The following is a 57,256-nucleotide window of genomic DNA, read 5'->3' on the forward strand; positions in this document are numbered from 1 at the left end:
CGTCAGAATGATGACGGGGACGGCGTTCGCTTGTCTTCTAAGCGCCTTCAGGAGAGTAAGGCCGTTGCCATCAGGTAGCCGCAGGTCGAGCAAGATTACTCCGTAGCTGCCGGTTCCGGCCGCTTCTGTCGCTTCCGCGAGGTTGAGGCACCAATCGACTGAATGACCGTCGGCGGCGATGTGATCGCGCACGGCGTCTCCCAGTAGGATGTTATCCTCAACCAATAGTACATTCATGTGTCATCTCCCTTGCTGCTTGCCTGCCTTGCGGCAGCATGCCCAGCCATGATGATGGTTTTGCTTGGGGGCATCGCAAATCGTCGCCAGGAATTCTAATGGGACCGCTAGCTGACAGTGGCCTTAAAGCTGCGTGGGGGCGCGTTCAAAAATACTGTGACGAGCGCTCCAAGACGGTGCCCCCGGCAAGCGACTAGCCGAAATGCGCTCTCGGCGAGCTCTTGAGCCTATGCCGGTGTTCTGACGTCAGAGCCGGCCAGCAGCGAAAGCTCGCCCGCCGTCTTCATGACCATGGTGATCGCTTGGCTGATGTCGGGTGCAGTTGGCGCATTGACCAGAGCAATATAGGGACAGGTGAGAGCTGCGATGCAGCGCCCGTCTGGCCCAAGGATCGGCGCCGAAAGGTTGTGGACGCCCGCTGTTTGCGCGCTTGCCATCATCTCGTAGCCGCGCTCGCGGATATGGGCGAGACGCTCGTAAAATTCCGGGCCAAGTTTCACCTCATCGCGGCTCCGTGCATGCTCCGCGATCATCATCTTCCGCTCTTCATCGCTTCGGAAGGCGAGAAGCACATGGCCGGAACCGGTGTCGAAAAGGCTGATATGCGAGCCGACGCGGATCGAGATACCCCAATAGTCCGGCGCCTCGTGCTGGGCGATCACCACAGCCGAACCGCGGTCAAAGACAACCAAGTGGTTTGCCTGCTTGGTTCGTTGCGCGAGGTCGCGCATCAGTGGTGTGGCGAAGGACGCCAATCGGCGCGTTGGCGCATGCAACTGGGACAGGCCGAAGAGTTTAAGTGTGAGGGTGAACCGATCACCCTCAAGCTTGGTCACGTAGCCGCGGCGCACGAGGCGATCGAGCATGCGATAAAATTCGTTAGGGCTGCGATCGAGGCGTTTGGCGATCTCCGCTTGGGTCAGCCCTTCCTCGACGCCGGCCAAAAGCTCAAGGATATCGAGCCCTTTGTCCAGCGCCGGAGCACGGTACCGATCGGGGTCTTCTGCTTCCATGAACTTCTCCTGCGAATACCAACTTACATATACAAATGTGAAGTTGCGGAAAAGCGGGGGTTTATGCAGCGAACTTCGCCATCGACGACGAAAAACGGACAGGCTAGGTTCGAGCCTCGCGCGTTTCGCGCAGTAAAGGCCATGTGTATTGCGAGGATGCAGACGATGTTTTTGACGGATGAAGAGCTCAGCGAAATCGCGATGTTTCGGCGAGAACTTCATCGCAATCCAGAAGTCTCCGGGGAGGAAGCACAAACCGCATTGCGGGTGACAGAAAAGCTGAGTGCAACTGGACCCGATCAGATCATTACAGGCATCGGCGGACATGGCCTTGCAGCGGTTTACGAGGGGGCGATTTCAGGTCCTACGATCATGATCCGTGCGGAACTGGATGGTCTGCCGATCGAGGAAATCGCCGACATACCACACCGCTCGACCGTACCCAGCAAGGGCCACCTGTGCGGCCATGATGGCCATATGGCGATCCTGATCGCACTCGCGAAGGGGCTCGGGCAGATGCGGCCCGCGAGAGGGCGCGCAATCCTGATGTTCCAGCCGGCCGAGGAGAACGGTGCAGGCGCAGCGGCGGTGCTTGCGGATCCGAAGTTTGCGACGCTAACGCCTGATATGTCGCTCTCGCTTCACAATTTCCCGGGGATTCCGCTTGGCCACGTCCTTCTCAAGGAGGGACCGGTCAATTGTGCGTCGCGGGGAATGAAGATCGTTCTAAAGGGCAAGACATCGCACGCTTCCTATCCGGAGCAGGGCATCGCACCGACTTTCGTGTTGGCCCGGCTGCTCAATGATCTGACGGCATCGGGCAACAATCAGCCGCTCGGACCGGATTACTCGCTGATCACGGTCACACATGCGCGTCTCGGTGAGCCGGCCTTCGGCATAAGCCCCGGTGAGGCGCAAATCTGGGCGACCTTACGGACGCTGACGGATGAAGCGATGACTGCATTGGTTTCACGCGCCGAGGAACTTGTGCTGACACAGGCGAAGGCCGGACAGCTACGGGTAGAGATCAGCTATGAGGACGTGTTTCACCAGTGCTACAATTCCGCCGAAGCGGTTACGGAGTTGCGGCGCGCGCTGGATGACGAGGGTGTCAGCCATGATAGCGCAAGCAGCCTGCTGCCGATGAAAGCGTCGGAAGACTTCGGTCTGTTCCGGACCGTGGCGCCGGCTGCCATGTTCTTCCTCGGGGCAGGCGAGGATCATCCCCGACTGCACAACCCCGACTACGACTTTCCCGATGAGCTGATTGCCACCGGTTCTCGGGCCTTCATGCGAGCCATCAGGAACGTTCTCGGCTGAAAGCGCCACATAGCTGCCATTGAACTCTCCGGCCGACGATCGCAGAAAGGCGAAGGTCCCGCATCCGGCGCAGCGCCTCCGCTTCACGACCGATCCGTCCGCGCCATGTCATTGCAACTACTTTGCGCATGATCTAAAACTGATCTCTGAGGTTGAAATTAAGGTCGCGATCCCTGATCGACTTGCGCGCTGATTTGCGCAATATTTTCCGTGGCAGATGTGTCGCTGTTAGCGCCAAGCATCAGACGGGCACCATTCGACTTCCTCCAGAGTGCAATGGGATTATCATGTTTGCTCAAGACATCATGAACACCGACATCACGACGATCAGCGCCGACAGCAGCGTGCATCAGGCAATAGACCTGATGGTTGCCAAGAATATCAGCGGCCTGCCTGTGATCGACAACGATGGCAACCTTTGTGGCCTGTTGACGGAGGGCGATCTCATGCGACGCATCGAGTTCGGCGGTGGTAGATCGGCCGGCAATCCTGATAATACGTCGCTCGTCGATTTCGACGACTACATCCGTAGCCGCAGCTGGCGGGTATTTGATGTCATGTCCGCGAGCGTGATCAGCGTTACGCCGGAAACACCGGCGGCGGCCGTCGCCGAAGTCATGTTTCAGCACAAGATCAAGCGCGTTCCCGTCGTCAGCGGCAAGCGCCTTCTCGGCATCGTCAGCCGCATCGATCTCCTTAAGGGCATCGTTGCGGCGCCGGCGGCAAGAACGGCGAGTGGTGACGATGCCCTCGCTCGTGCCATTCGCGCGCGACTGCAGGGCGACCTTGGTCTCGACACCGATGCGATCAAGGTATCGGTTCATGATTCCAGGGCAATACTTGAAGGGACGGTATCCAGCGAACTGGAGCGGCGCGCCATCCGTGTGCTGGTGGAGAACGTCAAGGGGGTCAGCGGCTTTATTGACAAGCTGGCCCTAGCCTGATCGGAGCCTTCTCAGGCTGCCGAGCAGAGGAGCTTTTTGGCGTGCGTTGCCATGAGGCGCTCCTCGTTTGTCGGGATCACGAGCGTCTTGAAATCGCCGAGGACGCGGAGCCTTCCAAGGATTGAATCGCGGACCGGACCGGCGTGTTCGCCGATCCCGCCGGTAAAGACAAAGGCATCGATGCCCCCCATGGAGACGGCCATCATCGCGGCATGCTGGGCCGTTCTCAGAGCGAAATATTCGAGGGCAAAGGCGGCTTGCGGATCGTCGCTGCGGAGCAAGGTCTCGACGTCGTTGCTGATGCCGGACAATCCCCTCAGACCGGAACGCTCATAGAGGATATCCCGGACCGTCTCGACGCCAAGATTCAGATCCTGAAGCATATAGAGAACGGCGCCGGGATCGATTGATCCGCTGCGCGTTCCCATCGGTATGCCGTCGAGCGCGGTCATGCTCATCGTGGTGTCGACGCTGATGCCGTTCCTCAGCGCGCAGAGGCTGGCGCCGTTGCCGAGGTGGGCGACGACAACGCGGCCGGCATGGAGGTCCGGATAGTCCTTGGACAGCACCTGCGAGATCCATTCGTAGGAAAGTCCATGGAAACCATAACGGCGGATGCCTTTGTCGCGCATGTCTTTTGGCAAGGCAAAGTTGCTGGTCAATTTGTCGTGCCCGGCGTGGAAGGCGGTGTCGAAGCAAGCGATATCGGGCGCACCGCTTGCGAGTCTGGTCGAAGCGGTGATGCCGGCGAGGTTGTGCGGCTGGTGAAGCGGCGCCAGCGGGATCAGCGCTTCGAGGCGACGCATCACCTCGGGCGTGACAATGACGGGCTCTACGAAAGCTTGTCCGCCGTGGACGACGCGATGCACAACGGCCGCTATGTGCCAGGCGTGGTCGTGTCCGCCGATGAGGTTTACTACGGCGCTAAGGGCCGAATCGTGGTTGGTATTTGCGGGCAGGGAGGTTCGCGTCTCTTGTCCATCGGGGAGTTTGGCACACATCTCAGCCGTGTCACCTATGCCGGTGACCTTGCCGCTCATCAGCACGTTTAGGGTCTGATCCTCGAAAATCTGAAACTTGAGGCTCGATGAGCCGGTGTTGAGAACAAGCAGCGTGTCGATCATCGAATTGTGCTCCGAGTCCGGTCACGTGAATGGCGAGGCGATGTTGTGTCAGGAGGGCGGGTGTCACCGCGCAGCCGCTGAAATGACGTTGACGCTGCCCCTGCGCGCCACGGTGGCCGCAGAAGATGTAGCTGTCAATTGTTTTTGCTTCGAAATTTCGCGTAGAACGAGTTGCCTGCGGCGTGCCTGGGTGGCCTCTCGGCGATCAAAATCCTTTGAGATTTCAGGATTTTCTCTTTCCGCGTTGCGCTGATCGGCCTATCTAGCGGTCGTGCTGTTCGGCACGCATCGGGTCCGGCTTCCGCCCGTTCTATCCGACTGCTTCCAATTCACATCGGCAGATCAATGACAGCTATGCAGATGACAGAGAAAAACGATGCGGAGAGCATCCGCAGGGCAAAGATCGTAGCACTGGTTGTTGCCGTTTCGTTTTTCATGCAGATTCTCGATGGCACTATTGTCACCACGTCGCTGCCGCAGATGGCCGCGAGTTTCGGCGTTCAACCGGTCTCGATGAGTATCGGTATCACCGTCTACATGCTGACGATGGCGGCATTCATCCCGCTTTCGGGATGGCTTGGGGATCGATACGGCGCAAGGCGCGTCTTCATGGCGTCCATTGCTGTCTTCACGATCGCCTCGCTGTTCTGCGGGCTGTCCGACGGGCTTGCCGAATTTGTCGTGGCACGCGCTGTGCAGGGCGCGGGCAGTGCACTGATGACGCCGGTCGGCCGCATCATTGTCCTGAAAAATGCTCGCAAATCGGAACTCGTACAAGCGATCGCTCTGATCACCTGGCCTGCGCTGACGGCTCCCGTTATCGGCCCGCTGCTTGGCAGCTTCATTACGACCTATGCAAGCTGGCATTGGAATTTCCTCATCAATCTGCCGATCGGGGTGCTCGGCATGGCGTTGGTTCTTCGCTTCGTGCCGGAACAGCGCGAAGAAAATGCCGGCCGGCTCGATGCACTTGGGTTCGCTCTCAGCGCTGGCGGGCTGACTTTCCTGCTGGCGGCGCTCGAACTTTCCGTGAAATGGGATGGTGGCCTGCTGCCGATCCTGCTGATGCTCGCGGCCGGCATTGTGCTGTCGGTCATGGCGACGCGACACTTCCTGCGGGTCGGCAATCCGCTGCTCGATCTATCCGCCTTCAAGGTGCAGACTTATGCGATTGCGACCCTTTCTGCCGGGACGGCGAGCCGTGTCGCGATCAATGCCACGCCGTTCCTCTTGCCGCTCCTCTTCCAACTCGGTTTCGGATTGAGCTCGATCGAGGCGGGTGCCTATCTGCTGGTCTACTTCCTTGGAAATCTCGGTATGAAAGCCGTGACGACGCCGCTGCTTGCCAAGCTTGGATTTCGCACCGTGCTCTTCTTCAACGGGATGATTGCTGCGCTGTCGATTGCGGCTTGCGGCTTTCTCGTGCCCGAGACGCCACGCGCAATGATCTACGCGTTGCTGATGATTGCGGGCCTCTCGCGGTCGATGGAATTCACTGCGCTGAACACCCTGGCTTTTGCCGATATCAATCCGGCACAACGCAGTTCGGCTTCGACGCTCTCAAGCATGCTGCAGCAAGTTTCGATGTTGCTTGGCGTCGCGATCGCGGCGGCGGCGCTGAACATCTCTGTCGCTTTGCGTAGCGTCGAAGGTCCGGGGCTCATCGATTTCCGCTGGGCGTTTCTTGTCGTGGGAGCAATCGGCATCATATCGTCACTGCGCTTCCTGCAGCTGGCGCCGGATGCCGGCGCCGAGGTGTCGGGTCACAAGATCGGCACGAAATAGTCGGTCGCTTTGCAATCGGTCGGCCTTTGTCGGGAGGATACATGGAACTCGGACATGTCTGTACGCCTCAGGAGGTCTTCGACTTCTGGTTCGAAGAGTGTGGGCGGGATCAATGGTTCAAGGCGACGTTGGACTTTGATCGGGATATTCGCCAGCGCTTTCGTGACACCCATCTTGCACTCTCGCGTGGCGTGACGGAGGAATGGCGCTCGACCCCGAGCAGCAGGCTTGCCGCAGTGATCGTGCTCGATCAGTTTCCGCGCAACATATATCGCGCGACACCGCTTGCATTCGCCACCGACGGGCTTGCGCTAAGCGAGGCAAAGCTTGCGCTGGAAGCTGGAGCGGACCAGAAAGTCAGCCCGGAATGCCGGACGTTTTTCTACATGCCTTTCGAGCATTGCGAAGATCTGGAGGAGCAGGAGCGTGCCGTGGCGTTGTTCAGAGCGCTTGGCGATGAGGAATATATCGACTATGCGCTTCGCCACCGGGAGGTGATTGAAGTGTACGGTCGATTTCCACATCGAAACGCCCTCGTCGGGCGGCAATCGACAGCGGCAGAGCTGGAATATCTGGCGCAGCCGGGCGCCGGCTTCTGATCGCGTCGCCTTTCTGTCGCCTTTCTTTCTTATGAAAAGCTGGAATCCAATCCGATCCAGCAAACCCGAGCGGGGATATTTTGCGGCCGACACGACTCTTGCTTCGCATTCTCCTAGTCGCAGCGCTGGCGGGCGTGGGCGCGAACCTTGCGAGCGCCCAGACGCCCGCACCGCAGGCCTCGCAGCCGCCGCAAGCGACCGAGCAGGCGTCTGTCGCTGACAGCTCAATCGAGCAGGCCGCGAAAGCGATCGAGAAGGCAAAGCAAGACCTCGCTTCGCTGGAGGATGGCGTCAAGCAGAAGCGTGACGATGACGACGCGCTGGTGGCTCTCGCTGGAAAGACCGACGAACTTGGCCGCTCGGTTCTCAACATATCCGTTGGCCTCAGACCGCGGCTCGACCAGATCAAAAACCGCCTGACCGAGCTCGGCGATCCACCGAAGGAAGGTCAGCCGGCGGAGGCGGAGATCGTCACGACCGAGCGTAACGCCCTGACGGCGGAGCGCGCCCAGATCAACGCCGTTACGGGCGATGCCGAAACGCTGTCCGCCTCCATCGGCAAGCTCGGCAACCGCATTGCCGAAACCCGCCGTCAGCTTTTTGCCGCCACCTTGCTGCGGCGCACCGACATTTCGTTTTCCGTTCTCGGCGATGCAGCACGCGCCTTCGTTCAGGAAGGCTCGGAATTCGTCCAGGCGCTGAGCAGCTGGTTGGGATTCGTACTGAAGTTCAAGGCTTTCGCTTTCTTTGCGGCCATCTTCATGTCCCTCGTGACGGCAATGGTGCTCTTGTCTGGCGGCTACCGCATTTTTGGTCGCTACCTTCAGCGCAAGGAGACGGACGAGCAGCCCTCCTATATCAACCGCCTCTCGATCGCTTTCTGGTCGACGCTGATCCGCACGTTTGCGCTTGCTGCCCTCTTGGTGACGTCTTACTTCTTCCTCAATAGTTTCAACGTTCTAAGGCCGGATATCGCGCCGATCATCGGCGCGCTCTTCGGATCGATCGGGCTGATTTATTTCGTCAGGCGCTTCACCAATGCAGTGTTCGCGCCAAGGGAGCCGCATTGGCGTCTTGTCAGGCTTTCCAACCGCGGTGCGAGCTCGATCGGCGCCTGCCTGCTTGCGATGGCGGTCGTCAATGCGCTTGACTACCTCTTCGGCAGCATCAGCGAAGCGATGGGGTCTCCGCTCGTCCTGACCGTCGTCAAGAGTCTGACCGCGGCCCTGATCATTGGTTTCATCCTCATCGCCGCTTCGTTCGGCCGGCCGATGCTAGCGCGAAACGGGGATCCCGATGCGCCGGGACGCCATTGGCCCCGCGGCATGGCGATCATTCTGCGCGTGCTGGGTGCAGGTCTGATCATAACGGCGTTGACCGGCTATGTCGGGCTTGCGCGCTTCGTCGCAACACAGTTGATCATCACCGGTGCAATCATCGTCACGACCTATATTGGTCTGCTGTCGGGGAAGGCGATTTCGCGCAGCGAAACCTTCGGTGAGACATCGCTTGGTCGCTTCCTCCAAAAGCGCTTCAAGCTTGGTCCGGTCGCCATCGATCAGGCGGGACTGTTGGTCGGCATGTGTATCTCCGCCATCGCGCTGATGGTTGGGATCCCGTTGGTACTGCTCCTGTGGGGCTTCCATATCCAGGATCTTCAACTCATCGCCTATCGCCTTCTCACGGAGGTCCGGCTGGGCGGTATCAGCATTTCGCTGGTCGGGATAATGACCGGCATCCTGCTTTTTGCCGGTGGTTACCTGCTGACGCGCTGGATCCAGCGCTGGCTTGACAGCAACGTCATGGCGCGCAGCCATGTCGACCTTGGCGTTCGAAACTCGGTCAAGACGGGTATCGGCTATCTCGGCGTTGGTCTTGCGGCGATCGTCGGCGTTTCTGCCGCGGGCATCGACCTCTCGAGCTTCGCACTCGTCGCCTCGGCACTTTCGGTCGGTATCGGTTTCGGCCTCCAGAACATCGTGTCGAACTTCGTCTCCGGCCTGATCCTGCTGGTCGAGCGGCCATTCAAGGTTGGCGACCACGTGGTCTCCGGCACTGCTGAAGGTATCGTAAAGCGGATTTCCGTGCGCGCGACCGAAATCGAGACATTCCGCAAGCAGTCGATCATCGTGCCGAATTCCGAGCTGATCAACGCGTCTGTCGGCAACTGGACCCATCGCAACAAGATGGGACGCTCCGAGATACCGGTCTCGGTGAGCTATGATTCCGACCCGCAGAAGGTCATGGATATCCTGCTGGAGCTCGTCAACGCGGTGCCCGTGGTCCTGCGCAATCCCGAACCGCATGTGGAATTCCTCCGCTTCGGGCCGTATTCGCTCGACTTCGAGCTTCGCTTCATGCTTGCCGACATGGGGGATGGCCTGAAGGTCAGGAATGATCTCCGCATCGCGATCCTGAAGCGGTTCAGGGAGGAGAGTATCGAGATACCTCTTCCGCAGAGCGACATCGTGTTCCATCGACAGCCCGAGCAGGTTGGAGCGGCGGCCAACGCAGGTAAGCCGCCGGCCGAGGACGTTTCCGAGACGAGCGAACTGGACGAGGAGGCCGGCACGGTGCGCCGGTTGCGCGGCAAGTCGGCTGATGGCAATCTCAAGGGGTGAAGGGGTTGTTCAGCGATCGTTCAGAGCGGTCGCTGTATACCGCCTGCAATCGGGTTTTCGTTGCTGGGGCAGCAGCGCCGAGACGCTCCAAGGGAGGGCGCTTCATCCGCGCCGCACTGCATGGCAAGATTTGCCGTCGTACTGTTTCTTTCACTCGTGGCCGCAGGCCAAACTCACGCTGCTTCCATTACCAACACCGACAGTGCCGCTGTTGTGATCGTCCTTACCGAGGGCGGCAACAAGATGCAGCTGGTGCTTGATCCCGGCGCATCGGAGACGTTCTGCCGGTCGGGCTGCTTCATCACCGCGCCTGACGGTGATCGGATTGGTCTCGATGGCGGCGAAACAATCGACATCATCAAGGGATCTGCCGTCGTAAAGTGAACGACGGTCCTCTCTGATCACAATTTTTGTCCACCGATTTTCGGCCAGAGGCCTTTTGTGGCTTGCCTATTTGCACGCAGTCGCGGCAAGCTTTTCCCATGTCGTAAACAGGCATTTGGCAAACCCGGCCTCGCTGCATAGTTCGCAAAGGCGATTTCCGTCGGCGGCATTCGTCGGACAGGTTAGTAGAACAGAGGGTAATTCTCCATGAAGACACATGCGCGCGCAGTGGTCATCGGCGGCGGCGTCGTTGGCGTTTCGACGCTTTATCACCTTGCCAAAAAGGGCTGGGACGATGTCGTCCTGATCGAACGCAAGGAACTGACCTCCGGTTCGACGTGGCATGCCGCCGGCCTGCTGCCTCTGTTCAACATGAGCTATTCGGTCGGCCAGATCCACAAGTATTCCGTTCGATTCTATCAGGAGCTTCAGCAGGAGACCGGCATGAATGTCGGTTTCAGCCAGGTCTCCAATATCCGCCTGGCACGCACCAAGGATCGCTGGGACGAGTACATGTACTATGCCGGCATCGCTGAAACGATCGGCGTAAAGGTCGAAGTGCTGACACCGGAACAGGTCAAGGAAATCTGGCCGCTCTGCGAGACGGACGGTCTGCTCGGTGCGATCCAGCACCCAGACGACGGCTATATCCAGCCCGCCGACCTGACGCAGGCGCTCGCCAAGGGCGCGCGTGACCGCGGCGCCACGATCTACCGCAATACCACGGTCACGGCAATCGAGCAGCAGCCGGACGGCCTGTGGAAGGTGACGACAGACAAGGGCGAGATCACCGCCGAGCATGTCATCAGCTGTACCGGCAACTTCGCCCGCAAGACCGGCGAGATGGTCGGGATCAACATTCCGGTCATCCCGGTCGAACACCAGTACATCGTCACCGAGCCGCATCCGGCCATCCTCGAGCGCAAAGCCAAGGGATTGCCGGAGATGGGCGTGCTCCGTGAATCCGACAGCGCCTGGTACATGCGCGAGGAAAACGGCGGCCTTATTCTCGGGCCATATGAACACGGAGCACCGGTCTGTTACGTCAACGGCCCATCGGACGAGAGCGAATACGAACTCTTCCAGGAAGAGCTTGATCGCCTGATGCCGCATATCGAGGCTGCCATTGCCCGCGTCCCGGCCTTCGGCGAGGTTGGCATCAAGAAAGTGTACAACGGTGCCATCGCGTATACGCCTGATGGCAACCCGATCGTCGGTCCCGCACCGGGCCTCAGCAATTTCTGGCTCAACGAGGGGCACTCCTTCGGGATCACGGCTGCCGGTGGCGCCGGTTGGCAGCTGGCGGAATGGATCGTCGATGGCGAGCCGACCGTCGACATGATGGGCGTCGATCCGCGTCGTTTCGGTCCCTATGCAACCGAAGGCTACCTCATCGCCAAGAACGAAGAGGCCTACGCGAATGTCTTCACCATGCACTATCCCGATGAAGAGCGTGCCGGCGCCCGTCCGCTGAAGACGACGCCAGTCTACGACCGCCTGAAAAAGCTGGGCGCTGTTTTCGGTTCGGTCTACGGCTGGGAGCGCGCCAACTGGTTTGCGCCTGAAGGCTACGACCTGCCGAAGGATCAGATCGGCGTCGGTGAGGATGTTCTCACCAACCATAATCACTCTGACCCGGAAGAGGACGGTCGCATCCTCGAGCGGTGGTCGTTCCGTCGCTCGAACTACTTCGAGCATGTCGGCAACGAAGTCATGAACGTGCACAAGAACGTCGGTGTGCTCGACATGTCCGCCTTCGCCAAGATGGAAGTCTCCGGCCCCGGGGCGCGCGCTTGGCTGGAATCGATCTTCGCCAACGCCATCCCGAAGAAGCGCGGCCGCATCGCTCTTTGCCATATGCTGACAGTTCACGGCGGCGTGCGTGCCGAGTTCACCGTCTACGAATGGGCTCCGAACCGCTTCTACCTTGTCTCGGCGGGCGCCTATGAGGCGCACGACCATGACTATCTGCGCAAGCTCGCGCCCACCGACGGCTCCGTTCGTCTGCAGCAGATCACGCAGCGGCTCGGCGTGCTCGTGCTTGCCGGTCCGAAGTCACGTGATCTGCTCAAGAAGCTCACGCGTACGAGCCTTGAGAACAAGGACTTCCCGTGGCTTTCCGGCAAGGAGATCTCGATCGGCGTTGCGAGCGCACATGCGCTGCGCGTCAATTTCGTCGGCGAGCTAGGCTGGGAATTGCACCACCCGATCGAGATGCAGAACTACATCTTCGACAAGCTGATGGAAGCCGGAGCCGAATTCGATATCAAGCCCTTCGGTATTCGCGCGATGCTGTCGATGTCGGTCGAGAAGTCCTACCGCCTCATCCCGCGCGAGATGTCGATCGAGTACAACGCCTATGAATCGGCACTCGATCGCTTCATCAAGCCAGAGAAGGAATTCCTCGGCCGCGAGGGGCTGCTGGCCTACAAGGATAAGGGTCTGAAGTGGAACTTCGCAACCCTCGTCGTCGAGACCGGCAATGATGTCGATGCCCGCGGTTCGGAAGCGATCTACAACGAGGCGGGCGAACTTGTCGGGCGTGCGACAAACGGCACGTTCGGCTTCCGTATCAATCGTTCGCTTGCGCTGGCGATGCTGCGGCCGGACTACGCAAAGGAAGGCACGAAGCTTAAGATCAAGATCCTCGGCACGACGTACAACGCGACCGTCGTCGGCGAGAGCCCCTTCGATCCGGACAATGCGGCGCTGCGCGCATAGTCTTTTAAGCATGTTTTGAAGAATATCAGGGCGGCCCTCGTGGCCGCCTTTTTGTTGGTCAGCGAAGGCGGTCGATTAATACTTATTCAAACCGGGTACTGTACCGATTTCAGCCGGGGACAGGAGTTTCATCAAAAGGTTTCGAAATGGCGTTTTTGGGTATTTCGGGAATGCAATATTCCGGAGGCATGTTCGCTGATGTGCGCATTATTCTGGCTGAGGATTCGAACGTATTTACGTCGATGATAGGCAAGCGGCTGAAGGAGCTCTTCGATATCGACGTGGAAATCTGCCGGAATTTCGAAGAGCTGCAGTTGTCCTACGACAAGTCGACCGACCCGATCACGCTCGCCATCTCCAACATCAACCTGCCTGGTGCTGAGAACGGCGAGGCTCTGGAGTATCTGGTCGATCTCAGCATCCCGACCATCGTCTTCACTGGCACCTTCCAGGAAGGCATGCGCGACAAGCTGATGGCCAAGGACATTGTCGATTATATCCTCAAGGACAATGTCTTTGCAGTCGACCTGCTTGCGGAATCGATCTGCAGATTCCTCACCAATCATCGTCACCACGTTTTGATCGTCGACGACAGCCCGACGGCTCGTGCCCTGCTGTCAAGCCGTCTCAAGCGCTACAATTTCCGGGTCAGCACAGCAGACAGCGGCGCCAAGGCGCTCGAGATTCTCAAGGCGAACCGCGACATCGGTTTGATGATCACCGACTACAACATGCCCGATATCGATGGGTTCGAGCTGACCCGGCGCATCCGCGCCAGCATCGGCTCACATGAACTCCGCATCATCGGGGTGTCGTCATCGTCGAACCGGCTGCTGTCGGCGCGCTTCCTCAAGGCTGGCGGCAACGACTTCATGCTGCGGCCGTTCATCGATGAGGAGTTCTACTGCCGCGTCAACCAGAACCTGGACACACTGCTGCAAATCCAGTCGATGCGCAAGGAGCGTGCCGTTGCCTGACGCGCTGCCTCCGCCCGACGATGGTAGGCGGAAGCGCTATCACGCGTTTGAGGTCGAGATTTCTGCAATTTCAGGTATTGCCAAGTCCCGATATCTTCTCAGGCGTGTTTCTGTGAGTTATCTTCACATAAGTCGAGAAGATGGTCGATTCGGACCGCTGCGGCTTTCTGGGGGATAGGGGTGAATGGCGTTCCAGGAGGATCTCCATCGGGATGGGGCCGGGCCACGCTTTGGTGGTCAGTGGGTACTCCTGGTTGAAGATTCCCGGATGTTTTCCGCCGTTCTGTGCCACCGGCTTCATGCGGAACTCGGGCTGAACGTCAAGCCTTGCTCCTCCCTCAAAGTGCTGAACGAGACTATCGCCCAGTCGCCAAGCGATTACACAATGGCGATTGTCGACCTCAATCTGCCGGACGCGCCCTACGGTGAAGCGCTCGACTGCACTATACAGGCTGGTATTCCGGCCATTGTCTTCACCGCCACTTTCGACCTCGATACGCGCAATCGCATCATGGAGCGCAATGTCATCGATTACGTGCTGAAGGACAATGAGTTCGCGCTCGATAACGTTGTCGCCAGCGTCAGACGGGTATTGTCGAACAGGAAAACGCGGGTTCTTGTGGTCGACGATGTTGATTCCGCGCGCCAGGTCCTTGTCGGGCTGCTCGAAGCGCAGCAATACGTGGTTGTCGAAGCGGCTTCTGGGCTCGAAGCCTTCGCGGCGCTCGAAGCCTACGACGATATTGAGGTTGTCGTCACGGATCACCATATGCCCGACATGAGCGGCTACGAATTGACGCGGCGGATACGGCGGCGCTTCGGCTCGGACAGGCTGCGGATCATCGGAGTTTCATCCTCGAGCGATCGCATGCTTTCTGTGAGCTTTTTGAAGGCCGGCGCATCCGATTTTCTTTACAGGCCGTTCGTGGCCGAAGAACTGCAGTGCCGGATCGCCAACAACGTCGAGACCTTGACACAGTTGAAGCAGCTTCGGGCAGCCGCGGCCTGCGACTATCTGACCGGGCTCTACAATCGCCGCTATTTCTACGATCTCGGGCCGAAGCTGGTGAATGACTGCCTGCGTCAGAAGGCTACGGCCGCCGTTGCGGTGCTGGACATTGATCATTTCAAGCGGCTGAACGACACCTACGGTCATGAGATCGGGGATGAAGTGCTGAAGGCGGTCGCAAATCGGCTGGGGACGATCTTCGAGGGGGACGACAACCTGCTTTCGCGCCTTGGCGGAGAGGAGTTCGCGATCCTGTTCCCGATGATGGACTCGATTGCCGCGAGCAAGCTGTGTGACGAGATACGGTCAGATATCTCACGTCTGAAGGTGATGGCGGATGACGAAGAGCTTTCGGTCACCGTGTCGATCGGCGTTGCCGAAATTTCCGGCTACGAGACCTTCGACAACTATCTGAATGCCGCCGACCAGTTTCTCTATATGGCCAAGCACAAGGGTCGTAATCAGGTCTATTCCGACGCGCGCATGACGGAGGAGGCGGCTCAATAGCCGCCCCGACTGACATCACGCCGCGATGGCCTGGCGTGCGGTTGCCATCGTCATCTTGCGCTCTGCACGCTCCTGTTGCGGCGAGCGATGATAGAGTTCGCGATAACATTTGGAGAAGTGCGAGGCGGAAACGAAGCCGCAGGCGACAGCCACTTCAACAACCGGCATGGAGGACTGCACGAGCAGATGGCGGGCGCGATCCAGCCTTATTTCCAGATAGTAGCGGGCCGGCGAGCGCCCCATTTCCTGGCGGAACAGCCGTTCGATTTGCCGGCGTGACAGGTCGACGCCATCGGCGATCTCCAGAAGTGAGAGCGGTTCGGAAAGGTTGCCCTCCATCAGCTCGATGATGGAAAGAACCTTGGCATTCTGGACGCCGAGGCGCGCACGCAGAGGCAGGCGCTGGCGATCGTTCGGGCTGCGCACGCGATCGGTCAGGTGCTGCTCGCAGACCCGGTTCACCAGCGTTTCGCCGAAATCCTGGCCGATCAAATTCAGCATCATGTCCAGCGAAGCAGTGCCGCCAGCACATGTATAGAGATTGCTGTCCACCTCATAGAGATCGGCGTAGACCTCGGCCTGCGGAAAAGCTTCGGAGAAGCCAGGCAGGTTTTCCCAATGGATCGCACAGCGCTTGCCATTCAGCAGCCCCGCCTGGGCGAGGATATGTGCGCCCGTACAGAGGCTCCCGACGGCGACGCCGCGATTGTAGGATTCGCGCAGCCAAGCGCTGACGGACTTGTTATTGAAGTCTTCGACATCGATACCGGAACAGACCAGCACCATGCTCGGACGGTGCTCGCCACCGAGATTGCGGCGCTCGTCGGCAAGCGACGTATTTGCCTCGATACCGATGCCGCAGGAAGAATAGACCTTTTGCCCGTCAACCGAGGTCAGCCGCCAGGTATAGGCCTGGTAGCCGAGCATACGGTTGGCGATGCGCAGCGTATCGATTGCCGCTGAAAAAGGCAGCATCGTAAACTGCGGAACCATGAAGAAGACGAGAGAGCGTTGCTTATGCGACATCTTATTCATGAGACAAATCCGTGCTCGAGGTCGAATGCACTATTCGTTGCTTGGAATACGTCGTTTCGATATCCTGAAAGCGACATTCTCATGGATAAATGCGGCCGCAAAGAGCAAATTTGCGACATTGCTGAAATTGACGAAGGTCAAATGACGATCGCTGTCGTCAAAAGTTCAAAAAAGGCGATTGCGGAAAATATATGCGTCTGAAATTCAAGATTTAATAAGGTGGCCGTAAAAACGGAAAAAACGGCGCTGCACGAAGGCGAGGCGCCGCTTTCACACGGGGAGGAATGTCGGATTCATTACATGACCTTGCGTTCATCCGCGTCATCCGCCGACGGCCAGCCAATGTCCTTGCGCATGTCGAAAGGCATGGATTCAATTTCGCGGGCAAGCTGTCGCTGATGCCATGTATGTACCAGCTTGCGGGCATAGTCGACAATATGCAGGTGGGCTTCGCTTGAAGGCGTCTTGGTGTGCCTGAAGGTAATCGTCGTCATGTCCGTTTCCTTTCCTCGTCGGATGACGCTTGTTTCATGGTGAGAATATGGGTGTTTTGCTCCCATCAATCAAACGAATAGAGTTTATGGATATCATCAGTGTTTTTGAATGATGAAGGCGCGCGCGCCGGCCAAACAGAGGCGCGCTCGTCGCAATTGCGACGATAGAACGGATCGGAAGCATAGTGCCGATTTCGCGGATAAGGGCACGTCGGCCAAGTTGCCAACCTGAGGTCAATTTCGGAGCATTCCAGCTCCTAAGGGGCGGCCTCACATACGACACCGTATCGAATGCACCCGCCGTTGTTAGGGACTTGCGGTCGATCCAGCCACGCCAGCTTCGAGACGCGACTCCTGCGATCCGATCACCATCCTGTTCCCACGCCAATCGAAGCTCCCTGCCAACCAGCTCCTCGTCCAGATAATTGGAAGCAAGGCATCGCGCGTAACCATTGCGACGAGTGACAGCGGGGACAGGTGCCAATTCTTACGGACCGTAAGAATAAGCTCCGGTGTGTAGGCGGCGCATAAAACCGCGAAAGCTGTTGCGGGAAGACTACTCCCGGATACGAAGGCAGCGCTCGTGCACAGCAATAAGGGGGGCACCACACCAAGCAGGATCTCCGGCGCGAAGAAGTGCGGGAAGGTGACGCGCCTTAGCCGCGCCCAACGGCATTGCCTTGCCCAGATCTCGCGGAAGGTCCGTCTGCCCAGGGGCTGCTCGAACGGGCCGGCGACGAGATGTACCTTGAGACCCATGCTGTTCACCAGCTTTGTGGCGGCGGCGTCTTCGGCGATTTCAGCCGCAAGTGCCTGGATGCCGCCGCGTGCGTCGAGCATCTTCTTGCGCCATAGCATGCTCTTGCCCTGCGCGAAGCCGAATCCGAGCGCCTCACCCGCATACTGCCAGCGCGCCTGGTGAGTGTTGAGAAACGCACATTCGACCTCCGCCCAAAACCCGTTGGGACGGGACCCAAGTGGCGTCGAACAGACAAGTCCGCTATCGGGCCGCCATGATGCCAGCAGGCGTGCAAGATAGTCTGTGGGCATCAGGACGTTGGAGTCGGCAAGGACAACCCATTCATGGGACGCCATGTTCCAGCCCTTGACGCAATTGTTGAGTTTCGGATTTGCGCTGATGCGGTCGTCTCCGACAAGGATTTTTGCGCTTGTCAGCGGCTTTGTTCGGAGCGTGTGCTCGACTACACCAATGATGGGATCGCTCCTGTCGGCAACGCAGAAGATGACTTCGTAGTCGGGCCAATCCAGGCTAAGTGCGCTTTGGAGTGTCTCCCGCGAGAACTGTTCCACTCCGCAAAGAGGTATCACGATCGAGACTGAAGGGCGCGCAGAGACGCTTGGCGCCTTGTCTTGGCGGGACCGAAGCCGCCATCCGGCGATCATAAGGCTGAGGGTATTGACTGCCAGCAGGGCACTGGCGACGGCAATGATATACAGCATCAGTCATTCCAACGGTGAACAGCGCCGAATGGAAACGAGTCTCAGCGCTCGGTGCGTTAAGACATCACCGTCACATGACGCGCTGATGACATGTGCCCAGCAGCACCTCAGTCCATTCCGAGGTAGCAGGGACCCACCACGACGTCGGCCCGCGCCGCGATGGCAACGCCGCTTAGTAGCAGCTCAGTGCTTTTTCCTTAGAGCCCTCTGAATCTTAACGACCTCGCCCTTCATCAGGATCAGAAAGTGCTTCCTGTCGAGGCGATTGGCGACGTCGCCATCCACCGTCATATAGTCTGTTCTTGGGCTGGCGATGGCTTCATCAGCAATCTTGATCTGTTCGATGACGATGCAGGGATCTCCAGCGTCGCCGGTGCATTTGAACCGCCGCGTTTCCTGGTATTGTGACATCGATACCCCTCCTGGCTGACGCCAAGCATCATCATTACCGAGACGGCGATTTCAAGATTTATTTTAGGTGGAGCTTAATTATCTAAGGGGTGAATGGTGAGCCGAGAGAGAAAAGCCCGGTGCTGGTTTGGACAGCGCCGGGCCTCTGGGACTGCAGTTGAGGGAAACGCAGTCAGTGCAACGACAAAGGGTGCGTTGCATAGAAGGAACGTCGCTCCACACAGGATGTTCCGACAGTGTTGCGTCGTCACGTGGGCCGCTTCCTGGCGGCGCAATCGAACCCTGCCGATAGCCACGGTGGCTGCGGTACCACGGAAACGGGGCGCCGAGCAGCTTAGGTCTGGCGTGGGGCCTCGGCGGTGAACACAAACGCGGACATCCGGCCCTCGATCGGTCCCTTGCCGAAAACCTGTTCAAGTGTATCGGCCACGCGGGCAACGACATCGATTTTCGACTGGCGGGCTTCGATTTCCATGCGGAGCGGGCTACCCCGGCAGAAGGCGGTCGCCACGTCACTTGCCGAGGATGCACGGGCAGTCTTGTCGACCTTCGTGAAAGTCGCCGACTGGAAGCCGGCCCGCTCGAGCTCCGACAGGATCGCCTCGGCATCAAAGTAGCCGTGCGGTGTCCGCCGGAAGAAATCCGGCGGATCGTCTGGAAACAGCGCATCCGTCGCAGCCTTGACGGCCTTTGCGAAGGCGTTGTTCTCCACGGAGTCCCAGGTGTTGAAGAGGAATGTCCCCTTCGGCTTCAGTACCCGGAGGATTTCGCGGTAGGCGCGGTGCTTGTCGGGAAAGAACATGACGCCGAACTGGCTTGTGACGGCGTCAAAGATCTGAGCGGGGAAGGGCAGGCTCAAGGCGTCGGCCTGTTGCCATGCGACATGCCCTCCGGAATGTCTCAATGCGGCGACATCCAACATGGCTTGGTTCAAATCGGTGGCGATGATTTCGGCGTGCGGAAGCACCGACGATAGCGCACGCGTCAGAGCGCCAGACCCCGCCGCGACTTCGAGAACGCGGTGCGGATGAAGCGGCGCCAGGCGCTGCGCCAGATCGGCCGCATAAGGGTCAAACAGGATCGGTACCAGGTACCGGTCATACGCTGCAGGGATATCACCTTGGAAACACGCGTCATTCATCGCCATGGTCATTACGCTCCGTAGCCGCGCCGCGGAGCGTATATATTAGAGCCTTTGACCGCGTCTTTGAAGCCGCTGCTGGGGTCTCGCGTCTCAGCGAGGCTCGGTCATGCCAAGAGCTTGCAGGTCGAGATCATCGGCGAGATGTCTCGGCAGCCGTGCCAACTGATCTCGTGTGCGATTGCGCGTCTGGCGGGAGATCTGGCGTGATCTGAATGCGTAAAAGATGTCAAAGATAGCGTTGAGAGTGTTCATCGCGGCCTCCTTTCATCAGTACTCGCCGCTACGAAGGAAGGATATTGTCGGGTTGACTTTCAATCAAACAAAATGATATGGAATTCAAATTCAGAAAAATTGAAAGATGTGACGATGAGCATTCCCTTTCGCCGTCCCATTCCCTTGCTTGATAACGACGTGCTGCGCACCTTCGTTGCCATAGCAGAGACCGGCAATTTTTCCACTGCCGCGGAAGCCGTCTACCGGACACCGTCGGCGGTCTCCATGCAGATCAAGAAGCTGGAGGAGCAACTCGGCGCTACGCTTTTCCTGCGGGATGCGCGGTCCGTCAGCCTGACCCAGCATGGTGAGGTGCTGCTGTCTTATGCGCGCAACATTCTCGCTTTGTCCAACGAGGCGGTTTCGCGGTTCATCATGCCCGAACTAAGCGGCGTGGTGCGGCTCGGTGCGCCGGAGGATATCGGGGAACGACTGCTGCCGCGTATCCTGAAAAGCTTCGCTGAGAGTTTCCCGAGCATTATGGTCGACGTTACCATCGACATGAGCATCGGCCTCAAGAAGCGCATTGAAGAGCAACGCCTGGACCTGGCGCTGATCAATTGCGCGACGCGTCCACTGCCGACTGACGGCGAGATCGTATTTCGCGAGCGGCTGGTGTGGGCTGGCGCCAAGTGCGGTACGGCGCATCGCCGCGATCCGCTGCCGATCTCGATCTGGGAAGATGGCTGCATCTGGCGCTCGGAGGCACTGTCGCAACTTGAGCGCATGAAGCGCGGTTATCGTGTCGCTTTTCTCAGCGGCCACACGATGGCGCAACGGGCAGCTGTGGTTTCCGACCTGGCAATCGCGCCGCTGCCGCGTTCCTATGTCACCGATGAGATGGCGATCCTCGGACTGCAGGAAGGATTGCCCGAGCTTGGTTCCTTCGACATCAGGCTGCTCACCGCATCGCAGATGAACAGCCCGATGCGGGCTGTGGCCGAAAGTATCCGCTTTGCCTTTGCCGAAAAAGCAAAAGCCGTTGCTGCTTGACAACTAAGCGGGGACCTCTTTTCTTCCTCCGGGGTTTAACGCGCGTGGCGGGAGTCGCCCGCGCCCGGACGATTGAGAAGGAAGGATTTCATAATGACGACAATGGCTAAGATCGGCTCCGCCCTCGCAATACTGCTCGTGCTTTCTTCGTGCGGAAACACGATTCGCGGCATCGGTCGCGACACGGCAAATGCCGTAAACGCGACTCAGGATGCAGGTCGTTCGGTCGGTCGCGCGGCCACGAGGTAATACGGCGTCAGATCGCTGCCGGCGGGTAGGCCTTTTCCAGCCCGCCGGAACGCGAAAGCCCGGTCCGGAAAGCTGCATAGACGGGATGCTGGCTTGATTTCGCGGCCTCCATGAGGCGTATCTGCAGGCGAACGGGTGCTGCCTCGCCAATCCATTTCCCAAGGTGATCGAGTTTCAATGTGTTCAGGAACGATGCGCTCGCGGCGTTGTCCAGGTGGCGGTGGAGGCCATCGATGAGGTTCTCATCCTGTGCCGCGTTTTCCATCAGCAGGACAATGTAGGCTTTCTCCTGTTCACCGAAGCTCGCAAACTTTGAGGCGATCGTGTCTCGGTCTGGAAATGGAGCAGGTGTCATCTCTATTCTCCTGGTCTGGGCAAACGCGACTTTGCACGATTCGGGCACAAGCAGTCGCTGCTTATAGGAAAACCACAACGCCACAGGGAAGACGTTCTCGTCGCGCGTTCACTCTCATGCGCGGATCTATCGTCCGGCGGGCTCGCCTTAAAGCCCGGCCTTGACCTTCTGGGCGACATCGGCAGGAACCCATTTGGTCCACAGGGCGGCATAGTTCTGGAGGAAATAGATCGTGGCCTCCTCGTTGCTCTTGTGGTTCTCATCCTGCCAGGCAAGCACTTCGTTGATCGTCGTGTTGTCCCATGAGCGGACCTTGAGATAATCCATCGCCGACCCGGCCCGATCGGCGAAGCCCTTGGTCACGATCGTGTAGGCCCTGGAGACTGGGTAGGAGTTCACCTGCGGTCGAGCGCAGCCAGGGACCGATGTGCAGCTGTCCCATTCTGCCTTGTTATGACCGACGCCGAAGCTGAGGAGAGTCATGTCGTATTTGCCGAGGATGGCTGTCGGGGCCCAATAGTAGCCAAGCCAACCGGTCTTTTTCTGGAATGCGGCTGCGATGGAATCATCAAGTTCCTGCGGGCTGCTGGTTTCGACAAGCTGAAACCCGTTCTTGTCGGCTCCCAGCGCGCGGAACAGATTTGACGTCGATATCTGGCAACTCCAGCCGACGGGACAACTATAGACCGCGCCCTGCGATGAATTGCCCGGTGCCGGGAAAAGTTCGGGATGCTTGAGTGCGTCCTCTACGCTGCGGATCTCCGGATTGGCATCGGCGATGAATTTCGGTATCCACCAGCCCTCGACGGCGCCCTCCGAGAGGATTTCGGCCGCCTGGATCAACTTGCCCTCCTTGACTGCGCTATCGAGTTCGGTGCGCACTGAATTAATCCAGAACTCGGACGCGATATCCGGCTCACCTTTTCCGTTCATCGAGAGGAAAGTCGGCATCGTGTCACCCGGGACGATCTTGACCGAGCAGCCGTAACCCTTCTCGAGAATGAACTTATCGAAGTTGGCGGCAATACCGGCCGAGGCCCATTTCATTTCAGCGATGGCGACGTTGCCGCATTCGGCAGCCTGCGCGGTAGCGGCGGCTGCACAAACTCCTGCGGCGAGCAGGATTGACGTGCAGAGAAATCTCATCTTGCGTTCCCATTCTTGCTGCAGCGGCCACAACCTAGGCGTTCCACACCTCGCGGAGGTCCTCGTGCTGTTGTCCGGGCTTTTGCGGTGGCGCTCGTCTTGGCGCCTTGGAAGGCAGCCTACGCGTTCGGTTGCGGAAATCAATTGTCTTCTGTGCTTGAGGCGTGAAGTCTAAACATCTGATTTAATATCGTTAATGCTAGTCTCACCAAAAGATTACCGCGAGCGTTCAGAGATTGTGTTGGTAGACTTGGCAGCGGCGCCTCGATCGAGAAGAAAAGTCAGAAAATGCCAAAATTCATCTTTGCTTAAGGGCTTGCTAACCCTCCGGTAATAATGTGGCGCTATCTGTTGTTGCGTAGCGGGGGACACCGCTGCTTCTCCGGATCAGGTAGTGCGTCCCGGGGAACGTGAGCTTCGCCGTGTGTGGGCGAATGCGCCAGCGTATTTCGGCAGGCCGCGCAACCTTCAACGGTTGACGCGGCCTTCGCATTTTCGGCGCCTGCGATTGACCGCAACCTTGACGTCGTTGTAGGCCGAGGCGAATTTCTCCGGAGTTCTGCGACAATGACCAAGGCCATCATGCTCCAGGGTACCGGCTCCGACGTCGGCAAGACCGTTCTTGTTGCGGGGCTTTGCCGGCTTGCTGCCAATCGCGGCCTTTCGGTCCGTCCCTTCAAGCCCCAGAACATGTCAAACAATGCCGCTGTCGCTGATGACGGTGGTGAGATCGGCCGTGCGCAATGGCTGCAGTCGCTCGCTGCGCGGGTACCGTCCTCCGTGCACATGAATCCTGTGTTGCTCAAGCCGCAATCCGAATACGGCAGCCAGATCATCGTCCACGGCAAGGTCTGGGGGCAGGCCAAAGGGCGGGACTATCAAAAACTCAAGCCCGCACTCCTCGACTACGTGATGCAGAGCTTTTCCGAAGTTTCGATCAGAGCAGATCTTGTCATTGTGGAAGGCGCCGGCTCGCCTGCCGAAATCAATCTCAGGGCCGGCGATATCGCCAATATGGGATTTGCGGCACGCGCCGGCGTGCCCGTCGTCCTGGTGGGCGATATCGATCGGGGCGGCGTGATCGCTTCGCTGGTCGGCACGCATACGATCCTATCCGGGGAAGACCGGGCAATGATATCCGGCTACATCATCAACAAGTTCCGCGGCGACGTTTCGCTGTTCGATGCAGGGATCGATGCTGTACGGGATCATACCGGGTGGCCATGCTTCGGTGTGGTGCCGTGGCTCAAATACGCTTCGCAATTGCCGGCCGAGGACTCGGTGGCGCTGGAGCGCCTGGCACGAGGCGGTACGGCTGCGCTGAGGATTGCCGTACCGGTGTTTTCCCGCATCGCGAATTTCGACGATCTGGATCCGCTGGCTGCGGAGCCGGATGTCGAGTTGGTTTTTGTCCGCCCCGGCGAGCGGCTGCCGTCGGACGCCCGTCTGGTCATCCTGCCCGGTTCGAAGTCGACGATATCGGATCTGGCGGATATGCGCACGCAAGGTTGGGATGCCGATCTCCTGGCCCATGTGAAACGGGGTGGCCGGGTCATCGGCATTTGCGGCGGCTATCAGATGCTCGGACGTAAGGTCCGCGACCCCTTGGGCATCGAGGGAGATGCGGTGGAGACTACCGGTCTCGGCCTACTGGATGTCGAGACGATGATGGCACCGGAAAAGACGGTGCGGAACAGCGTCGCCGTGACGGTGGAAGACGGCGCGCCGCTTGCAGGCTATCAGATCCACCTCGGCATCACCGTCGGAGAGGATTGCGGCCGGCCGTTCGCGATCATCGATGGAAAGCCGGACGGTGCAGTATCCGCAGACGGCCGGATTGCCGGCACATATCTGCACGGGCTCTTCACGAGTGACATTTATCGTTCCCATTTGCTGCGGAGTCTCGGTCTTTCGGGCGAAGCGAACGATTACCGTGCGGGTGTCGAAAAGGCCCTTGACGACATTGCGGCCGAGTTGGAAGCCTGTCTTGACCGGCGCTGGCTCGACAAGCTCTTCGGCTAGATCTCGCCAGATATTTCGCGGCGGCGGCGATCTAGTTCTTCGCTATAGCGGCGGAGCGTATAGGCCTCGCTCAGTTGCCCGACAACCTTGCGCTCAATCAGATTGTTGACGACGGCCAGCGCTTCGCTTTCGGTCTTGTCGAAGATGGCGGCTGCCTGCTTGGCGTTCATCTGCGGCTGCAGGAAATCGTTCTTGTAGCGGATGAATTCGCTGAGATCCTTGCCGGTGTCGTCGGTGTCGGTCAGGTTCGCGTAAATATCGGGAACGAGCACCAGGCCGCTATATTTGCCCGTGTCGTCCACCAGGACGACGCGCTGCGCCGAACCAATGGGGAAGCGCTCCTTGAACTCGTCGATCGAGAGCGTGGCGTTGGCGGTCTTCACATCGGCGCGCATCAGCCGGCCGACCGTCAGGTTGCGAATCCAGCCGACATCGTGGGCGCTGCGAATGCTCTCGCCGCGCAGGTGGAAGCGCCATGTTGCGAAGGAGTAGCCGAAGGTGCTGCGCACGACGAGTGAGGACGTGATGACGGCCGCAAGGACAAGCGCGGTGATTGGAAAGTCGCCGGTGATCTCCAGCGCCAGGAACGTCATCGTCAGGGGGCCGCCAATAACGGCGACTGCGAGCGAACTCATGCCGACGACCGCGTAGATGACGGGTGTCAGCGTCGCGTGGGCGAAATAGGGTGCGGAATAGGCAAATAGCTTGCCGAGCAACGCCCCCATGAACAGCGACGCGAAGAAGAGGCCGCCTCTGAAACCCGAGCCGATCGAGATCGCGGAGGCGAAGGCTTTGAGGAGAAGCAACCCAATGAGGACCGGAATAGCGACATCGCGCCCGAGATTGAGGTGCAGCGCTCCGTGTCCCGCTGACAGGACCTGCGGCGTGATAAGGGCCAGCAGACCGACGACGATGCCGCCAAGGGCGGGGCGCAGCGGCGTTGCGATGGAACTCCGGCGCGCCAGTTCCTCGATCGAGGCGACGCCCTGCATGATGAGAATGCCAACGCCCGCGCAGACGGCACCGAGTAGCAGAGCCGGGACATAGTCCGCCGGCATGACCGAGCCGAATTCGCCAACATCGATCAGGAAATCGCTGCCGGCCAGCAGCCGCGCAACCTGGGTCGCGACCAGTGCGGAAACGACAACGGGCGTCAGCGAGACGATGGTGTATGTGCCAATGATGAGCTCGAAGGCATAGAAGGCGCCGGTCAGCGGCGCATTGAAGGCCGCGGCAATCGCACCGGCCGCGCCGCATCCGACGAGAACGCGCAGGTCCGACCGGCGAAGCTGCAACTTCAGGCCAAGCTTCGAGGCCAGACCGGCCGCCAACTGTGTGTAGCCGGCTTCCAGGCCCACCGAAGCGCCGAATCCGTTCGAAATAAGGTTCTGGACGGCCACCAGAATGCTGTCGGTGAGCGATAGCCGACCGCCATGCAGAGCGTTTGCCTCGATCGGGTCCACCATCGGCTTCTTACGGGTCTTGGCGAGGATGAACAGCAAAAGACCGAGCAGGATGCCGCCGCAAACCGGTGCCGTCAGTAGCAGGAACTTGTTATCGATCTGCGAGGAGCTCAGCCTCTCGACGTCGCTGATTCCGAAGATCAGCCTGTGCATTGCACGGGAGGCCAGGCTCATGCCTGTCACAGCCAGCCCGGAGATCACCCCGACGATCGCGCCGGCGATAACCATCCCCATTTCGCTCCGCCGCAGCAGAGCGCGCATCCGCCCGATATCGAGGAGGGTGTGAAACGGGCCGAAGCGGCGGATATCGACTTTCAGGAGCATGGCAGAGAAACTAGGCGGGCGCTGGTGCGGTCAAGTGCGGTGAGGGGAAGGGCAATCAGTGGCGCGACCCGCTTGCGATGCAATTGCGGCAAAAGACCGGCGCTGGCAACAATTATTTGTGACGTAAGCCACTGATAAAAGACGATAAATATGGTAGAGAAGGTCGTCTTGACCGCGGCCCGAGGCATGCAATGTCGTTGTCGTGAGTGATGGCTCACGATTGACTTCGCCAGTGGCCTTGCCTAACGATGACTTCATAACGGATGGTTCCGGACCGGTTGAATCGGTACGGATGAAAAGGGAATGTGAAGCGGTGGACCCAATCCGGGCACCGTCATCATAGCCGACCCCGCGACTGTAGAGCGGTCAGGGTTTTCCGTCCGGCGTTGGTTCCCCGTGGTTGACGGTCTGCAATAGTGCAGGCGGGCGGCGCGGAAGCGGCGACGGAAAAGTCACTGGCAGTGCATCATGATCAACCGGGGCTGGACGCCTCTTACGTCTACGAATCGTCCGCCTTTTCATGAAATGCAGCCGGGAAGGCGAGGAAGATCCGCTAGCACGATCTGGGCGACCGGTTTCCGGTCTGCCCCGATCGCGGCTAAAATCCGCGAGCCAGGAGACCTGCCAATCGTGCCGGGCGAACAGCCCATTCCTGGGTGATGCCCGCTGCCAGCACGGAGGTTGTCATGGCTGAAAGAGAGATTTTCCGGCTGCGTTTTGCAGCCGCTCCGGCTTCTCGCGGAAGACTTCCGCAGATCGGACAGTACTTTCCATGAGCCCGATATCATCCGGCGCGACCTTCGTCTTGGGCGGTGCGCGCTCTGGAAAATCACGTTTTGCCGAGCAGTTGGTCGTTTCGACCGGTCTGGAGCGCCATTATGTGGCAACGGGCCGGGCTTGGGACGACGAGATGCGCGTCCGGATCGACAAGCACAAAGCCGATCGTGGCCATCTGTGGCATACCCAGGAAGAACCGCTCGATCTTGTCGGATGCCTGCGGGCGATCGACGGCGAGGGGCGGGCGATCCTTGTCGATTGCCTGACGCTTTGGGTCACCAATCTGATGATGGAGCAGCGCGACATTGGGGCAGAGTTCGCCTCGCTTGCCGCGTACGTGCCTACGGCGCGTGCGCGCCTCGTCATCGTTTCCAATGAGGTCGGTCTGGGCATCGTTCCGGAAAACCGCATGGCGCGGGAATTCCGGGATCATGCCGGCCGCTTGCATCAAATGATCGCGGCTGAAGCCGCGGATGTGTATTTTATCGCGGCAGGTCTGCCGCTGAAGATGAAGGGTTGAATTTCATGAACCAGCAGAAAATCCCGGCGACCGTGATCACCGGCTTTCTCGGCGCCGGCAAGACGACGATGATCCGCAATCTGCTTTCCAATACGAACGGCAAGAAGATCGCGCTGATTATCAACGAGTTCGGCGATCTCGGCGTCGACGGCGAGGTGCTCAGGGGCTGCGGCGCCGAAAACTGCACCGAGGACGATATCATCGAGCTCACCAATGGCTGCATCTGCTGCACGGTTGCCGACGACTTCATTCCGACGATGACGAAGCTTTTGGAACGCGAACAGCGCCCCGACCACATCGTCATCGAAACCTCCGGCCTCGCGCTGCCCCAGCCGCTCGTTGCCGCCTTCAACTGGCCCGACATCCGCACGCAGGTCACCGTCGATGGCGTGGTCACCGTCGTCGATAGCGCCGCCGTTGCCGCCGGGCGCTTTGCCGACGATCACGATGCCGTCGAGGCCCGCCGCGTGGAGGACGAGTCGCTCGACCACGAAAGCCCGATCGAGGAGCTTTTCGAGGATCAACTGACCTGCGCCGATCTGATCGTGCTCAACAAGACCGATCTTCTCGATGCGGCAGGCCTCGGTCGCGTGCGCGACGAGGTCGCTTCCCGTGTTGCCCGCAAGCCTGTCATGATCGAGGCACGCAATGGCGAGGTTCCGGCGAGCGTGCTGCTCGGGCTCGGCGTCGGTACCGAAGACGATGTAGTCAACCGCAAGTCCCATCATGAACTCGAGCACCAGGACGGCGTAACGCACGACCACGACGAGTTCGACAGCTTTGTCGTGGAACTCGGCCCCGTTGCCGATCCTGCCGCCTTCGTGGGCGCGTTGAAGTCGATCATCGGCCAGCATGACGTGCTGCGCCTCAAGGGATTCGTCCATGTTCCTGGCAAGCCGATGCGCCTGCAAGTCCAGGCGGTTGGAACCCGCATCGACCACTATTTCGATCGCGCCTGGGCGCCCGGCGAAGCGCGCGGTACCCGCCTGGTCGTCATCGGCCTGCACGAGATGGACGAAGCGGCGGTGCGCAAGGCGATAGAAGCGCTGGCATAAGGCAGACCAATGCATCTGCTCCTGGCACAGCAGGGAACGATAAGTGACGGCGAGGAGGCGATCGATCTCGGTCAGTCTCCCGGTGATGTCCTCTTTTTGTCGGCGGCCGACACCGAGCTTGCTGCAGTGGCGGCCGCGTATGACGAGGCGGCCGCTGGCTTCGGGCTGCGGCTGGCAAGCCTGATGAGCTTGAAGCATCCGATGTCGGTCGACGCCTATATCAAGCGGACGGCCCGGCATGCGAAGCTGATCGTCGTCAGGGCGTTGGGTGGCGCAAGCTATTTCCACTATGCACTCGAGGCGCTTCATGCGGCGGCAGCGCGCCATGGCGCGCTTATCGCCGTACTGCCGGGAGATTCGAAGCCGGACGCAGGTTTGACGCCGTTTTCGAATGTTCCGCTTGAAGACTTAAATGCCCTCTGGGCCTATCTCATCGAAGGTGGCGACGCCAATTCACGTGCGTTTCTCGCTTATGCCGGCGCGGTGCTATCAGGCGCTGAAAAGCCCGAAGCGGCATCGCCGCTGATGAAGGCCGGGATCTGGTGGCCGGGCAAGGGCGTCGTCGGTGTCGAGGAGTGGAAAGCGGCATGCGATGGGCGGCTTCGATTCCTGCAAGGGGCGTCGCATTCGCCTGTCGTTGCAGTCAGCTTTTATCGGGCGCTCGTGCAGAGCGGCGAGACCAGGCCTGTCGAAGCCTTGATCGATACGCTGCTGGCCGAAGGCATCCGGCCGCTGCCGGTGTTTGCCTATAGTCTCAAGGACCCCGTCTCGAAGGGCATTCTCGAAAGTGTCTTTGACCTCATCAAACCCGAAGTGGTGATCAACACGACTGGCTTTGCCGTATCTGCGCCGGGCGCGGATCGTGAACCGACCGTGTTGGAAGCCAACGACGCGGTCGTGCTTCAGGCGATCTTTTCGGCGTCGTCGCGTCAGGCCTGGGCCACCTCCTCGCAGGGCCTCACCGCGCGCGATCTTGGAATGAATGTTGCGCTGCCTGAAGTGGACGGACGGGTGCTTGCCCGCGCGGTCTCCTTCAAATCCGCGGCTCGCTACGATGCGAGGGTCGAGGCCAACATTGTCGGCAGCGAGCCCGATATCGAGCGGATGCACTATACGGCCCGGCTTGCTGCCAGCTGGGCGACGCTGCGCACGACATCTGCCGGCGACCGGCGCATTGCGCTTGTCATGGCCAACTATCCAAACCGCGATGGCAGACTCGGCAATGGCGTCGGGCTGGACACGCCTGCCGGCACCGTCGAGGCGCTGAAGGCGATGCGTGCCGCCGGTTATCGAGTGGCGGATGTGCCGGATGATGGCGAAGCGCTGATCCGGCGGCTTATGGAAGGCCCGACAAATTCCGGCACGGATGGGAAGCTTGTCCGCGAAGTGCTTTCCTTGAGTCGTTACAAAGCTTTCTTCGCAAGTCTTCCCAAAACGATTCAGGATGAAATCGGTGCGCGCTGGGGTGCGCCCGAGACCGATCCCTATGTGCTGAACGGCGCTTTTGCGCTGCCGTTCATGCGGCTTGGGGAGGTGCTGGTCGGCATCCAGCCGGCGCGGGGCTACAACATCGATCCGAAGGAAAGCTATCATTCGCCGGATCTTGTGCCGCCGCACGGCTATCTTGCCTTCTACGCTTTCCTTCGCCACGAGTTCGGCGCGCACGCCGTCATCCACATGGGCAAGCACGGCAATCTCGAGTGGCTGCCGGGCAAGGCGCTGGCGCTCTCCGAGGAATGCTATCCGGAAGCCATCCTCGGCCCGATGCCGCATCTCTATCCCTTCATCGTCAATGATCCCGGCGAGGGAACTCAGGCGAAGCGTCGCGCTGGCGCCGTGATCATCGACCATCTGACACCGCCGCTGACACGTGCCGAGACCTACGGGCCGCTGAAGGATCTGGAGGCGCTGGTCGACGAATACTACGAGGCGTCAGGTGGCGATCCGCGCCGCATTCGGCTTCTCGGCAACCAGATTCTCGACCTCGTGGCGGACATAGGTCTCGACCGCGATGCCGGTATCAACAAAGGCGAGAGCGAAACCGAAGCGCTGAAGAAGCTCGATGCCTATCTCTGCGACCTCAAGGAGATGCAGATTCGCGATGGCCTGCATGTGTTCGGCGTCTCGCCTCAGGGCCGATTGCTGACCGATCTGACGGTGTCATTGGCTCGGGTCCCGCGGGGCCTCGGCCAGGACGGCGACCGCAGCCTCCAGCGGGCGATTGCCGCAGATATCGGCCTGGATTTCGACCCTCTCGACTGCGACATGGCCGAGCCTTGGGCCGGGCCGCTTCTGGATAGTCTTGCTGATACCACAGACGCGATCTGGCGAACGAACGGCGATACTGTCGAGCGGATCGAACTGCTTGCGGCAAGGCTGGTCGCAGGCGAGTTCGCTTGCCCGGAGGATTGGGGGGCCACACGCGCCGTGCTTGCGGAGATCGAAATGCGGCTCAAGCCCGCCATTTTGGCCTGCGGGGCTGCCGAGATCGAAGGTCTGCTCCGGGGGCTCGACGGCCGTTTCGTGGCGCCCGGGCCGTCGGGTGCGCCGACGCGAGGACGCCCGGATGTACTGCCGACTGGGCGAAACTTTTACTCGCTCGACAGCCGCGCGGTTCCGACGCCGGCCGCTTACGAGCTAGGGAGGAAGTCCGCCGAATTGCTGATCCGCCGCTATGTGCAGGATCACGGCGAATGGCCGGTGTCCTTCGGCCTGACCGCCTGGGGCACTTCGAACATGCGCACCGGCGGCGATGATATTGCACAGGCTCTGGCCCTGATCGGCGTGAAGCCGGTCTGGGACATGACCTCGCGGCGCGTCACCGGCTACGAAGTCATTCCGCCGGCGCTGCTGCGCCGCCCGCGTGTCGACGTGACGTTGCGCATTTCCGGCTTTTTCCGAGATGCCTTTCCCGAACAGATCGCGCTGTTCGACAAGGCCATCCGTGCGGTCGGCGCGCTCGACGAGGATGCGGTGGACAATCCGATTGCCGAGCGCATGCGCGGCGAGGCGGCGCGGCTCGAGGCTGCCGGTCTGGACGCGACGCAAGCGGGTCGTCGCGCCGGCTATCGTATCTTCGGCTCAAAGCCGGGGGCCTACGGCGCCGGCTTACAGGCATTGATCGATGAAAAGGGATGGGAGCGTCGCGCCGATCTGGCCGAAGCCTATCTCGTGTGGGGTAGCTATGCTTACGGTGCCGGCGAAGAGGGCCGGGCGGAGCGTGGCGTCTTCGAAGAGCGCCTGCGCTCGATCCAGGCTGTCGTCCAGAACCAGGACAATCGCGAGCACGACCTTCTGGACAGCGACGACTACTACCAGTTCGAGGGCGGGATGGCGGCTGCAGCCGAAATGCTGGCGGGCGATCGGCCATCGATCTACCACAACGATCATTCGAGGCCGGAAAAGCCGGTCATCCGATCGTTGGAAGAGGAGATCGGGCGTGTTGTGCGTGGCCGCGTGGTTAATCCGAAGTGGATCGATGGCGTTATTCGCCATGGCTACAAAGGAGCCTTTGAGATCGCTGCGACTGTCGATTATCTTTTCGCCTTTGCCGCGACGACGGGAGCGGTGGCCAATCATCATTTCGAAGCCGTCTATCAGGCCTTCGTGGTCGATCCGAAGGTGCGCGATTTCATGGTCGAGAAAAACCCTGCCGCCTTCGACGACATGAAGGAGCGACTGCTCGAGGCCATCGATCGGCACCTTTGGACGCCGCGAAGCAATTCGGCGCGGTTCGATCTTTCAGACACATTCAAGCTTGCATCCGGGGAAAATTGAGATGACTGCCGAAACCACTGAGCCGACTGGCCACGACGACGCACGCCACGCCGAGAAGATGGCGAAGAAGAAAGCCGCCCGCGACAAGATCATGGCCTCAAAGACCGATGAGAAGGGTCTCATCATCGTCCATACCGGGAAAGGCAAGGGCAAGTCCTCCTCGGCGTTCGGAATGATCTTCCGCCATATCGCGCATGGAAAGCCCTCCGCTGTCGTGCAGTTCATCAAGGGCGCGATGTGGACCGGCGAGCGCGACCTGATCGAGAAGCACTTCTCCGACATCTGCCAGTTCCATACCATGGGCGAGGGCTTCACCTGGGAGACCCAGGATCGCGCTCGCGACGTGGCTGCCGCCGGTGCCGCCTGGGAGAAGGCGAAGGAGCTGATCCGCGACGAGCGCAACTCGATGGTGCTGCTCGACGAGATCAATATCGCGTTGCGCTACGACTACCTCGATATCAACGAGGTGGTGGAGTTCCTGAAGAACGAGAAGCCGTATATGACTCATGTCGTCCTGACCGGGCGCAACGCCAAGGACGAGCTGATCGAGATCGCCGATCTCGTTACCGAGATGGAGCTGATCAAGCATCCGTTCCGCTCGGGCATCAAGGGGCAGCCGGGCGTGGAGTTCTGATTTTCTGGGCGGTGCTTTCGGCGACCTTTGCAGCGTTGACTGCGATCTTCGCCAAGATCGGCGTCGCTGGCATCAGTTCCGATCTCGCCAGCCTGATCCGCACCGTGGTCATCGTTGTCATCATCAGGGCCATTGTCGCCGCAATCGGACAATGGCAGCCTTTCTCCAGCATTTCAGGCAAGACATGGCTGTTCCTCTGCCTTTCGGGGGCGGTGACCGGAGCCTCGTGGCTTGCCTATTTCCGCGCATTGAAGATTGGTGACGCCGCTCGCGTCGCCCCGATCGACAAGCTTTCGATTGTTCTCGTCGCGGTTTTCGTGTCGTCTTTCTCGGTGAGAAGCTCAACCTCATGAACTGGCTCGGCTGCGGGTCGCGTCCGTCTTGTTCCAGATTGCGATGTAGCGTTCGGCATCGATGGTTGCATTGGTCATCGATCATCTCCTGTTGGCGCCCGGTCTATCCAGGCATCGCGATCATGGAGAGGCGACGCGGCTCCCTCAATTACGTGGGAGGTAATCGAGGAAAATGTCAGATCTCCAGCCAGAGTCGGATCGGATTGGCAGGATCGGAGAGAAGCTTGATCGTGAAGGCGACGCAGACGAGGACGAGCAGCGGCTTGATCAAACGGGCGCCAGTCCGCATCGCAAGCCGCGAGCCGAGCTGCGCCCCCAGGAACTGGCAGACGCCCATCATTAGGCCGATTTTCCAAAGGATTGCACCGAAGGAAACGAAGATGATGAGGGCGCCTACATTCGAGCCGAAATTCAAGAGCTTGGTGTGCGCCGTTGCCTTCAGCATACCGAAACCGGCAAGAGACACGAAGGACAGCATGAAGAAGGAGCCGGTGCCGGGACCAAAGACACCGTCGTAAAATCCTATGGCCGGCACCAGCGTCAGGCCGAAGACGAAAGGCGTCATGCGGCGATGTTTGTCGACGTCGTTCAGATTTGGCTTCAACGCAAAATATAGCGCGATTGCCACCAGAAGGACCGGCATGATCGCCCGCAGTACGTCACCAGGCACGATCGTCGCCAATGCGGCGCCGAGAGCGCCGCCGAGGACCGCCATCAGCGCCATCGGTAGCTGCGTGCGCAGATGAACATGCCCCTTTCGGGCATAGGCGATCGTCGCGGAGGCTGCGCCGAATACCGACTGCACCTTGTTGGTGCCGAGTGTTTGGAGCGGTGGAATACCCGCGATCAGCATTGCCGGGACCGTGATCAGGCCTCCGCCGCCGGCTATGGAATCGACAAATCCAGCGAGGAAGCCGGCTGCGGCCAGCATGAAGAGCAGATTGGGGGCAAGATCGGACAAGGAGGGAAGCTCTGGAATGTGGTACGCGGCGCATGTTGCATTTCCCGCCCCATGCTGCAATGGCTTGAGGGACACAAGGGGCAGGTTTCATTGTCGCACATGACTGGAATTGGATTCGATAAAACGCGCCGGTACGTGATCGGCCTCGGCTGCGAGCGCGGGACGCCGGAGGGTGAGGTTCAGGAGCTTGCCATTGCGGCGTTGGCGGCGGCGGGCATCGACGCTGGCACGCTGGCGGCCGTCGCATCGATCGATACGCGGAGCAATGAATCCGCGATCCTTGGAGTAGCGCGCCACCTTGGCGTACCGCTCTTGTTCTTCGCTGCCGCGCGGCTCGAGGAAGAGACGTCGCGGCTGAAAAATCCTTCGGTGATCGTCTTCGCTCGGGTGGGGTGTCACGGCGTCGCCGAATCGGCCGCGTTGGCCGCGATTGGAACGCATGCGGAGCTCGTTGTCCCGAAGATCAAGTCGCGACGCGCCACTGCAGCGATTGCGTGTGCCCTGTTGCAGAAAGATTAGCGGACGCTATGGTGGCCGCCGACTTCGCGGCGCCGTCCGGCTGCCCTGCGACAATAACGAAAAGAGGCACACTCATGCACAAGGTCATTTATGACACGGATCCGGGCGTCGATGATGCAATGGCGCTGCTTTTCCTGCACCGTCATCCCGAAATCGATCTGATTGGAATCACGACTGTCTTCGGCAACGCATCGGTGGAGACGACGACGCGCAACGCGCTGTTCCTGAAGCGCGAATGGGATATTTCTGCTCCCGTCGCCAAGGGGGCGAGCGTGACGATCGATCCGGAGCGTAGGGAGGGGGCGTGGCCGACCGTCGTGCATGGCGAGAACGGCCTCGGCAACATCGAGGTGCCCGAAACGGTCGGTCTGCCGCTCGATCCGCGTCCTGCGCACCGCTTCATCATCGATACCGTCCGCGCCAATCCGGGCGAGGTTCGGCTGGTTGCCGTCGGTCGCATGACCAACCTGGCGATGGCGCTCAAGGAGGATCCGGAGATTGCCGGTCTCGTCAAGGACGTCGTCATCATGGGTGGCAACTTCTATGTTCCGGGCAACGTGTCGCCGGTCGCAGAAGCCAACATCCATGGCGATCCGGAAGCGGCCGACATCGTCCTCACCGCGCCTTGTAAGGTTTCCATCATTGGCCTCGACGTGACTGCGATCACGACGATGAGCCGCAGCTACCTCGCCGAGGTTGCGGCCAGGGGCGACAGCGCCGTAAAGCTGCTGAATGATCTTTCGCAGGACTATATCGATTTCTACAAGCACGCCGTCGAGGACGGCATGATGGTTCACGACAGCTGCGCTTGCGTCTACGTCGTCGCACCCGAGCTGTTCTCGACCATCCGCGGTCCGGTGCGCGTGGTTTGCGGCGGGATTGCCGATGGACAGACGATCGTGAAACCGGACGGCCGCCGGTTCCCGCCAGGCAATTGGGATGGCCTGCCGAGCCAGATCGTCTGCACCGGCATCGACTCCGAAAAGGTGATCGATCTCATACGCGATACACTTCTGCGCGCGTGAGAACTTGTGCCCGGTCGCGCCACGGCCGAGCGCGGATCTTTGTTGCGTCCGTGGGCCAGCAGAGGGGTTGGAGAGGGTGTGCCTTTCACTTCTTTCTCGTGGCCCGATCAGCGGCGTTGACCTTGCCACCGGCGGAGCATAGATCATGCCAATGATCGAAGCTGCGTTTTCACATCTGCCGGCTCTTGAGCCGGGCAGCGTCTGGCTTGTTGGTGCAGGTCCGGGCGAGCCCGGATTGCTGACGCTCCTTGCAGCCAAGGGTCTGGCAGAGGCGGACGTGGTGGTTCACGATGCGCTGGTGAACGCCGACTGCCTGAAGCTCGCGCGGCCCGATGCCCTGCTGGAATATGCCGGAAAGCGTGGTGGCAAGCCGTCCGCCAAGCAGCGGGACATTTCGTTGCGGCTTGTCGAACTCGCTCGTGCCGGAAAGCGCGTCCTGCGTCTCAAGGGCGGCGATCCTTTTGTCTTCGGACGTGGCGGCGAGGAAGCGTTGACGCTGGTCGAGCACAATGTTCCGTTTCGCATCGTTCCGGGCATCACCGCCGGCATCGGCGGATTGGCCTATGCCGGCATTCCGGTCACGCACCGGGATGTCAACCATGCGGTGACATTCCTCACGGGGCATGACGCTTCGGGCATCGTGCCGAATGCCATCAATTGGGAAGCCATTGGCAAAGCCTCGCCTGTAATCGTCATGTATATGGCGATGAAACATATCGCGCAGATCAGCAGGAATCTCATCGCTGCTGGGCGGTCCCCGGAAGAACCGGTCGCCTTCGTCTGCAACGCATCGACGGGCGATCAGCAGGTACTTGAAACGACACTTGGCGAGGCGCCTGCAGCTGTTGCGGCGTCGGGGCTCGAGCCACCGGCGATCGTCGTGGTCGGGGAGGTGGTGCTGCTCAGGCAGTCGCTCGATTGGCTGGGTGCGCTCGCAGGACGCAGGTTGCGCCCTGACCCGTTCCGGGACTCGAACAGTAGGGAGACGGCATGAGCGGTTTGTTGATTGCAGCCCCTTCCTCCGGATCGGGCAAGACGACGGTTACGCTGGGACTTCTGCGCGCGCTTCGCAAGCGCGGTATAGCGATCGCCCCCGGAAAGGCAGGCCCCGACTATATCGACCCTGCCTTTCATTCGGCGGCAAGCGGCGTTGCCTGTCTCAACTTCGATCCTTGGGCGATGCGCCCGGAATTGATCTCCGCCAATGCGACCCTGCATCGCTCCGGTGACCGCATCCTCGTCATCGAGGCAATGATGGGGCTTTTCGACGGTGCGACAGACGGGAAGGGAACCGCAGCGGACCTTGCCGCCATGCTAGGTCTTTCCGTGGTGCTCGTCGTCGACGCCTCGCATATGTCGCAGTCGGTGGCGGCACTGGTGACAGGATTCGCGGGCTTCCGGGCCGATGTACGCATCGCCGGCGTGATCCTCAACAAGGTTGGCGGCGAACGCCATGAGATGATGCTTCGCAAGGCGCTCGAAGCGATCCGCATGCCGATCGTCGCCGTCGTTCGCCGTGACAATGACATTGCTCTTCCCGAAAGGCATCTCGGTCTTGTCCAAGCCGGAGAGCATCAGACGCTCGAGAGTTTCATTGAACATGCGGCTGGTGCCGTATCAAAAGAATGCAATTTCGAATTCCTGTTACGTATTGCTCGCCAGGGGCTCAACCGTCCGTCTCCCGCGAACATTGCCCGGTTGCCGCCGCTCGGCACCAGGATCGCCGTGGCCCGCGACATCGCCTTTGCTTTTTCCTACGAGCACATGCTTCTCGGTTGGCGTCGGCGCGGTGCGGAAATCACCTTTTTCTCACCGCTTGCCGATGAGGCCCCGGATCCGACGGCGGACTCGATCTATCTTCCGGGCGGCTATCCTGAACTGCATCCGGGGCGGATCGCCGCTGCGCGCAATTTCAGGGCAAAGCTTATCGATGCGGCAGGCAAGGGCGTGCGAATCTACGGTGAGTGCGGCGGATACATGGTTCTCGGCGAAGGGCTGGTCGATGGCACCGGCAAGCGTCACGAGATGCTCGGCCTGTTGCCTGTCGTCACGAGTTACGAGGAGCGCAAACGTCACCTTGGCTATCGGCGCGTGAAACCGCTGAGCGCTGCCTACTTCGAACAGTCCATGACGGCACACGAGTTTCATTATTCGGCCGTGGTTTCTGAGGGGGCGGCCGATCGCCTCTTTCAGGTGACGGACGCGTTGGGCAACGACCTCGGGCGAGCGGGCCTCCAGCGTGGGCAGATCGCCGGATCGTACATGCACCTGATCGACCTTGCCGAGGGGACAGGATGAACGCCCCGATCATTCACGGAGGCGGCATCACGGCTGCGGCCGCTATCTACGGCGGCGAGTTGGAGCATTGGCTTGATCTTTCGACGGGGATCAATCCGTGCCCGGTTCCGCTGCCCGATGTCCCGGTACGCGCCTGGCACCGTCTGCCTGACAGAGACCTCATCGATCGAGCGCGCGCCGCGGCGCAGAGCTATTATCGCAGCGGCGACATCCTTCCACTTCCTGTTCCCGGCACGCAATCCGCCATCCAGTTATTGCCGCGGCTCTTTGAGGTTGCCGGGCGGGTCGCAATTCTGGCTCCGACTTACGGTGAGTATGAGCGCGCCTTCAAGATGGCAGGTCATTCTGTTGATCTGATCGCCGGCTTGGATGACGTCAGAGCGGATCACGCAATTGTCGTCATCGTCAATCCGAACAACCCCGATGGTCGTGCCTACGCTCCGGAAAGGCTCGTCGCATTCAGCAAAGAGATGAAGGCCAGGGGAGGTGTTGTCGTTGTGGATGAAGCCTTCGGGGATGCAGGCCCTCAACTGAGCCTGGCACCCTTTGCCTCACGGCTGCCGAATGTTCTCATTTTCCGTTCTTTTGGCAAGTTCTTTGGACTGGCAGGGTTGCGCCTGGGGTTTGCCGTGGCTGTGCAGCCGATCATGAAGCGCATCGAAGAGCTGCTTGGGCCATGGGCGGTGTCAGGTCCGGCGCTTTCGATCGCAACAGACCTTTGCGCATCGGATGTCGCCCCGATACAGCGCCGGCTATCGGAAAGGTCCGGCGCGCTGCACACCGTTCTCAGGCAAGGCAGTCTACGCATCGTCGGGGGGACTGATCTCTTTGCCCTTGTCGACCACGAGCAGGCGGCCAAATTGCACCGGCATTTCTGCCAGCATCATATTCTGGTCCGCAAATTCGATTATGAGCCACGCTGGTTGCGTTTCGGTCTCGCCGCCGATGCGGCTGGCGACCAGCGGCTTTCCGATGCACTGCAGAGTTACACATCATGACGCTTGATCATAACCTTCTCGTGCTGGTTCTGGCCCTTTTGCTGGACAGGGTCGTCGGTGATCCCGATGCTCTCTGGATGCGGCTGCAGCATCCGGTCGTGCTGTTTGGAAACGCGATCTCCCGTGTCGACCAGATGTTCAATCGTGATGAGCTCCACAAGCGTGAACGCCGGCGCAACGGCGTCTGGTCGATCGCCGGTCTCTTGATCCTCAGTGCCGTCGCCGGCATTGTGCTGCATTGGTTCTTCTCGCTGTTCGGTCTGGCCGGGATCCTCTTCGAAGTCATTTGCGTTGCCGTCTTCATGGCGCAGAAGAGCCTTGCCGATCATGTGGAGGCCGTTGCCGCAGGACTGAAAACCGGAGGCATCAGTGGTGGCCGGCTGGCGGTTTCGCGAATCGTAGGGCGTGATCCGGAAACACTCGACGAGCCCGCCGTCTGCCGTGCCGCGATCGAGAGCCTGGCCGAGAATTTCTCAGATGGCGTGGTTGCGCCAGCCCTATGGTACGCCGTTTTCGGCTTGCCCGGCCTCTTCGCCTACAAGATGCTGAACACGGCGGATTCAATGATCGGCCACAAGTCCGACAGATATGCCGATTTCGGCTGGGCTGCGGCGCGACTGGATGACTTCGCCAACTGGCCGGCAGCGCGCTTTTCGATTCTGTTGATCGCTGCCGGAGCCTGGTTGCGTCGGGGGCGCACCGCCTTTCAGGAGGCGATGCGCGTTGCGGCCCGCGACGGCGGCCTGCATCGTTCGCCGAATTCCGGGCGGCCAGAGGCGGCGATGGCCGGGGCTCTGAATGTGCAACTCGCCGGGCCGCGCGTGTATTCCGGGGTTGTCGTCATGGAGCCGATGATCAACGGCGGCGGGCGCGATACCGCAACTGTGGTCGATATCGAAGATGGCGTCTCGGTCTTTTATGCCAGCTGCTCGATCCTCGCTGCCACTGCGCTGGTTCTTTTCCTGGTCCTGCTCTAGGCCCGAACGGGAAGCGTTTGGCTAGCGCGCCGTGGTAAACGCGTCGTCATGCTTTGCTGTTTAGGCAACACTGGTCCTGCAAATTGCGTGCCGAGACGGCGGAAAGCATTGGCTTTTTGAAATGGATTTGCCTATGAGGAGGGTCAAATCGTCATTTCAAGAGGTAAAGGCGTGACCGCTACATTCGATAAAGTTGCCGACATCATTGCAGAAACCAGCGAGATCGATCGTGATACGATCAAGCCGGAGAGCCATACGATTGACGACCTCGGTATCGACAGCCTCGACTTCCTCGATATCGTCTTTGCGATCGACAAGGAATTCGGCATCAAGATCCCGCTCGAGAAGTGGACGCAGGAAGTCAACGAAGGCAAGGTTTCCACGGAAGAATATTTCGTTTTGAAGAACCTCTGTGCCAAGATCGACGAGTTGCGCGCCGCCAAGGCCTGATTGACATCGTCATCTTTTTCTCCGCCCTGCCGCTGTTAACCATGGCGGCCGGGCGGTTTCGTTCCTAAGTAGGTCTAGCCTCAGGGCGAGGTGCCCTTGTGGCCGGAGGATTCGATGCTACTGGAATACTTCCAGATGATTGACCGCATCGAGGCGGTCGACCTTCATAACGGGACGCTCAAGGCACGCTCGATCGTGCCGGCGAAAAGCCCGGTCTTCGAAGGTCATTTTCCCGGTATGCCGCTGGTTCCCGGCGTGCTGCTGATCGAAACGATGGCGCAGGCATCCGGCATGCTCGTGCTGGCGGCAACTGATTTTGCTGCAATGCCGTTCCTGATGTCCGTCGACGGCGCCAAGATGCGTACCTTCGTCGAACCGGAGGCGGTGCTGGATATCGAGGCATTTCTCGAGCACGACGGCTCTGGATTTGCGGTAACCAAGGCGAAGATCACAAGCGGCGGCAAGAAGGTTTGCGACGCGCAGCTGAAGCTGCGGACCCTGCCTTTCAGCGAGGTTCCGCTCGGGGATATCGTCAAGAAGCGGGCCGGCGAAGTTGGCCTGATGGATGCGATCGCTGCGCAGGGAGTGAATGGATGAGCAAGGCTCACAATGATGTCGTGATCACGGGCGTCGGCATTGTAACGTGTCAGGGCGTCGGCAAGGAGCCGCATATCGCGCTGCTCAATGCCGAAGGTGCGCCGCAGACAGTGGTCGAGCTTGAGAAGTTCAAGCCGTATCCGGTTCATCCGCTTCCGGAGATCGACTGGTCGCAGCAGATCGCCAAACGAGGCGATCAACGGCAGATGGAAAACTGGCAGCGCATCGGTGTTTTCGCAGCCGGCCTTGCCCTCGACGACGCCGGCTTCAAGGACGATGCGGAAGCCTGCGGCTCCATGGATATGATCGTCGCGGCTGGCGGCGGTGAGCGCGACATCAACGTCGATACGCTGATCGTCGACGAGGGCCTGAAGCGCAACGACCGTGAGGTTCTCCTGAACGAGAAGCTGACGACGGAGCTCCGTCCGACGCTCTTTCTGGCGCAGCTGTCCAACCTGCTTGCCGGCAACATTTCCATCGTCCACAAGGTAACGGGCTCTTCGCGAACCTTCATGGGTGAGGAATCTGCTGGCATTTCTGCGGTTGAAACGGCCTTCTATCGCATCAAGTCGGGTGAATCGACGCATGCCCTGGTTGGCGGAGCCTTCTCGGCGGAGCGTCTGGACATGGTGCTCTTGTTCGAAGCGATCAACGTCCACAGCCGCAACGAATGGCAGCCGCTCTGGTCGCGCGATCAGGGCGGTGTCATTTCCGGTTCCCTCGGCGCATTCCTCGTTCTGGAGTCGCGCGCCCATGCTGAGGCACGCGGCGCGCATATCTACGCGTCGATGTCCTCCATCGAAGGCGATCGCGGCAATCGCAATCCCGGCAGTCTCGAGAAGCGCCTCGAGCGATTGCTGGAAGCCGCAGTCGACGTTTCGCCGGAAAGCACGGCGATCTTCTCCGGCTCGACAGGCATTCCCGACTTGGCGGAGCGCGAAAAGGCCGTTCTCGAACGTCATCTGCCAGGCGCGGCTATCCGCGGTTTCGGCGGTGTGACCGGCCATGGACTTGAGGCGCATTTCACGCTCGGTCTGGCGCTGGCGGCATTGGCGGTGGACAGTAAGGCAAAGGTCCCGGTCTTCGACCCGATCCACGAAAGGCCGATGGGCGCCGCGACCAAGGCAGCCATCGTTACGACAGTCGGTCACCAGCGCGGCGAAGGCGTCGCGGTTCTTTCCGCGGAAGCGTGAGGAGTGTGCAAATGAAAGATTCGGCTTACAAGGATCACCTCGGCCGCCCGATCGTCGCAGTGACGGGTGTCGGTATCATTACCTCGCTGGGGCAGGGCCTGAAGGACAACTGGTCGGCACTGACGGCCGGTACCTCAGGCATTCATGCGATCAATCGCTTTCCGACCGAGGGGCTTTCGACCCGCATCGCTGGCACCGTCGATTTCATCGACGTTCCGGTCGCAAACGCCGTCGAACGCTCCTATGCGTTCGCCCGGGAAACCACGATCGAAGCGCTCGCCGATGCTGGCATCAGCAGTGATTTTGATGGACCGCTGTTCCTGGCTGCGCCGCCGATCGAACCGGAATGGAGTGCGCGTTTCGAACTCGCAGACCGTTCGCCGCCGGCCGACCACGCCGGAGACGCCTATGACCGGTTCCTCGCTGCCATGCGCCAGCGGCCGGATGCTGCTTTCCACGAGGCATCGCTGTTTGGTGCAATATCCGAACGCCTTGCTGATCGCTTCGGCACGCGCGGCCTGCCGGTGACGCTATCGACCGCCTGCGCATCGGGCGCGACTGCGATCCAGCTCGGCATCGAAGCAATCCGCCAGGGCCGCACGTCGCGGGCGCTTGCTGTGGCGACCGACGGCTCGGTAAGCGCAGAGGCACTCATCCGCTTCTCGCTGCTTTCGGCTCTCTCCACACAGAACGATCCGCCGACCAAGGCCTCCAAGCCGTTCAGCAAGGATCGCGACGGCTTCGTTATCGCCGAAGGTGCCGCTACCCTGGTGCTGGAATCGCTCGAGGCGGCTGTTGCGCGGGGCGCGAAAGTTCTCGGCATCATGAAGGGCGCTGGCGAAAAGGCTGACTCCTTCCATCGTACCCGTTCATCTCCGGATGGCGGACCGGCGATCGCGACGATCCGGGCCGCGTTGGCCGATGCCGGCATGGGAGAGGGCGATATTGGCTACATCAACGCCCACGGCACCTCGACGCCTGAGAACGACAAGATGGAATATGCCTCCATGCTGGCCGTGTTCGGCGAGCGGATGGCATCCATTCCATTGTCGTCGAACAAATCGATGATCGGCCACACGCTGACGGCCGCCGGCGCGGTGGAAGCGGTGTTCTCGCTGCAGACGATGCTGACCGGCACGCTGCCACCGACGATCAACTACACCAACCCCGATCCCTCGATCGTTATCGACGTGGTGCCGAACAAGAAGCGGGAGAGCCAGGTCAGTGCCGTGCTTTCCAATTCCTTCGGCTTCGGCGGGCAGAACGCCAGCCTTGTCATGGCGCTCGAACCGGCTTAAGCGGTTCCGACAAAACATCGAGATAGAACGCCCTCGCGGCGAAGGACTTTGCCATGCGCGCTTTGCAGCTAATTGACGATCGCAAGCTTGAGATCACCGACCTGCCGGAACCCGAGGCCCCGGGCGCAGGCGAGGTTACGCTGCGTGTCAAGGCGGTCGCTCTCAATCACATCGACGTCTGGGGCTGGCGCGGCATGGCTTTTGCAAAGCGCAAGATGCCGCTCGTCATCGGCGCCGAGGCTTCGGGCGTTGTCGAATCGATCGGACCGGGCGTTGCCAACGTGCTGCCTGGTCAGCTGGTCTCGATCTACGGTGCGCGCACCTGCGGCCTCTGCCGTCCATGCCGTGAAGGGCGCGATAATCTCTGCGAACATGTGTCCGGCGTTCACGGTTTCCATCTTGATGGCTTCGCGCAGGAGAAGGTGAACCTGCCGGCGCGCCTGCTCGTTCCGGCCCCTCCCGGCGTCGACGCGATTGGCGCCGCACTTGCTCCCGTAACCTTTGGAACGGTCGAGCACATGCTGTTTGACAATGCGAAGCTTGAGCCCGGCGAGACCATCCTAGTTCATGCGGGCGGTTCCGGCATCGGCACGGCGGCGATCCAGCTGGCCAAAAAGATCGGCTGCACCGTCATCACGACTGTCGGCTCCGACGACAAGATCGAGAAGGCCAAGGCGCTCGGCGCCGATCACGTTATCAACTATCGCATCGACCGCTTCGAGGGTGTTGTCCGCAAGCTCACCAAGAAGAAGGGCGTCGATGTCGTTTTCGAGCACGTCGGCAAGGACACATGGGCAGGTTCGATGCTCTGCATGAAGCGCGGCGGTCGCCTCGTCACCTGTGGTTCGACATCGGGTGTCTCGACAGAGATGAACCTCATGATGCTCTTCCAGCAACAGCTGAAGCTGCTTGGCTCCTTTGGTTGCCGCATGGAGAACATGGCTGATGCCATGCAGAAGATGGGGCGCGGACTGGTCCATCCTGTCATCGACACTGAAGTCGGATTCGACGATATCGATCGCGCATTGGAGCGGATGGAATCGCGCCAGATCTTCGGCAAGATCATCCTCAAGATGGATTGAGCCCTTGAAGCTCTTCATCACTCGGATCGTCCTTGCGATCAACCACTTTCGCCGGTGGTTGATCGCGCAGATGATGTTTGGTTTCCTGAACCTCCTAAAGCTGTTTCCAGCTGACGGTGCGGTCAATTTTGCGGATCGGCTGATGCGAAAGCTCGGCCCGCGCGTAAGGCGCCACCGGCTGATGCTCACCAACCTTCGCAATGCTTTTCCTGAGAAAAGCGAGGCGGAGATCCAGGAGATTGCGTTGGCGAGCTGGGGGAATATGGGACGTCTCGCCGCTGAGTATGTGTTTCTCGACCGCCTATTCGATTTCGATTATGAACGCGAGGAACCGGGCCGGGTCGAGGTTTCCGGCATACCGATTTTTATCGATCTGCTCGAAAATCCGCGCCCATTTATCGTTTTCACAGCGCACACGGGCAATTTCGAGCTGCTGCCAGTGGCTGGCGCGGCGTTTGGTCTCCATGTGTCTGTGCTATTCCGCCCGCCGAACAACCCCTATGTCGCGCAGAGAGTCTTCGATTTTCGCAGCGCGCGCATGGGCAGGCTGGTGCCGTCTCATGCCGGCTCGTCGTTTGCCTTGGCGCGGCAGCTGGAAGCCGGGCAGGGCGTTGGTGTCCTGGTCGACCAGAAGTTCCGCAAGGGCCTGAAGACGAAGTTCTTCGGGCTCGATGTCAAAACCAACCCATTGCTGGGAAAGCTTGTCCGTCAATTCAATTGCGAGGTCTATCCGGCACGCTGCATCCGGCTTCCGGGCAATCGCTATCGCCTGGAAATCGAGCCGAAGCTTGAGATGCCTCGAGATGCCAACGGTAATCTCGATATGGTCGCGACGGCGCAACTCCTGAACGACAAGGTGGAAAGCTGGGTGCGGGAGTATCCCGAACAGTGGCTCTGGTATCACGACCGCTGGAAGATAAAACACGACGTGCTGAAGTAAACGCTACCCCATCCTTACATCTTATCATTGAAAAACAGGGGCGTGCGTTCATTGAATATGAACGTGCGTCATGTTACCGATTGCCATCAAGGCGAGTGGCTAGGCGCCGGCGGTTTCAACTTCCGTAACGCAAAGCTCAGCCGATCTCTCGGTCGCATTCTCTTAGGGAATGCATTGGAGGCGTCTTGCTAGGGCTTTTTCGGGCGTTCTCATTGTGTTGTGCGCAGATCGATGCTGCAATTGCTGCAGGCGATGATGCGCGTGTGAACATGCTCGATTGCTCAATCGAGCCTCTTGTCGACGCAATCCTCGGATACCCAGCCGTAAATATTCTCGAAGTTCATACGCAGCTCGAGTTCGTCGGCTGCCTTATCGACCAGTATGCCGAGGACAGCGAGTCGGTCCGCGGTTATGTCGCACTGCTTTCCGAGCTCATGGAAAAGTATTTCGGCGGCGCAGCGCCCCGCTGGCGGATGCCGCCCGTCGAGCGGCGGCCTGTGGCTGCCCCCCTTGCGTTTACGCCGAATGTTGACAATGGCAACTTCTTGAACGCTGCAATCCTTGATGCCATGCCGGACCGTGTCGCGGTGCTGACAAGGGATTATCGCTATCTCTATTCCAACACCGTCAACTCGACCTATCTCCGCAGGAAGCCGATCGATATGATCGGTCGCCACCTGATCGAGTTTATTGGTGAGAAGCGCTTTCACGAGGGCGCGAAGGCAAGGCTCGACGCTTGTTTTGCCGGGCGCGGGAGCGACTACGCTTACGAGCGCGGCGACGGCGACGCCGTAAAGACGGTTCGCTGCCGCATGTCGCCATTGCGGGATTCTTCAGGAAGTGTGATCGGGGCCCTGATCATCCTGCAGCATACAGGAGCGAAGGCGTCGACCGTTATCGTTTGATCAGTTCTTCGTCCAAACGGCAAGCTCATATCCATCCGGATCACTGAAGTGAAACCGGCGTCCGCCAGGGAACCCGGTGATTGGCTTCACTATGGATCCACCGGCACGTTCCACGCTTGAAAGGGCGGCTTCAAGATCGTCTGCGTAGAGGATGACGAGAGGTCCGCCGGTGCGCGGCGTGCCCAGCGTCGTAAAGCCGCCCTTGAGCCTCCCGTCATCGAATTCGCAGTATTGTGGGCCGTAGTCGGTAAAGGACCAGCCGAAAGCCTTGCCGTAGAATGCCTTAGAGGCTTCTATATTGCCGACGTTGAATTCGACGTAGTCAATGCGTCGGTTGTCCACTGCTGCAGCCACGATCGCCTCCTATGCTTCCATCAATACCTTCAATGCCGCCAGATCTTTCGCGATATGGGCGGCATCTGCTTCGAACTGTTCGTCCGTCATGCCCGGGATGCGCAACAGCGTGAACATGATCTCGCAACCATCGCCGTTCGGTACGATCCGCAGCGCGTTGTAGACCCGCAGCCCGCTCTCGATCGTCACTGTATGGTCGATGACGCCGAACTCGTTGTGCGGGACGAAACTGACCTTCACCGTGCCGAGCGCGCCGGTGGCAATCCAGTCATCGCCGCTCCGCTCCAGCCCTGAGGCAAGTCCGGACGCCCAGAGCGGCATGTTTTCAGGTGCGGCGGCAAAAGCATAGACGTCGCGCCAATTCCGGTCGATGGAGCGGTGGATGATCCTTGCGGGCATCGTAGACATGGCGATTCCTGTGTTGCTCGAAATGGAGATAGCAGAACAGTCGGCTTCGTATTGAAGAAAACGGACGCTCAGCCGGCTATCTGCTGCTGAAGCTGCATGGGCGTCAGCGTGGAAATTTCGCGTGCATCGCGGGTCATATGCGCCTGATCGGAGTAGCCGGCCGCCACTGCCAGCGCTGCGAGCGGGAGGGCCTTCTTGCTGCGGCAAAGGCTGAGCATGCCCTGAAACCGGCGAATTCGGGCGAGCGTCTTCGGTCCGTAGCCGAAATGGGTGTAGCAACGGCGGCGAAGCTGGCGCACGCCGATGGAGAGGTCGTCGAGCATCAGATCGGTGACGTTCCTGCACGGCGAAATGTCACTTGCCCGCGCAAATACCGAGGCCATGTCCCTTGCCGGCGCCGCACGTTTGGCGACCTCCTTCTCAAGTGCTGTTTCTAACTGCGACAGCCGTTCGTCCGAATGGGCGCAGGCACCTAGCAATTCATTCAATCTCAGCGCCGCCGCTCCCCAGAAATCGTCCAGAGGAATAGATTGGCCGACGATGTCGCAGAGCTGCACTTTGAGCCATTCAGCCGCCGCACCCGGGGCAAAGCGCGCGCCCACTATCTTCTCGCCGCTGGCGAGGGACGGGAAGGCACTGCTACGGTCCGGCCCGGCGACCAGAAGCCTGCCACCCATCCAGACGATGTCGCAGTAACCGTCCGGAACGATCGCAATTCTGCGATTGGGGCCATCATGGATATCGTGCGACCACAGGCAGCAAAAATGCGCCTCAAGCACAGGTGAGGGCGCGTGCTCCCTGTAAAGGCCCGCGCGTGCGGCCAGAAAGGCGGCCTCCTGTCGAGCTGTACGGCCCATCAATCTTCTTCCCCCTGCGTCTAAGAGAGAATATGGCTTAGTTTGTAATGCGGGCAATACGAGGCCGATTCGAAGCCGAATCGAACTTGCCGTTTGAGCCAGAGAGTGCCACAACACCGGTCCAAAATGACTCATCGGAGGTGTATCGTGGAAAAGGCAGAAATCGGGCTCATCGGCCTTGCCGTCATGGGTTCCAACCTGGCGCTCAACATTGCGGAAAAAGGCAACAAGATTGCCGTCTTCAACCGCACTCCTGAGAAAACGGATGAATTCTACGAGAGCGCCGGCGATCTGAAAAAGCAGATCATTCCCTGCAAGACGATCGAAGAGTTCGTCGAAGCGATCCGCCCGCCGCGTCCGATCATCATCATGATCAAGGCCGGCGAGGCCGTCGATCAGCAGATGGAACTGTTGCGCCCGTATCTGTCCAAGGGCGACATCATGATCGATGCCGGCAACGCCAACTTCCGCGACACAATCGCCCGCTTCGACCGCCTGAAGAACACCGACCTGACCTTCATCGGCATGGGTGTCTCGGGCGGCGAGGAAGGGGCACGTCATGGTCCTTCGATCATGGTCGGCGGCACCGAGGACTCCTGGAAGCGCGTCGAGAAGGTGCTGACCTCGATTGCCGCCAAGTACAACGACGACCCTTGCGTTGCCTGGCTCGGCAATGACGGTGCCGGCCACTTCGTCAAGACGATCCACAACGGCATCGAATATGCCGACATGCAGATGATTGCCGAAATCTACGGCATCCTGCGCGACGGTCTTAGCAAGAACTCGCAGGAGATCAGCAAGATCTTCGGCGAGTGGAACAAGGGCCGCCTGAACTCCTATCTGATCGAGATCTCCGAAAAGGTCTTGGCGGCGACCGATCCGGTTTCCGGCGGTTCCATGGTTGACATGATCCTCGACAAGGCTGGCCAGAAGGGCACCGGCAAGTGGTCGGCGATCGAAGCCCAGAACATGGGCATCCCGGCAACCGCGATCGAAGCCGCCGTTGCCGCCCGCAGCCTGTCGTCGATGAAGACCGAGCGAGAGGCGGCCGAAAAGTTCTTCGGCAAGCCGGAATACAAGTTCCCGATCGCTTACGGTCCGGAACTCAACAAGGATCTGGAACTGGCGCTGTTTGCGGCCAAGATCGGCGCCTATGCACAGGGCTTCGCCGTCATGGCGGAAGCCTCGCGCGAGTTCAACTGGTCGCTGCCGATGCCTGTCATCGCCAAGATCTGGCGTGCCGGCTGCATCATCCGCTCGCAGTTCCTCGACGAAATCACCTCTGCCTTCACCAAGGCTCCGGATGCGGCCAACCTAATCGTAACGCCGGCTTTCTCCGAGATGGTCAAGGAATCTTTGCCGGCGCTGCGCCGCGTGGTTGGTGCAGCCCTGCAGGCCGGTCTGCCGGTTCCGGCGCTCACCTCGGCTCTGACCTACTTCGATGCCTATCGCCAGGGCCGCGGCACCGCCAACCTGATCCAGGCGCAGCGCGATTTCTTCGGCGCGCATGGCTTCGATCGCCTCGACGGCAAGGACTTCCACCACGGCCCGTGGGGCAGTGGTGCTTCAACGTTCTAAAACGGCTTGATGAAGCCAGCCGGGTACGCCCGGCTGGTCTCGGACCTGAAAAGTGTCGCTTCAGAAGCGAATATCCGCCATCGGGCGAACCAGGATGCGGGCACTGCCGGCATCGAAATCGTCGAGCGTTTCATTGTGATGCGCGACGATATCGGCGAAGTTCAGCGTATCAGAATCGGCCGTCGTATGGCCGTCGCCAACCAGCGTGACATCATAACCCAGCGACACTGCACGCCTGACCGTTGTGTCGACACAGAATTGAGTCATACAGCCGCCGACGATCAGATGGGTCACGTTGCGTTCCGCCAATCGGTCGGCAAGATCCGTTTCGAAAAACGAGTCCGAGCTCTTCTTGTGAACAACGGTATCGCCTTCGGCAGGAGACAGTTCCGGCCGGATGGCCCAGCCGTCAGTGCCAACCGCCAGGCGGTGACCGGGATCGCCGTCGTGCTGGACGAGCACGACCGGTGCCCCCTGGCGATGGGCCTCGGCACGAAGCGACTGGAGCCGTGAAACCGTTTCATTCAGCGCCGCATCGATGATGGGTTGACGCTCGGGGCTGCATTTTCCCGCGAGAATGGCGTTTTGAACGTCGATGATCAGCAGTGCCGTAGTCATATCCAGTGCGTCTCCGCTGTGACTGCTTGTACCTCTGCCGCCATCGGATTGAGGTGGCGCGGTGATGGCGATGGTCTACTTGACTTTCCGCGACCAAACGGGCTGGCTGATGCTTTGCAGCAACTCCGGTTCGATGCCGTCGATGCGGGCGATAACCGCCTTCGCCATCTCCCGCCCGGCGTGGCGGACGTCCTCATAGGCGGTGATGATCTCGGGACGGATCCAGTTGAGGATCGGTGCCGATTCCTTGGAGACCATGTCGACATCCCGGCCAAGCCGCTTGCCAGCGGCCTCTATACCGGCGTTGACGGCGATGGCGGCACTTCCGGCGGAGCAAACGATTCCATCCGGCGCATTCGGCGCGCGCATCATCACCTCGACGGCATTGCGGATTTCCTCCAGCGGGTTGTCGATCGTGACGCGCAACGGCACTTCCTCGGCGCCGTAGTCATGCAGTCCCGTCTGAAATCCGATGCGCATGTGCGTGTAGTATGTGAGCTTGCTTGGAGGCTGGAGAAGGGCAATGCGCTTGCGGCCTTTGCCGACCAGCTTCTCGACGGCCTGATGGGCGAACGCCTCGTTGTCGAAGTCGTGAAAGGGGTGGGTAAGGCCGGCATCGGTGCGCCCGTGCGTCGCAAAGGGCATGTTGTGTTCGGCGAGCAGCCGGACCCGCGCATCGTCGGGCTCAATGCGGGAGATGATGACGCCGTCCGCCGATCCCGTTTCCAGGATGTAGCGCACCGGCAGCATCGGATCCTTGCTGTGGGAATGCGGCGTGACGACGATGTGATAGGGCGTGCCCGTCAGCACTTCCGAGATGCCGAACACCATTTGGCTGCTGAAGCCCATGATTTCTTCATCGATGCTGAGGACCAGCGCAATGACGTTGGTCTTGCCGGTTCGTAGGCGCACGCCGGCCCTGTTCGGCTGATAGCCGAGCTGGCGGGCGACCATGCGAACCCGTTCCTTGGTTTCCGCGCCGATGTCAGGGGCATCCTTGAGGGCGCGCGACACCGTCGTCACGCCGAGCCCGGTCATGAAGGCAATCGTTTTCAGTGTCGGCCGCTCTCGAGTTGCCTCGGAGGCCACTCCTGCAAAATTCGCTTTGTTTTCCATCCCTCTAGGCCGTCCTGCGCGTTTTGGTCCCGCTTATAGAGTCTTTTCGAAGCGCTGTAAGCATAAAGAACGCAATCGCCGCTCCTCCCGTAAGGAGCAAAATCTGTAACGATACAGTAGAAATGTCGAGGGCTTTCTATCATGGCGTTGCGGCCACTACTCGCGATGATTGCATATGTCGATTTTGCTCGGATTTTTTGCGGTTGCGAACAGAAATCTTGGTTTCGCAGGCCTAATATGGCAATAAAACATATCTATATCAATATGCTAGTATTGGCGTGCAAGTGCTCAATCTGTTGGCTAGAATGGCGCCACGGTGTTGAAAATACAAGCATATCAACAGTCATTGGTAGCAAATGCCCCTCGAAAAGAAAATTTTGGAGGCGAGCTGTTGCACCCAAATATCGATTGAACTAAGTTTTTCCGGCAACGTTTCAGTGAGGGAGGAGAACTCATGAATTTTCGTTTGATGGCGGCTGCACTTGCCGCTTCCGTAGTGCTGCCGCTCGGTGCGGCCAGCGCGACCGATCTTGAAGTCACCCATTGGTGGACATCGGGCGGCGAAGCTGCTGCCGTGGCGGAGCTCGCAAAGGCATTCGATGCGACCGGCAACAAGTGGGTCGACGGTGCAATCGCCGGCTCCGGCGGTACTGCGCGTCCGATCATGATCAGCCGCATCACCGGCGGTGACCCGATGGGTGCGACGCAGTTCAACCATGGCCGCCAGGCGGAGGAACTGGTCCAGGCTGGTCTGATGCGCGACCTGACCGACGTCGCCACCGCCGAGCACTGGAAGGACATTATTCGTCCGTCGAGCCTGCTCGATTCCTGCACGATCGACGGCAAGATCTATTGCGCTCCAGTCAACATTCACTCCTGGCAGTGGCTGTGGCTTTCGAATGCAGCCTTCAAGAAGGCCGGCGTCGAAGTGCCGAAGAACTGGGACGAATTCGTCGCTGCTGCTCCGGCGCTTGAGAAGGCCGGCATCGTTCCGCTCGCCGTTGGCGGTCAGCCGTGGCAGGCTGCCGGCGCGTTCGACGTGCTGATGGTTGCCATCGCCGGCAAGGAGACGTTCTACAAGGTGTTCAAGGAGAAGGACGCGGAAGCTGCCGCTGGTCCGGAGATCGCCAAGGTCTTCAAGGCTGCCGACGACGCTCGCAAGATGTCGAAGGGCAGCAACGTCCAGGACTGGAACCAGGCAACCAACCTCGTCATCACAGGCAAGGCCGGTGGCCAGATCATGGGTGACTGGGCACAGGGCGAGTTCCAGCTGGCCGGCCAGAAAGCCGGTACTGACTACACCTGCCTTCCGGGCCTCGGCGTGAATGAAATCATCTCCACCGGTGGTGATGCCTTCTATTTCCCGCTGCTTAAGGATGAAGCCAAGTCGAAGGCGCAGGATGTCCTCGCCAAGACGCTTCTCGATCCCAAGACGCAGGTTGCCTTCAACCTGAAGAAGGGCTCGCTGCCGGTTCGCGGTGACGTTGACCTTGCAGCCGCCAACGACTGCATGAAGAAAGGTCTCGACATCCTGGCCAAGGGCAATGTGATCGAAGGCACGGACCAGCTTCTGTCGGCGGACAGCCAGAAGCAGAAGGAAGACCTCTTCTCCGAGTTCTTCGCAAATCCGTCGATGACGCCGGAAGCTGCTCAGAAGCGCTTCGCTGAAATCATCGCTTCTGCCGACTGATCGTTGCATTCCGATGCTGTTGCGATCCGGCTCCGTCTGACGGAGCCGGATTTGCCCGGAACTCCCATCGTGATCCGGGTGGCGGCAGCGCTCGCGACTGACACGCGCTGATGCGCGATCGTCCGGTCTCGGTACGGGAGTGAGAAGAGGAGGCGACCGGCAGACGGTTCGCCGCTCTGGATCACAGAGGAATTGCGATTCAGGAGGAATTACAATGACGGGTCAAGCGAAAGCAGGCCGGCCAAGTCAGCTACTGCGCAATCTGAATTCGAAGATTGCATCCATCCCCATGATCCTTACCGCCCTTGTTATCTTTCTCGGCGGCACGGTCTGGACGGTGTTCTATTCATTCACCAACTCGAAGCTCCTTCCGCGGTTGAGCTTCGTCGGTTTCGATCAATACAAGCGCCTTTGGGCTGCTCCGCGCTGGATCGTCTCCATCGAGAACCTCGCTGTCTACGGCGTTCTCTCTCTTATCTTCAGCCTGGTGATCGGTTTCGTGCTGGCGGCGCTGATGGATCAGAAGATCCGGTTCGAGAATACGTTCCGGACGATCTTTCTCTATCCGTTCGCCCTGTCCTTCATCGTGACGGGCCTTGTGTGGCAGTGGGTGCTCAACCCCGAATTCGGCGTCCAGTCGGTGGTGCGCTCGCTCGGCTGGACGAGCTTCACCTTTGACCCGCTCTATACGCCAAGTATCGTCATCTACGGCATCCTGATTGCCGCCCTCTGGCAAGGCACGGGTCTTGTCATGTGCCTGATGCTCGCCGGTCTGCGCGGTATTGATGAAGACATCTGGAAGGCTGCGCGCGTCGACGGCATCCCGATGTGGAAGACCTATCTCTTCATCGTCATTCCGATGATGCGGCCTGTCTTCATCACGACGCTCGTCATCATCGCCAGCGGCATCGTCAAGGTCTATGACCTCGTGGTGGCGCAGACCAGCGGCGGTCCCGGCATCGCGTCGGAGGTGCCCGCGAAATACGTCTACGACTACATGTTCCAGGCTCAGAATCTGGGGCAGGGCTTTGCTGCCTCGACCATGATGCTGATCACCGTTGCGATCATCATCATTCCCTGGGCCTATCTGGAATTCGGAGGGCGTAAACGTGCCTGATGCTATTGCTCTCAAGACTGCCGATGGTCGCATCTCCGACAAGTCCGTCTCCGGCCCTAGCGGCCCGAAGCCGAAGCGGGTGATCTCTCCGCGCAACATCATGCTCTACGGCACGCTTTTCGTCGCCGCGGCCTATTACCTGCTTCCGCTCTACGTGATGATCGTGACGTCGCTGAAGGGCATGCCGGAAATCCGGCTTGGCAACATCTTCGCACCGCCGCTCGAAATCACCTTCGAGCCCTGGGTAAAGGCGTGGGCGACCGCCTGCACGGGTCTCAACTGCGATGGCCTCTCGCGCGGCTTCTGGAATTCGGTGCGCATCACGGTTCCTTCGGTGATCGTCTCGATCGCCATTGCCTCTGTCAACGGCTACGCGCTCGCCAACTGGCGATTCAAGGGATCAGAACTCTTCTTCTCGATCCTCGTCGTCGGTGCATTCATTCCCTATCAGGTCATGATCTATCCGATCGTCATCGTGCTGCGCGAGATCGGCATCTACGGAACGCTGACGGGGCTGATTGTCGTGCACAGCATCTTCGGCATGCCGATCCTGACGCTGCTGTTCCGCAACTACTTCGCGTCGCTGCCGCAGGAACTTTTCAAGGCTGCGCGTATCGACGGGGCAGGCTTCTGGCAGATCTTCTTCAAGATCATGCTGCCCATGTCGCTGCCGATCTTCGTCGTCGCCATGATCCTGCAGGTCACCGGTATCTGGAACGACTTCCTGTTCGGTGTCGTCTTCACAAGGCCTGACACCTATCCAATGACCGTGCAGCTCAACAACATCGTCAATTCTGTCCAAGGCGTGAAGGAATACAACGTCAATATGGCCGCAACTATCCTCACGGGTCTGGTGCCGCTCGTTGTCTATTTCGTGTCGGGACGACTTTTCGTCCGTGGCATCGCCGCCGGCGCAGTGAAAGGCTGATCCATGAATTCGAGCGTTTCCATCAGAGATCTTTCGTTGAATTTCGGCGCGGTCAGCGTGCTCAAAGACCTCAATCTCGAAATCAACAACGGCGAATTCCTCGTACTGCTCGGCTCTTCAGGCTGCGGCAAGTCCACTTTGCTGAACTGCATCGCCGGTCTGCTCGATGCGTCGGACGGTCAGATCTTCATTAAGGGCAAGAATGTCACCTGGGAGGAGCCCAAGGACCGCGGCATCGGTATGGTGTTCCAGTCCTACGCGCTCTATCCGCAGATGAGCGTCGAGAAAAACCTGTCCTTCGGTCTTCAGGTTGCCAAGGTGCCGCAGCAGGAAATCGACAAGCGCGTTGCGCGTGCCGCCGAGATCCTGCAGATCCAGCCGCTCCTGAAGCGCAAGCCGGCCGAGCTTTCGGGCGGCCAACGCCAGCGCGTCGCGATCGGCCGCGCCCTGGTGCGCGATGTGGACGTGTTCCTGTTCGACGAACCGCTGTCGAACCTCGACGCCAAGCTGCGCTCGGAACTGCGTGTCGAAATCAAGCGTCTGCACCAGTCGCTGAACAATACGATGATCTACGTCACGCACGACCAGATCGAAGCGCTGACCTTGGCCGACCGCATCGCGATCATGAAGAGCGGCATCATCCAGCAACTCGCCGATCCGACGACGATCTACAACAAGCCACGCAATCTCTTCGTTGCCGGCTTCATTGGATCGCCGTCGATGAATTTCCTGCACGGCGAGATCGCCAAGCAGGGCGACCAGACGTTCTTCACTGCCAACGGCGTGAATTTCTCTGTCGCAGACTATGAAACGCCCGAAGTGCTGCAGGCCGGGCGCAAGGTCATCCTCGGCGTTCGTCCGGAGCATGTGAAGGTCAACGAGAATCTCGGTGCTGAGGTTCACGATGCAACCGTCGACATTGAGGAACCGATGGGCGCCGATAACCTGCTCTGGCTGAAGCATGCCGGCCACACGATGTCGGTGCGCATCAATGGCGCACGCCGCTTCAGCCCGGGCTCGGCTGTCAAGCTCGGCTTCGACATGTCGCTGGCGTCGATCTTCGATGCCGAGACCGAGCTTCGCCTTTAGAAACCGCAATGCGGGCGGAGCTTCGGTTCCGCCCGTTCGTCTAATCGGCCACCTGGCCACCAAGTTCGGCTGCGGCTCGCGGGTGCGGGCATTCCCAAGCGCGGCCCGATCGGGATAATACTATGACATTCTTGCCGACAAATGGGTTTAACCTCGACCTATCAGGATCGTGGACGCTCACTTCAGCCGATGGCGAAGTCACGACATCGATTAAGCTGCCGGGCGATGTGCACACGGCCCTGCATGCCGCCGAGCTCATTCCCGATCCATTTTTCGGCCGCAACGAGGAAGTCGTTCAGTGGGTGGCGCATCGCGACTGGGTGCTCGAGCGTAGCTTCACGCTGTCGGAGCCGGATGGCGACTGGTATCTCGACATCGACTATCTCGATACGGTGGCTGCCGTCTTCATCAACGGCTCGCCGGTTCTGCTCGCAGATAACAGCTTTCGGCGCTATCGACCTGACGTCGGCGGCCAGTTGAAGGCCGGCGACAATGTTATTCGCGTCGTCCTGCATTCGAGCATTGCGGCCG

The 57,256-nt window shown here is 59.9% G+C and carries 53 protein-coding genes, 1 pseudogene and 1 riboswitch (2 of these 55 running past the window's edge); of the genes and pseudogenes, 36 read left to right on the plus strand and 18 right to left on the minus strand.

Features of this window, described 5'->3' with window-relative positions; translation table 11 throughout:
• Both FHT71_RS19980 and FHT71_RS19985 read right to left on the minus strand, forming a co-directional pair.
• Positions 1-237 carry the 5' portion of a response regulator gene (locus FHT71_RS19980; RefSeq protein WP_007788424.1) on the minus strand. 123 nt of this gene lie to the left of the window's left edge, so the window shows 237 of its 360 coding nt (coding positions 1-237); it begins with the start codon at positions 235-237; its stop codon lies off the left edge, out of view.
• Between the two features lie 227 nt (positions 238-464).
• The gene (locus FHT71_RS19985; RefSeq protein WP_007788420.1) at positions 465-1,250 is read right to left on the minus strand and encodes an IclR family transcriptional regulator; all 786 of its coding nucleotides are present in this window, start codon (positions 1,248-1,250) and stop codon (positions 465-467) included.
• Positions 1,251-1,415: 165 nt separating this feature from the next.
• Here FHT71_RS19985 and FHT71_RS19990 point away from each other — a divergent pair, with 165 nt between their 5' ends.
• Positions 1,416-2,570, plus strand: coding sequence for an amidohydrolase (locus tag FHT71_RS19990; protein WP_183721615.1), 1,155 nt, complete (start codon positions 1,416-1,418; stop codon positions 2,568-2,570).
• A gap of 287 nt (positions 2,571-2,857) precedes the next feature.
• Positions 2,858-3,514 carry a CBS domain-containing protein gene (locus FHT71_RS19995; RefSeq protein WP_007788417.1) on the plus strand — a complete coding sequence of 219 codons (657 nt, stop codon included), beginning with the start codon at positions 2,858-2,860 and terminating at the stop codon, positions 3,512-3,514.
• Between the two features lie 11 nt (positions 3,515-3,525).
• Here FHT71_RS19995 and FHT71_RS20000 read toward each other — a convergent pair whose 3' ends face one another.
• Positions 3,526-4,638: an acetate/propionate family kinase gene (locus tag FHT71_RS20000; RefSeq protein WP_007788415.1), complete on the minus strand. Its 1,113-nt coding sequence runs from the start codon at positions 4,636-4,638 to the stop codon at positions 3,526-3,528.
• A 345-nt stretch (positions 4,639-4,983) separates the two neighbouring features.
• Between FHT71_RS20000 and FHT71_RS20005 the strand changes: the two genes are divergently transcribed.
• The 7 genes from FHT71_RS20005 (at position 4,984) to FHT71_RS20035 (ending at position 15,241) form a co-directional block, all read left to right on the plus strand.
• A complete protein-coding gene (locus FHT71_RS20005) occupies positions 4,984-6,423 on the plus strand; it encodes an MFS transporter (protein WP_183721618.1) in 1,440 nt (479 codons plus the stop codon).
• A gap of 41 nt (positions 6,424-6,464) precedes the next feature.
• A complete protein-coding gene (locus tag FHT71_RS20010; protein WP_132592827.1) occupies positions 6,465-7,022 on the plus strand; it encodes a DUF924 family protein in 558 nt (185 codons plus the stop codon).
• An 80-nt stretch (positions 7,023-7,102) separates the two neighbouring features.
• A complete protein-coding gene (locus FHT71_RS20015) occupies positions 7,103-9,643 on the plus strand; it encodes a mechanosensitive ion channel family protein (protein ID WP_132592829.1) in 2,541 nt (846 codons plus the stop codon).
• 120 nt (positions 9,644-9,763) lie between these two features.
• Positions 9,764-10,027: a hypothetical protein gene (locus FHT71_RS20020; protein WP_132592831.1), complete on the plus strand. Its 264-nt coding sequence runs from the start codon at positions 9,764-9,766 to the stop codon at positions 10,025-10,027.
• Between the two features lie 207 nt (positions 10,028-10,234).
• Positions 10,235-12,748, plus strand: a complete 2,514-nt coding sequence (locus FHT71_RS20025) for an FAD-dependent oxidoreductase (RefSeq protein WP_183721621.1) — start codon at positions 10,235-10,237, stop codon at positions 12,746-12,748.
• Positions 12,749-12,894: 146 nt separating this feature from the next.
• Positions 12,895-13,725, plus strand: coding sequence for a response regulator (locus FHT71_RS20030; RefSeq protein ID WP_132592833.1), 831 nt, complete (start codon positions 12,895-12,897; stop codon positions 13,723-13,725).
• Positions 13,726-13,909: 184 nt separating this feature from the next.
• Positions 13,910-15,241, plus strand: a complete 1,332-nt coding sequence (locus tag FHT71_RS20035) for a diguanylate cyclase (protein WP_007788401.1) — start codon at positions 13,910-13,912, stop codon at positions 15,239-15,241.
• 15 nt (positions 15,242-15,256) lie between these two features.
• Here the strand turns inward: FHT71_RS20035 and FHT71_RS20040 are convergent, their stop codons facing one another.
• The 6 genes from FHT71_RS20040 to FHT71_RS20065 all read right to left on the minus strand — a co-directional run bounded on the left by FHT71_RS20040 (position 15,257) and on the right by FHT71_RS20065 (position 20,038).
• Positions 15,257-16,276, minus strand: a complete 1,020-nt coding sequence (locus FHT71_RS20040; RefSeq protein ID WP_007788400.1) for a GlxA family transcriptional regulator — start codon at positions 16,274-16,276, stop codon at positions 15,257-15,259.
• A gap of 296 nt (positions 16,277-16,572) precedes the next feature.
• Complete coding sequence (locus tag FHT71_RS20045; RefSeq protein WP_132592835.1) at positions 16,573-16,770, minus strand: hypothetical protein; 198 nt, start codon at positions 16,768-16,770, stop codon at positions 16,573-16,575.
• 306 nt (positions 16,771-17,076) lie between these two features.
• Complete coding sequence (locus tag FHT71_RS20050; protein ID WP_132592836.1) at positions 17,077-18,231, minus strand: glycosyltransferase; 1,155 nt, start codon at positions 18,229-18,231, stop codon at positions 17,077-17,079.
• Between the two features lie 183 nt (positions 18,232-18,414).
• On the minus strand, positions 18,415-18,642 hold the full coding sequence (locus FHT71_RS20055; RefSeq protein WP_132592838.1) for a hypothetical protein: 228 nt from the start codon (positions 18,640-18,642) through the stop codon (positions 18,415-18,417).
• Between the two features lie 334 nt (positions 18,643-18,976).
• Positions 18,977-19,789: a methyltransferase domain-containing protein gene (locus tag FHT71_RS20060; protein WP_132592840.1), complete on the minus strand. Its 813-nt coding sequence runs from the start codon at positions 19,787-19,789 to the stop codon at positions 18,977-18,979.
• Between the two features lie 87 nt (positions 19,790-19,876).
• Positions 19,877-20,038 (minus strand): hypothetical protein, encoded by a 162-nt coding sequence (locus FHT71_RS20065; protein ID WP_007788387.1) that lies wholly within the window; start codon positions 20,036-20,038, stop codon positions 19,877-19,879.
• Positions 20,039-20,110: 72 nt separating this feature from the next.
• On the opposite strand from FHT71_RS20065, the gene FHT71_RS20070 reads away from it, so the two are divergent.
• Together FHT71_RS20070 and FHT71_RS31855 are read left to right on the plus strand one after the other, a co-directional pair.
• Positions 20,111-21,052 carry a LysR family transcriptional regulator gene (locus FHT71_RS20070; RefSeq protein WP_183721624.1) on the plus strand — a complete coding sequence of 314 codons (942 nt, stop codon included), beginning with the start codon at positions 20,111-20,113 and terminating at the stop codon, positions 21,050-21,052.
• A 93-nt stretch (positions 21,053-21,145) separates the two neighbouring features.
• Positions 21,146-21,301: an entericidin A/B family lipoprotein gene (locus tag FHT71_RS31855; protein ID WP_007788385.1), complete on the plus strand. Its 156-nt coding sequence runs from the start codon at positions 21,146-21,148 to the stop codon at positions 21,299-21,301.
• 7 nt (positions 21,302-21,308) lie between these two features.
• On the opposite strand, the gene FHT71_RS20075 is transcribed toward FHT71_RS31855, so the two are convergent.
• Positions 21,309-21,656, minus strand: a complete 348-nt coding sequence (locus FHT71_RS20075; protein ID WP_132592842.1) for a hypothetical protein — start codon at positions 21,654-21,656, stop codon at positions 21,309-21,311.
• A gap of 147 nt (positions 21,657-21,803) precedes the next feature.
• Positions 21,804-22,802: a glycine betaine ABC transporter substrate-binding protein gene (locus FHT71_RS20080; RefSeq protein ID WP_007788383.1), complete on the minus strand. Its 999-nt coding sequence runs from the start codon at positions 22,800-22,802 to the stop codon at positions 21,804-21,806.
• A gap of 567 nt (positions 22,803-23,369) precedes the next feature.
• Here FHT71_RS20080 and FHT71_RS20085 point away from each other — a divergent pair.
• Positions 23,370-24,824 carry a cobyric acid synthase gene (locus tag FHT71_RS20085; RefSeq protein ID WP_132592844.1) on the plus strand — a complete coding sequence of 485 codons (1,455 nt, stop codon included), beginning with the start codon at positions 23,370-23,372 and terminating at the stop codon, positions 24,822-24,824.
• Here the strand turns inward: FHT71_RS20085 and FHT71_RS20090 are convergent.
• A complete protein-coding gene (locus FHT71_RS20090) occupies positions 24,821-26,611 on the minus strand; it encodes a chloride channel protein (RefSeq protein WP_007788381.1) in 1,791 nt (596 codons plus the stop codon). The two genes, FHT71_RS20085 and FHT71_RS20090, sit on opposite strands and share 4 nt — an antisense overlap.
• 247 nt (positions 26,612-26,858) lie before the next feature.
• Positions 26,859-27,255, plus strand: a riboswitch (cobalamin riboswitch).
• Positions 27,256-27,383: 128 nt separating this feature from the next.
• On the opposite strand from FHT71_RS20090, the gene cobU reads away from it, so the two are divergent.
• From cobU to FHT71_RS20115, 5 genes and pseudogenes are all read left to right on the plus strand, one after another.
• On the plus strand, positions 27,384-27,908 hold the full coding sequence (gene cobU, locus FHT71_RS20095) for a bifunctional adenosylcobinamide kinase/adenosylcobinamide-phosphate guanylyltransferase (RefSeq protein ID WP_007788380.1): 525 nt from the start codon (positions 27,384-27,386) through the stop codon (positions 27,906-27,908).
• 5 nt (positions 27,909-27,913) lie between these two features.
• Positions 27,914-28,963, plus strand: a complete 1,050-nt coding sequence (gene cobW / locus FHT71_RS20100) for a cobalamin biosynthesis protein CobW (RefSeq protein ID WP_132592846.1) — start codon at positions 27,914-27,916, stop codon at positions 28,961-28,963.
• A gap of 9 nt (positions 28,964-28,972) precedes the next feature.
• A complete protein-coding gene (gene cobN, locus FHT71_RS20105; protein WP_183721626.1) occupies positions 28,973-32,740 on the plus strand; it encodes a cobaltochelatase subunit CobN in 3,768 nt (1,255 codons plus the stop codon).
• A 1-nt stretch (position 32,741) separates the two neighbouring features.
• Complete coding sequence (gene cobO, locus FHT71_RS20110) at positions 32,742-33,374, plus strand: cob(I)yrinic acid a,c-diamide adenosyltransferase (protein ID WP_007788375.1); 633 nt, start codon at positions 32,742-32,744, stop codon at positions 33,372-33,374.
• Positions 33,371-33,738 (plus strand): annotated as a pseudogene (locus FHT71_RS20115) (EamA family transporter); the annotation flags it as partial. The gene cobO and the pseudogene FHT71_RS20115, both read left to right, overlap by 4 nt.
• 164 nt (positions 33,739-33,902) lie before the next feature.
• Here the strand turns inward: FHT71_RS20115 and FHT71_RS20120 are convergent.
• Positions 33,903-34,688, minus strand: a complete 786-nt coding sequence (locus FHT71_RS20120; protein WP_132592850.1) for a TSUP family transporter — start codon at positions 34,686-34,688, stop codon at positions 33,903-33,905.
• Between the two features lie 99 nt (positions 34,689-34,787).
• On the opposite strand from FHT71_RS20120, the gene FHT71_RS20125 reads away from it, so the two are divergent.
• The 13 genes from FHT71_RS20125 to FHT71_RS20185 all read left to right on the plus strand — a co-directional run bounded on the left by FHT71_RS20125 (position 34,788) and on the right by FHT71_RS20185 (position 46,970).
• Positions 34,788-35,207, plus strand: a complete 420-nt coding sequence (locus tag FHT71_RS20125; RefSeq protein WP_132592852.1) for a cobalamin biosynthesis protein — start codon at positions 34,788-34,790, stop codon at positions 35,205-35,207.
• Positions 35,208-35,281: 74 nt separating this feature from the next.
• The gene (locus FHT71_RS20130) at positions 35,282-36,232 is read left to right on the plus strand and encodes a nucleoside hydrolase (protein ID WP_132592854.1); all 951 of its coding nucleotides are present in this window, start codon (positions 35,282-35,284) and stop codon (positions 36,230-36,232) included.
• A gap of 151 nt (positions 36,233-36,383) precedes the next feature.
• A complete protein-coding gene (gene cobA, locus FHT71_RS20135; RefSeq protein ID WP_183721659.1) occupies positions 36,384-37,226 on the plus strand; it encodes a uroporphyrinogen-III C-methyltransferase in 843 nt (280 codons plus the stop codon).
• The gene (locus FHT71_RS20140; protein WP_132592856.1) at positions 37,223-38,530 is read left to right on the plus strand and encodes a cobyrinate a,c-diamide synthase; all 1,308 of its coding nucleotides are present in this window, start codon (positions 37,223-37,225) and stop codon (positions 38,528-38,530) included. The genes cobA and FHT71_RS20140 overlap by 4 nt, the downstream gene beginning before the upstream one ends.
• Positions 38,527-39,528: a threonine-phosphate decarboxylase CobD gene (gene cobD, locus FHT71_RS20145; RefSeq protein ID WP_132592858.1), complete on the plus strand. Its 1,002-nt coding sequence runs from the start codon at positions 38,527-38,529 to the stop codon at positions 39,526-39,528. Before FHT71_RS20140 ends, cobD begins: the two co-directional genes overlap by 4 nt.
• Positions 39,525-40,505: an adenosylcobinamide-phosphate synthase CbiB gene (cbiB, locus tag FHT71_RS20150; RefSeq protein WP_132592860.1), complete on the plus strand. Its 981-nt coding sequence runs from the start codon at positions 39,525-39,527 to the stop codon at positions 40,503-40,505. The genes cobD and cbiB overlap by 4 nt, the downstream gene beginning before the upstream one ends.
• 171 nt (positions 40,506-40,676) lie before the next feature.
• Positions 40,677-40,955 (plus strand): acyl carrier protein, encoded by a 279-nt coding sequence (locus FHT71_RS20155; RefSeq protein WP_007533215.1) that lies wholly within the window; start codon positions 40,677-40,679, stop codon positions 40,953-40,955.
• Positions 40,956-41,069: 114 nt separating this feature from the next.
• Positions 41,070-41,552, plus strand: coding sequence for a 3-hydroxyacyl-ACP dehydratase FabZ family protein (locus FHT71_RS20160; protein ID WP_007788358.1), 483 nt, complete (start codon positions 41,070-41,072; stop codon positions 41,550-41,552).
• Positions 41,549-42,745 carry a beta-ketoacyl-ACP synthase gene (locus tag FHT71_RS20165; protein ID WP_183721629.1) on the plus strand — a complete coding sequence of 399 codons (1,197 nt, stop codon included), beginning with the start codon at positions 41,549-41,551 and terminating at the stop codon, positions 42,743-42,745. Before FHT71_RS20160 ends, FHT71_RS20165 begins: the two co-directional genes overlap by 4 nt.
• 11 nt (positions 42,746-42,756) lie before the next feature.
• Entirely contained in the window at positions 42,757-44,043 is a 1,287-nt protein-coding gene (locus FHT71_RS20170; RefSeq protein WP_183721632.1) for a beta-ketoacyl-ACP synthase, read from the plus strand.
• 53 nt (positions 44,044-44,096) lie between these two features.
• The gene (locus tag FHT71_RS20175; protein WP_132592866.1) at positions 44,097-45,125 is read left to right on the plus strand and encodes a zinc-binding dehydrogenase; all 1,029 of its coding nucleotides are present in this window, start codon (positions 44,097-44,099) and stop codon (positions 45,123-45,125) included.
• Positions 45,126-45,129: 4 nt separating this feature from the next.
• Positions 45,130-46,065, plus strand: coding sequence for a lipid A biosynthesis lauroyl acyltransferase (locus FHT71_RS20180; RefSeq protein ID WP_183721635.1), 936 nt, complete (start codon positions 45,130-45,132; stop codon positions 46,063-46,065).
• Positions 46,066-46,250: 185 nt separating this feature from the next.
• A complete protein-coding gene (locus tag FHT71_RS20185; protein ID WP_007788353.1) occupies positions 46,251-46,970 on the plus strand; it encodes a PAS domain-containing protein in 720 nt (239 codons plus the stop codon).
• On the opposite strand, the gene FHT71_RS20190 is transcribed toward FHT71_RS20185, so the two are convergent.
• The 3 genes from FHT71_RS20190 to FHT71_RS20200 all read right to left on the minus strand — a co-directional run bounded on the left by FHT71_RS20190 (position 46,971) and on the right by FHT71_RS20200 (position 48,589).
• Positions 46,971-47,324 carry a VOC family protein gene (locus FHT71_RS20190; protein ID WP_007788350.1) on the minus strand — a complete coding sequence of 118 codons (354 nt, stop codon included), beginning with the start codon at positions 47,322-47,324 and terminating at the stop codon, positions 46,971-46,973.
• 9 nt (positions 47,325-47,333) lie between these two features.
• Positions 47,334-47,732, minus strand: coding sequence for a hypothetical protein (locus FHT71_RS20195; RefSeq protein WP_007788348.1), 399 nt, complete (start codon positions 47,730-47,732; stop codon positions 47,334-47,336).
• A gap of 68 nt (positions 47,733-47,800) precedes the next feature.
• Positions 47,801-48,589, minus strand: a complete 789-nt coding sequence (locus FHT71_RS20200; RefSeq protein ID WP_132592870.1) for a helix-turn-helix domain-containing protein — start codon at positions 48,587-48,589, stop codon at positions 47,801-47,803.
• Between the two features lie 126 nt (positions 48,590-48,715).
• Between FHT71_RS20200 and gndA the strand changes: the two genes are divergently transcribed.
• On the plus strand, positions 48,716-50,167 hold the full coding sequence (gndA, locus tag FHT71_RS20205) for an NADP-dependent phosphogluconate dehydrogenase (protein ID WP_183721638.1): 1,452 nt from the start codon (positions 48,716-48,718) through the stop codon (positions 50,165-50,167).
• Positions 50,168-50,227: 60 nt separating this feature from the next.
• Here gndA and FHT71_RS20210 read toward each other — a convergent pair whose 3' ends face one another.
• The gene (locus tag FHT71_RS20210) at positions 50,228-50,785 is read right to left on the minus strand and encodes a cysteine hydrolase family protein (protein WP_007788341.1); all 558 of its coding nucleotides are present in this window, start codon (positions 50,783-50,785) and stop codon (positions 50,228-50,230) included.
• 75 nt (positions 50,786-50,860) lie between these two features.
• Entirely contained in the window at positions 50,861-51,901 is a 1,041-nt protein-coding gene (locus FHT71_RS20215) for a LacI family transcriptional regulator (RefSeq protein ID WP_132592874.1), read from the minus strand.
• Between the two features lie 454 nt (positions 51,902-52,355).
• Here FHT71_RS20215 and FHT71_RS20220 point away from each other — a divergent pair, with 454 nt between their 5' ends.
• From FHT71_RS20220 to FHT71_RS20240, 5 genes are all read left to right on the plus strand, one after another.
• Positions 52,356-53,591 carry an ABC transporter substrate-binding protein gene (locus FHT71_RS20220; protein ID WP_007788337.1) on the plus strand — a complete coding sequence of 412 codons (1,236 nt, stop codon included), beginning with the start codon at positions 52,356-52,358 and terminating at the stop codon, positions 53,589-53,591.
• A gap of 214 nt (positions 53,592-53,805) precedes the next feature.
• Positions 53,806-54,708 carry a sugar ABC transporter permease gene (locus FHT71_RS20225; RefSeq protein ID WP_007788335.1) on the plus strand — a complete coding sequence of 301 codons (903 nt, stop codon included), beginning with the start codon at positions 53,806-53,808 and terminating at the stop codon, positions 54,706-54,708.
• The gene (locus tag FHT71_RS20230; RefSeq protein WP_132592876.1) at positions 54,701-55,636 is read left to right on the plus strand and encodes a carbohydrate ABC transporter permease; all 936 of its coding nucleotides are present in this window, start codon (positions 54,701-54,703) and stop codon (positions 55,634-55,636) included. The genes FHT71_RS20225 and FHT71_RS20230 overlap by 8 nt, the downstream gene beginning before the upstream one ends.
• Before the next feature lie 3 nt (positions 55,637-55,639).
• Positions 55,640-56,725 (plus strand): ABC transporter ATP-binding protein, encoded by a 1,086-nt coding sequence (locus tag FHT71_RS20235; protein ID WP_007788333.1) that lies wholly within the window; start codon positions 55,640-55,642, stop codon positions 56,723-56,725.
• 122 nt (positions 56,726-56,847) lie between these two features.
• Positions 56,848-57,256 carry the 5' end (the start) of a glycoside hydrolase family 2 protein gene (locus tag FHT71_RS20240; RefSeq protein ID WP_132592878.1) on the plus strand. 2,057 nt of this gene lie beyond the right edge of the window, so the window shows 409 of its 2,466 coding nt (coding positions 1-409); the start codon lies at positions 56,848-56,850; the stop codon falls past the right edge of the window.

The sequence above is a fragment of the Rhizobium sp. BK060 genome, from assembly GCF_014193145.1.
Taxonomy (GTDB): domain Bacteria; phylum Pseudomonadota; class Alphaproteobacteria; order Rhizobiales; family Rhizobiaceae; genus Rhizobium.

Bases quoted from the DNA above. Each gene is read 5' to 3' on its own strand.
- cobO (WP_007788375.1), top strand. From the start codon at position 32,742: ATGACTGCCGAAACCACTGAGCCGACTGGCCACGACGACGCACGCCAC.
- cobD (WP_132592858.1), top strand. From the start codon at position 38,527: ATGAACGCCCCGATCATTCACGGAGGCGGCATCACGGCTGCGGCCGCT.
- FHT71_RS20050 (WP_132592836.1), bottom strand. From the start codon at position 18,231: ATGCTGTATATCATTGCCGTCGCCAGTGCCCTGCTGGCAGTCAATACC.
- FHT71_RS20210 (WP_007788341.1), bottom strand. From the start codon at position 50,785: ATGACTACGGCACTGCTGATCATCGACGTTCAAAACGCCATTCTCGCG.
- FHT71_RS20065 (WP_007788387.1), bottom strand. From the start codon at position 20,038: ATGAACACTCTCAACGCTATCTTTGACATCTTTTACGCATTCAGATCA.
- FHT71_RS20220 (WP_007788337.1), top strand. From the start codon at position 52,356: ATGAATTTTCGTTTGATGGCGGCTGCACTTGCCGCTTCCGTAGTGCTG.
- FHT71_RS20165 (WP_183721629.1), top strand. From the start codon at position 41,549: ATGAGCAAGGCTCACAATGATGTCGTGATCACGGGCGTCGGCATTGTA.
- FHT71_RS31855 (WP_007788385.1), top strand. From the start codon at position 21,146: ATGACGACAATGGCTAAGATCGGCTCCGCCCTCGCAATACTGCTCGTG.
- FHT71_RS20225 (WP_007788335.1), top strand. From the start codon at position 53,806: ATGACGGGTCAAGCGAAAGCAGGCCGGCCAAGTCAGCTACTGCGCAAT.
- FHT71_RS20200 (WP_132592870.1), bottom strand. From the start codon at position 48,589: ATGGGCCGTACAGCTCGACAGGAGGCCGCCTTTCTGGCCGCACGCGCG.
- FHT71_RS20140 (WP_132592856.1), top strand. From the start codon at position 37,223: ATGAGCGGTTTGTTGATTGCAGCCCCTTCCTCCGGATCGGGCAAGACG.
- FHT71_RS20170 (WP_183721632.1), top strand. From the start codon at position 42,757: ATGAAAGATTCGGCTTACAAGGATCACCTCGGCCGCCCGATCGTCGCA.
- FHT71_RS20005 (WP_183721618.1), top strand. From the start codon at position 4,984: ATGACAGCTATGCAGATGACAGAGAAAAACGATGCGGAGAGCATCCGC.
- cobA (WP_183721659.1), top strand. From the start codon at position 36,384: ATGATCGAAGCTGCGTTTTCACATCTGCCGGCTCTTGAGCCGGGCAGC.
- cobW (WP_132592846.1), top strand. From the start codon at position 27,914: ATGAACCAGCAGAAAATCCCGGCGACCGTGATCACCGGCTTTCTCGGC.
- FHT71_RS19995 (WP_007788417.1), top strand. From the start codon at position 2,858: ATGTTTGCTCAAGACATCATGAACACCGACATCACGACGATCAGCGCC.
- FHT71_RS20010 (WP_132592827.1), top strand. From the start codon at position 6,465: ATGGAACTCGGACATGTCTGTACGCCTCAGGAGGTCTTCGACTTCTGG.
- FHT71_RS20235 (WP_007788333.1), top strand. From the start codon at position 55,640: ATGAATTCGAGCGTTTCCATCAGAGATCTTTCGTTGAATTTCGGCGCG.
- FHT71_RS20055 (WP_132592838.1), bottom strand. From the start codon at position 18,642: ATGTCACAATACCAGGAAACGCGGCGGTTCAAATGCACCGGCGACGCT.
- cbiB (WP_132592860.1), top strand. From the start codon at position 39,525: ATGACGCTTGATCATAACCTTCTCGTGCTGGTTCTGGCCCTTTTGCTG.
- FHT71_RS20085 (WP_132592844.1), top strand. From the start codon at position 23,370: ATGACCAAGGCCATCATGCTCCAGGGTACCGGCTCCGACGTCGGCAAG.
- FHT71_RS20030 (WP_132592833.1), top strand. From the start codon at position 12,895: ATGGCGTTTTTGGGTATTTCGGGAATGCAATATTCCGGAGGCATGTTC.
- FHT71_RS20080 (WP_007788383.1), bottom strand. From the start codon at position 22,802: ATGAGATTTCTCTGCACGTCAATCCTGCTCGCCGCAGGAGTTTGTGCA.
- FHT71_RS20075 (WP_132592842.1), bottom strand. From the start codon at position 21,656: ATGACACCTGCTCCATTTCCAGACCGAGACACGATCGCCTCAAAGTTT.
- FHT71_RS20195 (WP_007788348.1), bottom strand. From the start codon at position 47,732: ATGTCTACGATGCCCGCAAGGATCATCCACCGCTCCATCGACCGGAAT.
- FHT71_RS20175 (WP_132592866.1), top strand. From the start codon at position 44,097: ATGCGCGCTTTGCAGCTAATTGACGATCGCAAGCTTGAGATCACCGAC.
- FHT71_RS19990 (WP_183721615.1), top strand. From the start codon at position 1,416: ATGTTTTTGACGGATGAAGAGCTCAGCGAAATCGCGATGTTTCGGCGA.
- FHT71_RS19985 (WP_007788420.1), bottom strand. From the start codon at position 1,250: ATGGAAGCAGAAGACCCCGATCGGTACCGTGCTCCGGCGCTGGACAAA.
- FHT71_RS20060 (WP_132592840.1), bottom strand. From the start codon at position 19,789: ATGGCGATGAATGACGCGTGTTTCCAAGGTGATATCCCTGCAGCGTAT.
- cobU (WP_007788380.1), top strand. From the start codon at position 27,384: ATGAGCCCGATATCATCCGGCGCGACCTTCGTCTTGGGCGGTGCGCGC.
- FHT71_RS20070 (WP_183721624.1), top strand. From the start codon at position 20,111: ATGATATGGAATTCAAATTCAGAAAAATTGAAAGATGTGACGATGAGC.
- FHT71_RS20035 (WP_007788401.1), top strand. From the start codon at position 13,910: ATGGCGTTCCAGGAGGATCTCCATCGGGATGGGGCCGGGCCACGCTTT.
- gndA (WP_183721638.1), top strand. From the start codon at position 48,716: ATGACTCATCGGAGGTGTATCGTGGAAAAGGCAGAAATCGGGCTCATC.
- FHT71_RS20040 (WP_007788400.1), bottom strand. From the start codon at position 16,276: ATGAATAAGATGTCGCATAAGCAACGCTCTCTCGTCTTCTTCATGGTT.
- FHT71_RS20045 (WP_132592835.1), bottom strand. From the start codon at position 16,770: ATGACGACGATTACCTTCAGGCACACCAAGACGCCTTCAAGCGAAGCC.
- cobN (WP_183721626.1), top strand. From the start codon at position 28,973: ATGCATCTGCTCCTGGCACAGCAGGGAACGATAAGTGACGGCGAGGAG.
- FHT71_RS20000 (WP_007788415.1), bottom strand. From the start codon at position 4,638: ATGATCGACACGCTGCTTGTTCTCAACACCGGCTCATCGAGCCTCAAG.
- FHT71_RS20215 (WP_132592874.1), bottom strand. From the start codon at position 51,901: ATGGAAAACAAAGCGAATTTTGCAGGAGTGGCCTCCGAGGCAACTCGA.
- FHT71_RS20125 (WP_132592852.1), top strand. From the start codon at position 34,788: ATGACTGGAATTGGATTCGATAAAACGCGCCGGTACGTGATCGGCCTC.
- FHT71_RS20020 (WP_132592831.1), top strand. From the start codon at position 9,764: ATGGCAAGATTTGCCGTCGTACTGTTTCTTTCACTCGTGGCCGCAGGC.
- FHT71_RS20130 (WP_132592854.1), top strand. From the start codon at position 35,282: ATGCACAAGGTCATTTATGACACGGATCCGGGCGTCGATGATGCAATG.
- FHT71_RS20160 (WP_007788358.1), top strand. From the start codon at position 41,070: ATGCTACTGGAATACTTCCAGATGATTGACCGCATCGAGGCGGTCGAC.
- FHT71_RS20025 (WP_183721621.1), top strand. From the start codon at position 10,235: ATGAAGACACATGCGCGCGCAGTGGTCATCGGCGGCGGCGTCGTTGGC.
- FHT71_RS20090 (WP_007788381.1), bottom strand. From the start codon at position 26,611: ATGCTCCTGAAAGTCGATATCCGCCGCTTCGGCCCGTTTCACACCCTC.